Source organism: Paraburkholderia sp. SUR17 (genome assembly GCF_029536165.1).
Taxonomy (GTDB): Bacteria; Pseudomonadota; Gammaproteobacteria; order Burkholderiales; family Burkholderiaceae; genus Paraburkholderia; species Paraburkholderia kururiensis.
The window spans coordinates 171334-229004 of record NZ_CP120509.1 but is presented as its reverse complement, the minus strand read 5'-3'; the positions used below and the strand labels follow the sequence as shown (position 1 = coordinate 229004).

The window sequence follows — 57671 nt, the reverse complement described above, 5'->3', positions numbered from 1 at the left end:
CGAACGTTTTCATCATAGTTCAGAATTTCGCGAAAGATTTCCTCGAAGGTTGCCGCGTTTGCGCCGTTTCTCAGCAGGTCGGAGAGCAGCTGAAATGCTGCCGCGTCCCCCAGTGCGCGCGCGTGCGTGGCGACCTCCTCGAACAGTTCGCCATTGCGCGTCAGCGCGAGCAACGCTCGTTCGGCCTCTTCATCCAGCTCCAACACGATCCTCGGATGCATGACGAGATTGCGCAGCGCGCGCTGCTCGATTCCCGTTACCGCGCGCCGGTCCTTGCGCGGCGGCGCGGTACGCGCGGCGGCGGCAATGCGGGCATCCACCTCGCAGAGGGCCGCCACCTCTTCGAACGGCACGTCCAGCCGGTCCGCCAGCATGTGCATGATCTGCGAACGCAGCGCATTGGCCGGCAGAGCCTGCAACAACGGCTTGGCATCGAAGAGCGCGCGTGCCCTGCCTTCCGGCTGGTCCAGTTCCTTGCCTACCAGTACTTCGTTCAACAGAAACTGTGACAGCGGCATGGCACGCTCGACCTGTTCGGCAAACGCCTCCGTGCCGAATTCACGGACGTAGCTGTCCGGGTCGTGCTCCGTCGGCAGGAACAGGAACCGGATGGTGCGGTTGTCCGCCGCGTGCGGCAGGCAGGCGTCCAGCGCGCGACGCGCCGCCCGTCGCCCCGCCGAGTCGCCGTCGAAGCTGAAAATTACCGTGTCGGTTTGACGCAGCAGCTTCTGCACGTGAATCGGCGTACAGGCCGTGCCGAGCGTGGCCACAGCGTTCTGGAATCCAAGCTGCGCTAGTGCGACCACGTCCATGTAGCCTTCGACCACGAGCACATAGTGTTGTTCGCGTATCGCGAGCCGGGCTTCGAAGAGCCCATACAGCTCGCTGCCCTTGTTAAATAGCGGCGTTTCGGGCGAATTCAAATACTTCGGCTCGCCTCCGTCCAATACGCGCCCACCGAAGCCGATCACCTGGCCCTTCACATTGCGGATGGGGAACATGATCCGTTCCCGAAAGCGATCGTAGCGGCGCGCCTGGCCCTGCGCGTCCTGCTTCTCGCTAACGATCACAAGGCCCGCTTCCACCAGCGCGTCGTCCCGATAATTGGGGAACGCGGCCTCCAGGTTCTGCCAGCCGTCCGGCGCGTAACCAAGTCCGAAACGCGCCGCAACTTCGCCTGTCAGCCCGCGCTTTTTCAAGTACTGAATCGCGTTGGGCGCACCGCGCAGTTGCTTGCGGTAAAAATCGCACGCTGTCTGCATGACGTCGGATAGCGCTGTGGTGACCGCCCTGGAGGCAGCCGGCCCGTAGTCGTATCCGCCGCCCTGCCCGCCATACGAACCGCTGTTGCCGCGCCCGGGTGCCGGCTCGTTCGGAACGGTCAGCCCCACTGACTGCGCCAGTTCGTTTACTGCTTCTGGAAACGTGAGCCCGGCATGCTCCATGAGAAAGCCGATCGCCGTGCCGTGCGCCCCGCAACCGAAGCAGTGATAGAACTGCTTGGTAGGACTAACGGTGAACGAAGGGCTCTTTTCGTTGTGAAACGGGCAGAGCCCCATGAAATTCGCGCCGCCCTTCTTCAATTGCACGTAGCGTCCAACCACGTCGACAATATCGACGCGGTTCAGCAGATCCTGCAGGAACGAATGCGGAATCATCGAATGGCGCGGCCAGAAACGTGCGGGACGGTACGGAATTGCATGGCGGCACAGCCGGACTCACGGTGCCGCCTTGGCGGCACGGCGCCGGCCAGCGACGGCGTTTTACTTCGAGAGCGCAGCCTTGACCTGCGCCGACACGGCGGTCATGTCGGCCCGGCCCGCCAGCTTCGGCTTGAGCACGCCCATCACCTTGCCCATGTCCTGCGGGCCTGCGGCGCCCGTCTGCGCAACGGCGGCCGCAACTTCAGCGGCGATCTGCTCAGCCGAAAGCTGCTCAGGCATATAGGCCGACAGCACCGCAAGCTCCGCGCTCTCCTTGCTGACCAGATCGGTGCGGCCGGCGGCCTCGAACTGGCTGATCGAATCCTTGCGCTGCTTGATCATCTTGTCGATGACGACCGTGATGCCGGCGTCGTCGAGCGTCACGCGATCGTCGACCTCACGCTGCTTGATTGCCGCGAGCAACAGACGAATCGTGCCGAGCCGCTCGGTTTCGCGCGCGCGCATGGCGGCCTTCATGTCGTCGTTGATCTGGTCTCTTAGACTCATCACTCACCTGCATTCGTTGGATTGCTAAAACGCCCGGGAAGCTCGCCGACCGGCTCGAACCGTGCAAGACGAAGTCTTGCCGCGCCGCCTGCATTGCACAACAGCCGACGGCGCATTAATGCAAAAACCCGCTTGGAACATTTTCCAAGCGGGTTGGCGCAGATTCTTTGGTTGCGGCCTCACCAGGATGGCCTCGCGGTACAGGCTCTTGCCTCCTGCACCGCTTCGCGGCAGCGGACCTCGCCGCCACCTTCCGCCGCACTGACCGGGGACCCTGGGGTCCGAGGCGGCGCAGCGGCGCCGGAATCAGTAGAACTTCTTCGGCAGCATCTGGCTGCGCAGGCGCTTGAAGTGGCGCTTCACCGCGGCAGCCTTCTTGCGCTTGCGCTCCGCCGTCGGCTTTTCGTAAAACTCGCGTGCACGAAGTTCGGTCAACAGGCCGTTCTTCTCGATCGTGCGTTTGAAGCGGCGCATCGCTACTTCAAACGGCTCGTTTTCTTTAACGCGGATCGTCGTCATTTTCCAATAACGGGAAAGGGGCAAAGAACGGAGAGTATAGCAGAGCGTTTTGCACAAAGACAGCCAGCCGTCAAGCCGATTCTGCGTATCCGGCGGCGGCTTTTCCGGCGGCCACGCCCGACGCCCACGCCCACTGAAAGTTGTAGCCGCCGAGCCATCCCGTCACGTCGACGGCCTCGCCGACGAAGAACAGCCCCGGCACCCGCTCGCTCATGAGCGTCGACGACGACAGCTCGCGCGTATCCACGCCCCCGCGCGTCACTTCGGCCTTTCGATAGCCCTCCGTGCCGCTCGGGGTGAGCGTCCAGCGCGAAAGTGTCTCGCCAATGCGGCGCAGCGCGCGATCCGGGAGGTCGGCAAGGCGCGCCTCGGGCGCGATTTGATGCGTTTGCAGCCAGACGTGCGCGAGCCGGCTGGGCAGCCACTCGGAGAGCAGATTACCGATTTGCCGCTTCGTGGCGCCTTTCGCCTCGATCAGCGCTGCCGCAACGTCCCGCTCCGGCAGCAGATTGACGTGGATCGGCTCACCCGGCTGCCAGTAGCTCGAAATCTGCAGCACGCCGGGACCAGAAAGGCCGCGGTGGGTGAGCAGCAGATCTTCCACGAATTCGCCCCCGGTCTTGCGGTTGCCGGTAGCGAGATGAACCTCGAGCGAAACGCCCGAGAGCGCCGAAAACGGCGCCCAGTCCTGGGCGGCAAACGTCAGCGGCACGAGCGCGGGACGTGTATCCACGAGCTTGTGGCCGAACTGCTTTGCGAGACGATACGCGAAGTCCGTTGCGCCGATCTTCGGAATGGACAGTCCGCCTGTCGCAATCACGAGCGCGCGTGCGCGAATCTGCCCCGCCTTCGTGCCCAGCGTGAAGCCGCCTGGCTGCGCGTACTCGACATGTTCCACCGCGAGCGGTCGCCGCCACGCGATCCGGCCTGCGTCGCACTCGGCGCGCAGCACGTCGATCACGGCCTCGCTCGACTGATTGCAGAAAAGCTGCCCTTTGTGCTTCTCATGCCACGTTACGCCGTGGCGCTTGAGGAGTGCCATGAAGTCGCGCGGCGTATAGCGCGCCAGCGCGGAGCGGCAAAAATGCGGGTTGGCGGACAGGTAATTGGCCGGTCCTGCATACAGATTCGTGAAGTTGCAGCGACCGCCGCCCGATATGCGGATTTTTTCGGCAAGGTTCGGCGAGTGGTCGATCAGCACCACGCGCCGGCCCAGTTGCCCGGCCACAGAGGCGCACATCATGCCGGCCGCACCCGCGCCGATCACCGCAATATCGAAAGATTCCATGGCGCGCATTGTACCTGCGGCCCGTGGCCGTTCCTGGGCACTGCTATACTTTCAGGCTCGCCTCCAACTTCTGCGGACGCGCTGCTCCACCGCCCGGTTAGCACCTGGCCACCGCACGCGCCGCATCGAATCATGCTTGTTCTCGGCATCGAAAGCTCCTGCGACGAAACCGGTCTTGCGCTCTACGACACCGAGCGCGGCCTGCTCGCGCATGCGCTGCATTCGCAGATCGCCATGCACCGGGAGTACGGCGGCGTGGTGCCGGAACTCGCCTCGCGCGACCATATCCGGCGCGCGCTGCCGCTGCTGGAAGACGTGCTGGAACGTTCGGGCGCCACGCGAGGCGACATCGACGCCATCGCTTATACGCAAGGCCCCGGCCTCGCCGGTGCGCTGCTCGTGGGCGCCAGCATCGCAAACGCGCTTGCCATGGCCTGGGACAAGCCGACCATCGGCATCCATCACCTCGAAGGGCATCTGCTTTCGCCGCTGCTCGTCGATGCACCGCCGCCGTTCCCGTTCGTCGCGCTGCTCGTGTCGGGCGGTCACACTCAGCTCATGCGCGTAACCGACGTCGGTGTCTACGAGACCCTCGGCGAAACGCTCGACGACGCCGCCGGCGAAGCCTTCGACAAGACCGCGAAGCTGCTCGGCCTTGGCTACCCGGGCGGCCCGGAAGTCTCGCGGCTCGCTGAATTCGGCACGCCGGGCGCCGTCGACCTGCCGCGCCCCATGCTGCATTCAGGCGATCTGGACTTCAGCTTCAGCGGTTTGAAGACCGCTGTGCTCACGCAGGTGAAGCGGCTGGGCGGAAACGTCTGCGAACAGGCCAAGGCCGATATCGCACGCGGTTTCGTCGACGCCGCGGTGGACGTGTTGGCGGCAAAGTCGCTGGCGGCCCTCAAGCGGACGAAGCTCAAGCGACTCGTGGTGGCAGGCGGAGTGGGGGCGAACCGGCAGTTGCGCGAAGCGCTTTCGGCCGCGGCGGCGAAACGTGGGTTCCACGTCCACTACCCCGACCTCGCGCTCTGCACCGACAACGGCGCGATGATCGCGCTTGCCGGCGCGCTGCGACTTCAGCGCTGGCCGGCGCAGGCCGTGAAGAACTACGCGTTCACGGTGAAGCCGCGCTGGGATCTTTCGTCGCTCGCGCAGCAGTAAGGGCGGGACATCAGGCGAGGCGGCGAACAAAAAGCGGTACGGTTTCCACCCGCCGCGTAGGCACGATCAAAAGCCTGGAGCCTCACGCAACACGCTTGTCGTGCTCGATCACCGCGTACGCGCTGTGGTTGTGAATCGATTCGAAGTTCTCCGCTTCGAGCGTGTATGCGGCCACGCGCACATCGTCGTTCAGGCGCTGCGCCACGTCCCGCACCAGGTCTTCGACGAACTTGGGATTCTCGTAGGCGCGCTCGGTCACGAACTTTTCGTCCGGGCGCTTGAGCAGTCCCCACAGTTCGCACGACGCTTCTTCCTCCGCGATGGCGATCAGTTCTTCCGGTGCGAGGTCGCCGGCCAGTTCAGCGCTGATCGTCACGTGCGAGCGCTGGTTGTGGGCGCCGTATTCGGAAATCTTCTTGGAGCACGGGCACAAGCTCGTCACGGGCACGAGCACCTTCAGGAAGAGCCGCGTCTCGCCGTTGCGCGCATCGCCGGTGAGCGTCACCTCGTAGTCGAGCAGACTTTCCACGCCCGAGACAGGCGCCACTTTCTTCACGAAATACGGGAACGACACTTCGATACGGCCGGCGTCCGCTTCCAGCTTCTGGAGCATCGCCGCCAGCATCCGGCGGAACGTAGCCGGCTCGAGCGGCTCGCGGTTCTCTTCGAGCAACGCGACGAACCGCGACATATGCGTGCCCTTCTGATGCGCCGGCAGATGAACGTCGAGATTCCACACGCCGACGGTGGGCTGCGCTTCGCCGCTACCCGTGCGTACCGTCAACGGATGGCGCACCGCCCTCACGCCCACCCGCTGAATCGGGATCTGCCGTGTGTCCACCGTGCTCTGCACGTCGGGCATCACGAAGGCGGGGTTCATCTGGTTCATCTTGTTGTCCTCAATGGCGCGCAAAACTGGACGCGCAAAGGCAAACGCCGGCAGCACGCCGGCGTTTTGCCAGATGGGCCTTGGCCCATCGGTTGAAACGGGAGTCGCTATACCCTCGACGACCGCCCCGACCTCACGCTACGCGCTTGACCGACTTGCCGGCCGCGCTGCTCGCGTGATCGAGGAACCGTTCGCGAATCGACTTCGCGATGCCCGCGGCGTCGAGCCCACAGCCGGCCAGCAGACGCGCCGGATCGCCGTGGTCGATGAAGCGGTCGGGGAGGCCCAATTGTAGTACGGGCTTGATAACCCCACTCTCCAGCAGGGCTTCGACGCAAGCCGAGCCGGCACCGCCCATCACGCAGCCTTCTTCCACAGTCACGATGGCGTCGTGCGTCTCGGCGAGGCGGCGCACCAGATCGGCGTCGATCGGCTTCACGAAGCGCATGTTCGCCACGGTCGCATCCAGTTCTTCGGCGGCAGCCAGCGAAGGCGCCACCATCGTGCCGAATGCGAGGATGGCGATCCGCTTGCCGGACGGCTGCGACGTCTCGCGACGAACCTCGCCCTTGCCAACCGGAATGGTCGTCATCTGCTTGACGGTGGCCACGCCCGTACCGGCGCCGCGCGGGTAACGCACGGCCGTCGGGTTCGACTGCTGAAGCGCCGTGTACAGCATCTGGCGGCACTCGTTTTCGTCCGACGCCGCCATCACCGTCATGTTCGGGATGCAGCGCAGGAACGCGAGGTCGTAAGCGCCCGCGTGGGTAGCGCCGTCTGCGCCGACGAGACCCGCGCGGTCGATCGCGAACACAACCGGCAGGTTCTGCAACGCCACGTCGTGAATCAGCTGGTCGTAGGCGCGCTGCAGGAAAGTCGAGTAGATGGCGACCACGGGCTTGAGCCCTTCGGCCGCGAGACCGCCCGCGAACGTGACCGCGTGCTGCTCCGCGATGCCCACGTCGAAGTAGCGGTCCGGAAAGCGCTTCTCGAATTCCACGAGACCGGAACCTTCACGCATGGCCGGCGTAATGCCGATCACGCGCGAATCGAGTTCGGCCGCGTCGCACAGCCACTCGCCGAACACCTGCGTGTACGTCTTCTTGCCCGGCGACGTGGACGGCTTGATGCCTTCGGCCGGATTGAACTTGCCCGGACCGTGATAGAGCACGGGGTCCGCTTCGGCCAGCTTGTAGCCCTGGCCCTTCTTGGTGACCACGTGCAGGAATTGCGGACCGCGCAGTTCCTTGATGTTCTGCAGCGTGGGAATCAGCGAATCGAGGTCGTGACCGTCGATCGGGCCGATGTAGTTGAAGCCGAATTCCTCGAACAGCGTAGCCGGCACGAGCATGCCCTTCGCGTGCTCTTCGAGCTTGCGGGCGAGGTCGAGCATGGGCGGCGCCACGCGCAGCACGCGCTCCACGCCCGCGCGCGCAGCCGCGTAGAAGCGGCCCGACATGAGACGCGCCAGGTGGCGGTTGAGCGCGCCGACAGGCGGCGAGATCGACATGTCGTTGTCGTTGAGGATGACGAGCAGCGGCACGTCTTCCATGACACCCGCGTTGTTCATGGCCTCGAAGGCCATGCCGGCCGTCATCGCGCCGTCACCGATCACGGCGATCGCGTAGCGGTTGTCGCCTTGCAGCTGGCTCGCGACGGCCATGCCGAGCGCCGCCGAAATCGACGTGCTGGAATGCGCGGTGCCGAACGTGTCGTAGTCGGATTCGGTGCGGCGCGGAAAACCGGAGATGCCACCGAACTGCCGCAGCGAGTGCATCTGGTCGCGGCGGCCGGTGAGAATCTTATGAGGATAGGTCTGATGCCCGACGTCCCAGACGATGCGGTCGCGCGGTGTGTCGAACACGTAGTGCAGTGCAATCGTCAGCTCGACCGTCCCGAGGTTGGACGAGAGGTGGCCGCCCGTCTGCGACACGCTGTCGAGCACGAAGGCGCGCAGCTCGTCGGCAAGCGGCTGCAACTGGCGACGATCGAGCCGGCGCAAATCCGCAGGATCGTCAATGGTTTTCAGCAAGTCGTACATCGTCGTTCCATTGTAGGAAAACTTACGCGCCCGCACTTTTTTCGCGCACACCCGTAACGTTGTTCCATTCGTTTCATGCGCGGCGGCGGGCTTTCGCGTTCAGCTGACCCGGTCAACCACCAGGTCAGCGAGTTCTGCAAGACGCTGCGCGCGTGCGCCAAACGGCGCGAGCGCAGCGTGGGCATCGCGGCGCAGCTGCTGTGCCAGCGCGCGCGAGGCGTCGAGTCCGATGATCGACACGTAGGTCGGCTTGCCGTCCTTCGCGTCCTTTCCGGCGGTTTTGCCGAGCGTCGCGGAGTCGGTCGTGACGTCGAGAATGTCGTCGACCACCTGGAACGCGAGACCCACGGCGGCAGCATAGGTGTCGAGCGACTTCAGCGTGTCCGCACCCGGCGCCTCGCCTGCAAGCGCGCCCATACGCACGGAGGCGCGCAGCAGCGCGCCTGTCTTCATCCGGTGCATCGTTTCCAGTTGCGCTCGCGTGAGCGCGTGGCCCACGCTTGCGAGGTCGATGGCCTGGCCGCCCGCCATGCCCACCGAGCCGCTCGCCACCGCCAGTTCGCGCACGAGCGACGCCTGTTGCGCCGGGCTCAGCACGTCGGCAGTCAGCGTGATGAAAGCCTGCGACTGCAATGCGTCTCCGACGAGAAGCGCCGTGGGTTCGTCGTATTTCACGTGGACCGTGGGCTTGCCGCGGCGAAGCGCGTCGTCGTCCATGCAGGGCATGTCGTCGTGCACCAGCGAATAGACGTGGATCATCTCCAGCGACACGGCGGCCGCATCGAGGCATTCGGCCCGCGCGCCCGTGAGTTCGCCCGCAGCATGGCACAGCAAGGGCCGGACCCGCTTGCCTCCGCCCAGCACTGCATAGCGCATGGCTTCGTGCAGTTGCTCGGGGACAGTCTTTTCGGACGGCAAATAGTGTTCGAGGGCCGCTTCGACCCGCTCGAGCACCGCGCGGGTCCACTGTTCAAAAGTCATAGATCGTCGTCTGCCTCTTGGGCGGCATTTCCAGTCGTATTGAGGGGCACGGGACGCAGCGTCTCGCCGTCGAGCACGCGGACCTGCTGCTCCACCTTCTCCAGCTGTTGCTGGCAGAACGTGACGAGCGCGGCTCCGCGCCGGTACGCAGAGAGCGATTCCTCGAGGCTCAGATTGCCGCTCTCCATTCGCGCCACGAGCCCTTCGAGTTCTGCGAGCGCCGCCTCGTAGTTCTCCGGCAGCGGCGCGCCGCCGTTGTCCTCGACGGACGCGGCAGCATCCTTCGGTGCGGTTTTGGCCATGAGGTGGTCGCAAATTTGAAACAAGTCGGACATTCTACGGCAAAAGCGTTATTTCCGACCCGCACGCCGGCGCCTGTCCCCTTACAGCCACAAGCCGGCATGTAACCAAATCCATCGCGTCCGCCTGGAAAATTTGAACTCCGGGGACAAATTTGACCCAAATCAGGCACTTAGTCTCCCCCGAAAAGGGGAAACGGGTATAATCGCCGGCTCCCTAAATCGAACCTTCGATGGTTGGGTTGTTCACTGCTTTCACGTCTTCATCGGGAGTGGGAATGTCCAATCTGAGCAATGCATTGCAGCTGAAGTCCATCCACAGCCAGCTGCCAGTCACGGCTTACTTTGACCAGGCGCTTTACGAGCGCGAAATCGCAACACTCTTCCAGCAGGGCCCCCGCTACGTCGGGCACGAACTCATGGTGCCCGAGAAGGGGAGTTATTTTGCCTTACCTGGCGAAGGCGAAGGGCGTGTGCTCGTCCGGAACCAGCAAGCTCAGATCGAGTTGCTCTCGAACGTCTGCCGCCACCGGCAGGCCATCATGCTCAACGGCCAGGGCCAGACCGAGAACATCGTCTGCCCGCTGCACCGCTGGACCTACGACCTGAACGGGCAACTGCTCGGCGCCCCACACTTCGCCGACAAGCCGTGCCTCAACCTCAACGCCACGCCGCTGCAGAACTGGCAGGGCCTGCTGTTCGAGTCGAGCGGTCGCGACGTGGCAAAAGACCTGGCGAAGCTGGGGCCAGCGAAGCACTTCGACTTTTCGGACTACATGTTCGATCACGCCGAAATCCACGAGTGCAACTACAACTGGAAGACGTTCATCGAGGTGTACCTCGAGGACTATCACGTCGTGCCGTTCCATCCGGGCCTCGGTAGCTTCGTCTCCTGCGACGACCTGCGCTGGGAGTTCGGCGACTGGTACAGCGTACAGACGGTTGGCGTGCACAGCGGCCTCGGCAAGCCGGGCAGCGCGACGTATCGCAAATGGCACGACGAAGTGCTGCGTTTTCGCGGCGGCGAGCCGCCCGAGTTCGGCGCCATCTGGATGGTGTACTACCCAGGCGTCATGATCGAGTGGTACCCGCACGTGCTCGTCGTCTCGTGGCTCATTCCGCAGGGGCCGCTGAAGACCACGAATATCGTGGAGTTCTATTACCCCGAGGAAATCGTGCTGTTCGAGCGCGAATTCGTCGAAGCCGAACGCGCCGCCTATATGGAGACGGCTCGCGAAGACGACGAGATTGCGGAGCGGATGGACGCCGGCCGCCGTGCGCTGTACGAGCGCGGCGAATCGCAGGTGGGCCCGTACCAGAGCCCGATGGAAGACGGTATGCAGCACTTCCACGAGTTCCTGCGCGCACAACTGGGCGACATCTAAGGCACCGCTCGCTACGCATCGCCGAATTGCGGATGCGCGGCAAGGCGCCAGGGAAAGACGGGCTCTCGCCCGTCTTTTTTTGTTTAGACTGACGGCATCCGGCGGGCCGATATCAAGCGACGTACAAGTAAGCTTCCGGCCCGCGCCATGCCCCAGGAGCCGTCATGCCTCACACTCACTACACCACGCTCATCTCCGCCGCGAACCTCAAGGAACGGCTGGATGCCGCGCCGGGCAGCGTGCTGATTTTCGACTGCCGCTTCGACCTTGCCGATCCCGCTTCCGGCGAAGCCGCTTACGCCGCCGGTCATCTGCCCGGCGCGCGCTATCTGCATCTGGACCGTGATCTCTCGGGTTCGAAGTCCGGCAGCAACGGGCGTCATCCGCTGCCCGATCGCGCAAAGCTCGTCGATACGCTCGCGGCACACGGGCTGAATGAAGGCCAGCAGGTCGTCGCATACGACGCGCAAGGCGGCGCCTTTGCCGCACGCCTCTGGTGGCTGCTGCGCTGGCTGGGTCACGATTCCGTGGCGCTCCTCGACGGCGGGCTGCAGGCCTGGCAAGCCGCCGGGCTAGCGCTCACGAGCGACGCTCCGCCCGCCTCCCGCGGCACCTTCAAGGCGGGCGCCCCGCTGCAGTCCACCGTGGACGCGCAAGCGCTGCTGCGCAATCTCACCCAGCGCGAACAACTCGTGATCGACGCCCGCTCGCCGGACCGCTATCGCGGCGAAAACGAAACCATCGATCCGGTCGGCGGCCACATTCCGGGCGCACTCAACCGGTTCTTCAAAGACAACCTCGGCGCCGACGGACGCTTCAAGTCCGCCCACGCGTTGCGCGAGGACTTCGCGGCGCTGCTCGCCGGCACCGCCCCAGACCACGTGGTACTGCAGTGCGGTTCCGGCGTCACGGCGTGCCACAACGCGCTCGCGATGGAAGTGGCGGGGCTGCACGGCGCCACGCTCTATCCCGGATCGTGGAGCGAGTGGTGCACGGACGCGTCGCGACCGGTCGCAACCGGGCCGAATCCCTGACGCCTGAACGCTACGCGAACGCTTTTAGAAGCAGCCGCGGCGCCAACACGAGCCCGCGGCCGCCCTTCTCGATGCGCGAATCGCAGCCTCGCGCATCGGAACCGCCTCAAGCCACGCCGTGTTCCTTGAACCAGGCGAGTGCGCGGCGCCAGCCGTCCTCGGCGTCGGCCTTGCGGTAGCTCGGCCGATAGTCTGCGAAGAACGCATGCCCCGCGTCGTCGTAGACCACGAACTGCGAGTCGCGCGCCGGCTGCGATGCATGGGCAAGCGCCTGCTTCATCTGCTCGATGGTGTCCTGCGGAATGCTTTGGTCCTGACGGCCGTAGAGCCCGAGCACCGGCACGCGCAAATCCGCGACGCGATCGATCGGATTGGCGGGCGTCATCGCGGTGTGGTCGCCCACGAGCCGCCCGTACCACGCCACGGCCGCCTTTAGCCGGGGATTGTGCTCGGCGTAGAGCCACGCAATCCGCCCGCCCCAGCAGAAACCCGTGAGCCCCAGCCGCTTCAGATCGCCGCCATGTTCGCCGGCCCAGGCTACGGTCGCATCGAGGTCGGCCATGACCTGCTCGTCGGGTACCTTGCTGACGATATGCTCGTCGAGTTGCTGGATGGTCGGGTACTTCGATGCATCGCCCTCGCGAACGTAGAGGTCCGGCGCAATCGCCAGATAACCGAGCTTCGCGAATCGACGGCAGACGTCGGCGATGTGCTCGTGCACGCCGAAGATTTCGTGCACCACCACGATCACCGGCAAATGCGTCTTGCCTTTCGGCTGCGCGCGGTAGGCGGGCACGAGCGTGTCGCCCGAGTGAATGCCCACCTCGCCGGCTTCCAGCCCTTCGCTGTCGGTGTGGATGGTTTGTGCCGACACGGGCAACACGGCCGCTGCAAAGCCCGAGCCCAGCGCGGCCTTGATGAACGTGCGTCGATTGAACGGGACGTGGGGAACGAGGCTATCGACTTCAGGTTTCAGCATGCGGCGCTCCTTGGTGAGCCGCCCGGCTGGAGAAAAGAGCGCTGGCTGCGAGGGCACGTGACACGAAGAGCCCGCTATCGAAACGCAGCAAGCAAGCACGGACGGAAATGGCGAACGTGTCAGCCCTGAGCCTCGGCCGCACACGCTCGCGCATTGTAGGCGCCTAACCCTGACGTCTGCAGAAAACCGCTCAGTGGAGCTTCACGCGCGGCAGCGTGGTGCGGTGCAGCCAGTGTGCGAAGGTGTCGAGCACCATCCGCGCATAGCCGTGCAGGGCCGCGATATGCAGCCGATACAGCGACATGTACATGAAGCGCGCAAAGAGCCCTTCGATCAGCATGTTGCCGCCGATCACCCCGCCCATCAGATTGCCGACCGCGCTGAAGTGGCCGAGCGAAACGAGCGAGCCGAAGTCGCGATAGGTGAATTCTGGCAGCGGCCGGCCTTCCAACCGGTTGCCGAGCGCGCGCAGCAGAAAGCTGGCCTGCTGGTGTGCGGCCTGCGCGCGCGGCGGGACATTGCGTTCGTTGCCGGGCCAGGGACAGGCGGCGCAGTCGCCCATCGCGAAGACGTTGTCGTCGGTTTCGGTCTGCAGCGTGCGGCGCACCGGGATCTGCCCCAGCCTGTTGACGGACAGACCGTCCAGTTGCGCGAGCACGGGCGGTGCCGTGATGCCGGCGGCCCACACAGTCAGATCGGCGCGAATGGTCTTGCCGCTCGCGGTACGCACGAGACCCTGTGCGACTTCCGTCACGCGCTCGCCCACCATGACCTTCACGCCCAGCTTCACGAGCAGCTCGGCCGTGGCCGACGACACGCGTTCCTGCAACGCGGGCAAGATACGCGGCCCCGACTCGATCAACACGATGCCCACGTCGTGGCGCGGGTCGAGCTTGTGCAGACCGTAGGCCGAGAGCACCTGCGCCGTGTTGCGCAGTTCGGCGGACAGCTCGACGCCCGTCGCGCCGCCCCCGACGATCGCCACCTGAACCCGCGGCTCGTCAGACGGCGCGCCGCCGTCCGCAGGGTTGCTCTCCACCGGCTCGTGGACCTGATGCTCTGCGCGCATGCACGCCGCGATCAGACGCTTGCGGAAACGTTCGGCCTGCGGAACCGTGTCGAGGGCAATGGAGTGTTCCTGCGCGCCTTGCACGCCAAAGAAATGCGTCATGCTGCCGATGGCGATGACAAGCGTGTCGTATTCGAGCTCGCGCTTCGGCAGCAACTCGCCGCCATCATCGTCCTTCACCGCCGAGAGCGTGATGCGCTTCGCCGTGCGATCGAGGCCGCACAGCTCGCCTTGCTGAAACTCGAAGCCATGCCAGCGCGCCTGCGCCGCATAGGCCAGCTCCTGCGTGAACGGGTCCATGCTGCCCGCCGCCACCTCGTGCAGAAGCGGCTTCCAGATATGCGTGGGATAACGGTCCACGAGTGTCACGTGCGCGCGTGGCTCGCCCCGGTTCTTCTTCGTCGCGCCGTAGCGATCGCCAAGCCGCGTCGCCAGCTCCAGTCCTCCCGCTCCTCCACCCACGACGATGAACCGATGCATTCGACTCTCCAGGTTATTGACCGCGTTCGGGTACGGCAGCTACGCGGCGAGGCGCGCAGCCACACCGGACGATTGTCAGTGACGTCCTTGCATTGCAACAAGTCCTGAAAAAAGATATGTGACATGCGCGCGACGCCGGGCTTGCGGCGCCGCTGCACGTCTGCAGCACGATCAGTGCGCTTCTTCCCAGTTCGCGCCCGCACCCACTTCGGCCACGAGCGGCACCTTGAGCGCCGCCACCGAGCACATCAGCTCCGGCAAGCGCTTGCGCACGAGGTCGAGTTCGGCGTCCGGCACTTCGAGAATCAGTTCGTCGTGCACCTGCATGATCATCTTCGAGCCGATGCGCGAATCTTCGAGCCACTTCTGCACCGCGATCATCGAGAGCTTGATGAGATCTGCCGCCGTACCCTGCATCGGCGCATTGATGGCCGCGCGCTCGGCGGCCTGGCGGCGCGGACCGTTGCCGCCGTTGATTTCGGGTAGCCACAGCCGGCGCCCGAACACCGTCTCGACATAGCCGCGCGCCTTCGCGGCGGTACGCGTCTCGTCCATGTAGCGCGCGACGCCCGGGTAGCGGGCGAAATAACGGTCGATGTAAAGCTTCGCCGCGTCGCGCGTGATGCCGAGATTCGAGGCGAGACCGAACGAACTCATGCCGTAGATCAGGCCGAAGTTGATCACCTTCGCGATACGCCGCTGGTCGGAACTCACTTCGAGCGGCGTCACGCCGAACACTTCGGACGCCGTGGCGCGGTGAATGTCCTCGCCCTGCGAGAACGCTCGCAGCAGCGACTCGTCGCCGGAAATGTGCGCCATGATGCGCAGCTCGATCTGCGAGTAGTCGGCCGATACGATCTTGTGGCCCGGCGGCGCGATGAAGGCCTCGCGAATACGGCGGCCCTCCGCGGTGCGCACGGGGATGTTCTGCAGGTTCGGATCGTTCGATGCAAGGCGCCCCGTTACGGCCACAGCCTGCGCGTAGTTGGTATGCACGCGGCCGGTGAGCGGATTCACCATGCGCGGCAGCTTGTCGGTGTAGGTGGACTTCAGCTTCGAGAGGCCGCGATGTTCGAGCAGCAGCTTCGGCAACGGATAGTCTTCCGCCAGCTTCTGCAGCACTTCTTCGTCGGTGGAAGGCGCGCCGCTCGGCGTCTTCTTCACTACCGGCAATTGCAGCTTCTCGAAGAAGATCTGGCCGATCTGCTTGGGCGAGCCCAGGTTGAACTCGCCGCCCGCCAGCGCGTACGCGTCGCGTTCGAGTTCGATGAGCCGTGTCGCGATCTCGTGGCTCTGCACGCGCAGCTTTTCCGCATCGATCAGCACGCCGTTGCGTTCCATCTTGCGCAGCACGCGCGACGTCGGCATCTCGATGTTGCGGTAGACGTGGTTGAGGCCCGCTTCGGGTTCGATCTGCGGATACAGCGCGCGATGAAGCTGCAGCGTGATGTCCGCGTCTTCGGCTGCGTATTCGGACGCCTTGTCCACCGGCACCTCGTCGAAGCCGATCTGCTGCGCGCCCTTGCCCGCCACTTCTTCGTACTTGATGGTCTTCACGCCGAGATGGCGCAGCGCGAGGCTGTCCATGTCGTGCGTGCGGTGCGATTCGAGCACGTAGGACTCGAGCAGCGTGTCGTGCTCGACGCCGTTCATTTCGATGCCGTAGCTTGCGAGCACCTGCTCGTCGTACTTCAGATGCTGGCCGAGTTTCTTCTTGTCCGCGCTCTCGAACCAGGGCTTGAGCTTTGCGAGCACTTCGTCGAGCGGCAACTGTTCAGGCGCATCCGGCCCGCGATGCGTGAGCGGCAGATACGCGGCATGGCCGGGTTCCACCGAAAACGACATGCCCACCAGCTTCGCCGTCATCGCGTCGAGCGACGTGGTTTCCGTGTCGAACGCCGTGATTTCCGCGGTGTCGATCTTCGCGAGCCACGCGTCGAACTGTTCCCAGGTCAGGATGGTTTCGTAGTTGCGCTCGCCGTCCACGAGCGGCGCCGGCTCGTCGGTGGAACCGGGTTCTTCCACGGCCGCGGCCATTTCCACTTCGCGCAGCCACGTCTTGAAGCCGTGCCGCATGAAGAGATCGCGCAGCTCTTCGCGCGCTTCGGGCCGCGTGACGAGCGTGTTTTCGAACGACGCGACGTGCCCGTTGAGATCACACGCGGTCTCCACCGTAACGAGCTTGCGCGCCATCGGCAGAAAGTCGAGCGCGCGGCGCAGATTGTCGCCTACCGCACCTTTGATTTCGTCCGCGTGTGCGACGATGTCGTCGAGCGTGCCGTATTGCGTGAGCCATTTGACCGCTGTTTTCGGGCCGCATTTCTCGACGCCGGGCACGTTGTCCACGGTATCGCCCACGAGCGAGAGATAGTCGACGATGCGCTCGGGCGGCACGCCGAAACGTGCGATCACGCCATCGCGATCGAGCGTTTCATTAGTCATCGTGTTGACGAGGGTGACATGGTTCGTCACGAGTTGCGCCAGGTCCTTGTCTCCGGTGGAGACGATCACGTTCATGCCGTGGCGCTCGGCCTCGCGCGCGAGCGTGCCGATCACGTCGTCGGCTTCAACGCCGTCGATCATCAGAAGCGGCCAGCCAAGTGCGCGCACGGCGACATGAATGGGCTCGATCTGCTTCGCAAGCGGCTCGGGCATCGGCGGCCGATGGGCCTTGTACTCCGGGTACCAGTCGTCGCGGAACGTCTTGCCCTTCGCGTCGAACACGCACGCGCTATACTCTGCCGTAACTTCCTTGCGCATACGGCGCAGCATGTTGATCATGCCGTAGAGCGCGCCAGTCGGTTCGCCGTCCGGGCCGCGCAAATCAGGCATCGCGTGGTAAGCCCGGTACAGATAACTCGAACCGTCGACCAATAGCAGGGTCTTACCTTCCAGATTTCGTTCTTCAGGCATTATGGACAAGAGAAAAGTGATTCCGAGTCTGCGTTCACTCGCAGATCAAGAGCGCGCCACGGCCAAGAAGGCCCGCGCGTCGTGGCAGATGTTCACGATTATGGCAGAGTTTATTGAGGCGACCGAGTACCTCTCGGAGATCCGCCCGGCTGTCAGCATCTACGGTTCGGCACGTCTGAAACCGGACTCGAAGTACTACCAGCTTGCAACCCAAATCGCGCGAAAACTCTCGGATGCGGGCTTCGCTGTTATCTCCGGTGGCGGCCCTGGCATCATGGAAGCGGCGAACAAAGGCGCACATGCGGGCAAGGCTCCTTCGGTAGGACTGAACATCGAGTTGCCGCACGAACAGTCGGGCAACCAGTGGCAGGACATCTCACTGCGCTTTCGCCATTTCTTCACGCGCAAGGTCACGTTCGTGAAGAACTCCGACGCGGTGATCGTGATGCCTGGCGGTTTCGGCACGCTCGACGAACTCGCTGAAGTGCTCACGCTGATCCAGACGAAGAAATCGCGCCACGTGCCCATCATTCTGGTGGGCGGCGAATTCTGGACCGGCCTGCTCGAGTGGTTCCGCAGTTCGCTTCTGCCCATGGGGCTCATCAGCCCGGGCGACACGGACCTCATGCAGGTAATCGACGACCCGGACCAGGTGCTCGAAGCCGTGCTGTCGTTCTACGAAGACCGCGAAGAGACGGAGCCGCAGGCCGCCGCGAAGTCCGACGACGACCGCATGTTCTATCTATAAGCATCAGGCCGCGGGCGCAGCGCCTTTGGCCTGCGCCTCCAGCCAGCGGCAAAACTGTTCGACCAGCGGCGCGTTCGCCACCTCGCGCCGCGCCACCCACCAGTAGCCGCGCGCATCGATACTCGGTCCCGCGAACGGCGCCACGAGCCGGCCCGACGCCAGTTCGTCGGCCACCAGCGGCAGCGGCCCGAGCGCGACGCCCAACCCGTCCACCGCCGCCTGCAACACCAGATAGAAGTGGTCGAACGACTGCTTCTTGCGGCACTTCACCTTCACACCCGCGGCCGCAAGCCATGTACGCCACGCATCGGGCCGCGTATCCGAATGCAGCAGCACGTGTCGTGCAAGATCGTCGGGCGTGCGGATCGGCAGGCGCTGCACGAGCGCCGGGCTGCACATCGGGATTTCCATTTCATCGAGAAAGTGCGCGCTCGCGCAGTCGGGCCAATGCCCGGGGCCGCGCCTCACCGCGACGTCGAAGGCGTCGAGCGTCTCGACCGGCGCATTCGACGTGGAGAGCCGCAGCTCGACGTTCGGCACCATGCGCTGAAACTGGTTCAGACGCGGCAGCAGCCACTTCATCGCGAAGGTCGGCACCGCGTTAATACGAAGCACGTTCACGACGGCGGTGTCGCGCAACTGGTTGGTGGCGAGCGCAATGCTGTCGAAGGCGGCCTGCACCGTCGCGAGATACCGGCGGCCATCGTCAGTGAGCCGCACGCGCTTGCCCACACGGTGGAACACCTGCACGCCGACCCACGCCTCGAACGCCGCCACCTGCCGGCTGATTGCACCGTGCGTCACATGAAGCTCGTCTGCCGCCGCGGTGAAGCCGTTGTGCCTTGCAGCCGCTTCAAAGGCGCGCAGCGCGGGAAATGGGGGAAGGTTACGGATCATGCTTGTGATTCTAAGTCACAAGCGGACGGCACAAAAATCGTTTTGCCTGACAACCGATCGGCGCTACCCTCGGGTCTTCTTACAAGATGGCACTGGTCATGGACGGCTCTTCTCCTTCGGACCGCGGCGACGCAACCGGCGCACCGCCGCACGCTCTGGCCCACACGCACGCCGCCGGCGACTCCACTACGGCGCCGTCGACGGTTGTTCCCACGGTGCGCGAAATATTCCTCGGCTTCCTGAGCCTCGGGTTCACCTCGTTCGGCGGCGCGCTACCGCTTGCGCGGCGCGCCATCGTGGAGCAGCGGCACTGGCTCAGCGCTTCGGAATTCACCGACCTGCTCGGCCTGTGCCAGTTTCTGCCCGGCGGCAACGTCATCAACCTTTCGGTTGCGCTGGGCATGCGCTTTCGCGGCCTGCGCGGTGCGCTTGCCGGTTTGCTCGGGCTGATCGCCGGGCCTTCGTTGGTGGTGGTCGGGCTCGGCGTGATTTACGAGCGCACGCAGAACGATCCGCATGTAAGACATCTGTTTGCCGGACTCGCAGCGGCAGCAGCCGGCCTGCTCATCGCGATGGCGGTCAAGATCCTGCTGCCGCTACGTCACGATCCGGCTGCGGCGACACTCGCGGCGCTCGGCTTCATCGCGATCGCGATCCTGCGCGTACCGCTGCTACCCACCATGCTCGTGCTCACACCGCTCAGCATCTTCATTGCCTCGAGGGCCTCACGATGACCGACACGCTCGTTTCGCTCGCCATTATCTTCAGTCAGCTCTCGCTGCTTGCATTCGGCGGGGGCAATACGATCCTTCCGGAGATGCAGCGGCAAGTGGTGGATGTGCATCACTGGATGCCTGCCACCGAGTTCAGCGCCCTCTTCGCACTGGCTCAGGCCGCGCCGGGTCCCAACATGATGGTGGTGACGCTCGTGGGATGGCATGTGGCCGGGTGGTGGGGCATGCTCGTGAGTTCCGTGGCGAAGTTCGGACCGTCGTCGATCGTAACGATCCTCGCGCTTCACGCGTGGGAGCGATTCAAGGACCGCCCGTGGCGGCGCTTCGCGCAGAAGGGACTGGTGCCGGTGACCGCGGGGCTCGTCACGGCCAGTGCGGTGCTCATCGCGCAGGCGTCGGACCTGGTGTGGGTTACATGGGGCATTACCGCTGTGTGCGCGGCTCTTGCGTTCAAGACGAAGATTCATCCGCTGTGGTTGCTCGGCGCGGGCAGCCTGATTGGGCTGACAGGGATCGGGCAGATGTAGCATACGCGACCCACCTTGCCGCGATGGCCGTGGGCGTTCATCGCGTGAGCCGCCCACGGCGGAATGTCGACAGCCCTGCTTACTGAAACGCCACCTCGGCGAAGCTGCGCAGCTTGCAGAAGGAATATCCAATAAAATCAAAGGATTTTGCGAATTCCTCTAACTTATTGCGGAAATGCGGCCCATGATTACACGGGCGTTTGCGCTGTAATCGGAGGGCAAAGTTAGACGACCATCTGGACGGATCGCACACTGCCTTCGGAGTTTTGACCGCGCGTCAAATTTCGTTATAAATCAATGCATTGAGAAATTAGAAAACTGTAAAATTAAGGTGAATCATGGTCAAACTGGACCGATCCAATGTGGTCAGGCGCAATTTAGGTGCACCTCGACAAGCGCCACTGCCTATCCGGTCGCCGCGAAAATGCGTCAGCGTCACTGAGGGGCCGATCCATATCCTTTCGCATCAGTCGCCGTTCGAACATCCGCTACACAAGCAGGAGCGTCTTGTTAAGACGTCGCAAATCTGAGGCCGTCGCCCTATCTAGGAGCTATCACGATTCGGAAACACTCCGGCTTCATATCCTGAGAGCCTGATATTGCAACGCGGCCAAGAGATGTGACGAAGGCCGTCTGTAACGCTCGCAGCGATGCCTCAAAGTCATCCTGAGGGACTGGTTTGGCGAGCGACGTGACGTCGATACCGCTGGTAACGATCGTCACCCCAGATGGCTGCCCTCCCGCGGTTAAAGCCAGCGGCTGCTCGAAACTGGGACGGAGAGGTGGCAAGACGGGATCGGGATATGAAACCGGCCATTTTGCTTCTGTTAACAGAAAAAAGACGCTAACAGCTAAGTTAAACGAGTCCGGATCGTCGCGAACATATTGTATTTCTGTCGGGAAAGGGTATTTGCCGTGAAGCGCAGCTATGAATTTGTCTCGGCGGAGCTGTCTCGGCCCCACCTGTGCCCGTAATCGTTCTAATTCAAGATTCGCCTCAGCTGCCTTCGCGTTGGCGACCGCGATCTTCTCGTCCGAGGTTCGCTGGATCAACGCGCTTGTTTCGTGACTGATGATGGCGCCCAACAGGCCTGAGATCGTTCCGAGACCCGCTGCGGCTGCTGCGACCCACACCAACCATTGCGACGTCACGTCCCAAAATTCGAGTGTCCTTCCCCACAGTTGCATGGCCGACCCCGTTTGCGCATTTGCCGCAAATGTTAATGCTCTCGCGCGAGAAATCAAACTAGGGCAAGAATGCTGACACGGAACTGGCGACAACAGGACGGGCTCCGGTCCTTCAAAATCGCGGAATGCCGCTTACCGTCGGAACCTCGGTCGAGCTGCATCATTTCGCATCAGCAGCGCGGACCCAGAGTTGCGGTGAAACGCGAGATGTAAGGCGTTCGCAGCTTAGGTGGCTCCGTGCATCAAAATGGCACAGCTAAGGAGCGCGCAGGCGCGGAGGGGACTGCGCGGCGACGCCACGCGGGCCTGTGCGCGGGCCGGTCCCCTGTTCTATCGAAGGTCATAGTGCAGCATGACAACCTCGTGGCGCCGCCTCTTTGTATCGCCCCCCCTAGCACCCTCCTTGTAACCAAGGCGTTGTAGCGCTCGCATACCATATCCGCCAGACAAAAAAAGGCCGCGCCCGGTTGCCCAGCCGCGGCCAATGCACCTGAATACAAATCGCCGTTTGATTGTCCGCGAGCTTGCGCGTCGCAGACGCCTACGTTTGCTCTCCCTCCGTGCCCGCGCCAGGCTCTCCAGCACCGCGTCCGTCTGAGCCTGGTGCCGCTTCGTCCGCGGATCGGTGAGGCAGGGCTCAGCATCGAGTTCCCGATCGAAATATTCCCATAACGGCCTTCGTCAGCCGAGGAACGCGAAAAATATGGCTCGCCCCAAAAGGGACTCTTGTATCTGATAATGTCCTTTATCACATATAGGAGGTGACCATGGAATCGCGCGGAAGCGGCCTGCCCAACGTCGGGCTTCGGCTGATGCGGGCGCCAGATGATCCAGCCGTTCAAGATCCGGCGTTCCAAGCCGAACTGCGGACATTCAGCGGCACGTTGCGATCGGCAGGCGTGAGCTTTTCGCAACGCGCGATGACGTTCGATGCGGTTGACGCAACCGGATACGCGCTGGCCGAATACGCCATCAAGGAACTGGGGCCGGCCGCTATCGGTGTCATCGGAACTGCCGTTGGCGCCTGGATTAGCGGACGTTCAGGGCGCAAGGTGCGCCTGAAGGTCGGCGACATCGAGGTGGAAGCCCGAACTGTTGAAGAAGTAGACCAGTTGCTGCTGCGAGCGCAGGCGGTACAAGACGAACAAAGCAAGTCTCAAAACAAAACATAATCGGAGCAAGCTGTGGCTGATCCGGCTGTTGTCACTGTGAACTGGACTATCGAGGTTGCGAAAATTGCGGTCCCCGTCGTTTTGGGCGCCGTCGTATGGACCGGACAACTGCTTGCGCAGCGCGCATGGACGGCTTACGAACAACGTCGGGATGTGTACCTCGAAGTGGTCAAGCTAATCGATACCTTGTTTATTGGCACTGGGAGTACACCGGAGCAGCGCCGCGAATATTTGCGAGCGGTCAGAAAAACTTGGCTGGTTGGTTCGGATGAAGTGGTGCTCGCTGGCAACAAGTTGTCAGAGGCGATACGGACATCCCGATCGTCCGAGTACGATGCCCTTTATAGGGCTTTCATCGCGGCAATGCGGCATGATCTGAACCGACGGAAATGGCTCCCACCGGGTCGCACGGTTCTGACGGAGATGAATTTTCCTTTGGAAGGCCCGGGAAGATGAGTCCGCTCACCGTTGTAACGCGATCCCTTCCAGCGCTTGTTACTTCGGCTGGTGACAGCGCCGGAATCCGTTTCTTGGAATTCTTCGCGTCGGCGATCCGCAATCCGCACACGCGGCGCGCCTATGCGCGTGCGGCGGGGGATTTTCGCGTGGTGCTGATTCACTTGTCGGTTCCACGAAGGTTCGCTCAAGAGTAAATTCACACTCAAATTACAGCGCGACGACAGTATTCAATGGCGGAAAGTGGCGGAACCCGGAACAAGGTCGGAGGTTCACTTTCCGATCGACCGCTGGACCGCACTTCCGTGCCCGACCCGAAGCAGACTTTCGACGAGCACGCGCGGGCGATCGGTAAGCGTGCGGAATTGGACGCTCACTTCCCGCTGATGAACGATGGGTCCTGTCGGCACGGAGACGGAGCCGGTTGACATTTCTCCGAAGGCAGCCGATGCCGCGTGATGAACACACCTGGTCCATCCCAGAAGACCAGTTCCGAGTTGAAACCATGACAAGGTTGTATCTGATCCACGAGTAAGATACAAACTTCCTCAATGCGATCGCTGAGTCAAAAAGCGCTTAAAATTCGCTGTAGTTAGTGGAATATACAACAAGGAATAACAATGACTCCCCCCTCAGACGGCAAACTGGCCCTGCTCGAAAAGCAGCAATCGGCCCTCAATTATGCTCTCGGGCGAGCAGAAGCGGAGTACAAGAGCTACTGCGACACCTGGGAGAGTATCGACCGGAAAGCTCAGGCGACGATAACATTGGCCGGTGCGTTCCTCGCAGCCGTTTTTGCGTTTATCCCACGATTTGATGGCCGTGCAGAACCGCTCCTGATTGTCGGTGTGATCGCCGTGATGCTCGAACTGCTCTTTACGATCTCAGCGGCATTGCTCGCGATAAAGCCGAGAGGTAGTAATTTGCCGCCGTGTGTCGAAGATTTCGGCCCGGCGCTGATTTCGCGCATAGAAAAGACAGAGAGCGTCGAAGATTTCCAAGCGAAGCAAACGCAAGAATATCGTGAATGGCTTGAGCAATGGCAAGACGCCAACGACACGGTTCATTCTGCCAATCTCGCCAAGTCTGCGTGTCTGCAATATAGTCAAAACGGGCTTATCGTAGCTGCTGTGTGCACGGTTTTTATCGGTGTCGTTGTGCTCATTTCTTCAACGCGAGAGCTTCCGACTCAGACGGTGGCTGTGTCAGCATCTCTGACAAGCCGCGTGAGTCCCACACCCGAGCCAACTTCGGTGTCACAACCGACGGAACCGACGTCTCGCACCCCTGAAATACACATTGAAAATACTCTTACACTTCCTGGACCGTGCTGCAGTCCGCAGCAGCGTGAAAGGCCTTCGTCGCAAAACCCTGCCGGGCGCATACCGCGGACTCCAAAGCAATGCATCCAGGCACCGCATGTACCATAAAGATCGAAGCGACCCACATCGCGCGACAAACTAGGGCGAACGGGCCGGTCTACGACAATTCCGCACCGAATTTTCCATCACTTTAGCTAGTGACTCGACATCGAAAGCCCCTCAACTAGATGAACACGGATGCTCGGGTTGGAGCTTGGAACGCCTCTTAATGGCCGAACGGAGACGATTCCCTTCTTGGCAATCGCACGAATGACGGAAACGAATCCGGCCAGTCCCGCGAAGTGGTGTCCTGCGTCCGCGAGTGTGGCAACGGAATTGTTGGCTAGCTCGTTGGTTTATTGGACACCCTGGCCTCATGTATTCCGTTTCGCTGCAGCGCCCGTGGGTCACGGGCAACTCAACGGCTAGCTACTGCGTACCCGCGGCGCGAACCTCGTACGGCGTGAAGCGCACCACCTCATCCCCCAGCCACGCATTCAGCTCCATGAACCGCGCCTGCAGCGGTTCAATCTCATTGCGCGCAAACACGTTCGCCGCCGTATCGGCCGCCCCGAACCCACCGTTGTTCGCCGGCACGATCCCAAGCAGCTGCGGCGGCACGCGGTGCGCCGCCAGCAGGTCATCGCGCGTCACGTTCTTGATGTTGAAGAACTCGTCCTTCGCCGCGACCTCGGACACCGGAATGAGCTGGATGCCGTCCTTCTTCCCATTGGGCGCGTACACGAACAGGTTGCGGAAATTGCCCGGCCCCTTGCTCTTTCGCAACGCCTCGCACATGTCGTCGACGTCCTGCTGGTTCTGCGCCGCATCCGTCATGTACAGGATGAAGCCGGCATGCGAGCCGTTCTCGTAATACCTGCGCCGGAACAGCGTCGACGATTCGTTCAGCCACGCTGCATGCAACGAGCTGAGATAACGGCGGCCGCTTCACCTATATCGGCGCGTACTTGGCGTGGAAGCGCGCTTGCCAGCGCGCACGATTGGCCTACGAGGAAGACTGCAAAGAAAAAGCGATCGCCCCGGAACCGCTATACCTCATCGGCATGCACTTCCACGATCTGCGGGCAAAGGCGTTGACCGATTTGAAGCGGCAGCGAGGAGCCGCGGCAGCGCAATCACTGGCCGGTCACACGACCGAAAGCATGACGGCGCACTACACGAAATCGCGCGAAGTAGAACGCGTCCAACCAGTGCCATTGACGCGTGCAAGTTAGACACCGACGCTCATGTTAGACGCGAAGGCTCCCCGAACCGGCCGGGGAGCCTTATACAGCAAGGGCCTTCTACTGAAACGCCACTTCCGCGAAGCTGCGCAGCTTACGACTGTGCAACCGATGCAGCCCGTTCGTGCGCAGCAGTTCCATCGCCTTCACGCCGATCTGCAGATGCTGGTCGACCTGCGCGCGATAGAACTGGTCCGCCATGCCAGGCAATTTCAGCTCGCCGTGCAGCGGCTTGTCCGAGACGCACAGCAGCGTGCCGTACGGCACGCGGAAGCGGAAACCATTGGCCGCAATCGTCGCACTTTCCATGTCGAGCGCAATCGCGCGGCTCTGCGAAAGCCGCTGCACCGGCTCGCGATGATCGCGCAGTTCCCAGTTGCGGTTATCCACGCTCGCCACAGTGCCCGTGCGCATCACGCGTTTGAGTTCCACGCCGTCGAGTTGCGTCACCTGCGCCACCGCACGCTCGAGCGCCACCTGCACTTCGGCCAGCGCGGGAATCGGCACCCAGAGCGGCAGGTCGTCGTCGAGCACGTGGTCTTCACGCACATAGCCGTGCGCCAGCACGTAGTCGCCCAGGCGCTGCGTGTTGCGAAGACCCGCGCAGTGCCCGAGCATGATCCACGCATGCGGGCGCAGCACGGCGATGTGATCGGTAATGGTCTTCGCGTTCGACGGCCCCACACCGATGTTGACCATCGTGATGCCGCTGCCATCCGCGCGCTTCAAGTGATAGGCCGGCATCTGCGGCTGCCGCGGCGGCGGCGCGCCTTCGTCGGCCTGTTCGTCGAGGTTCGCGTTGTACGTCACCACATCGCCGGGCTCGACGAACGACGTGTATTCGCAGCGGTATTCGCGCAATTCGGGGTCGTCGGTGTGCGCCATCATCGTGCGGCCCAGCTTCACGAACTCGTCGATATAGAACTGGTAGTTCGTGTAGAGCACGTAGTTCTGGAAGTGCGTGGGCGACGTGGCCGTGTAGTGCTTGAGCCGATGCAGCGAAAAATCCACGCGCGGCGCCGTGAAAAGCGCGAGCGGCTGCGGCTCGCCGTGCGCAGGCTCGTACGTGCCGTTGACGATGCGGTCGTCGAGCAGCGCGAGGTCAGGCGTGTCGAACACGTTGCGCATGGCGAGCAGACGGTCGCGATCCAGGTCACCTTCCAGATGAATGCCTTCGGCAAAGGCGAAGTGGATCGGAATGGGATGCTCCGATACACCCACTTCGATCGCCACGTGATGGTTCTTCGAAAGCAGACGCAATTGCTCGCGATAGTAATTGCCGAACAGGTCGGGACGCGTCACCGTGGTTTCGAACACGCCCGGGCCCGCGACGAAGCCATACGAGCGGCGCGAATCGATCTGCGTATTGACTTCGGTACGGATGCGCACGAACGGATAACAGGCGCGCACACGACGCTCGAAAGGCTCGTTACGGCGATAGCGGGCGAACGCATCGCGCAGGAACGCCGTGTTGGCTTCGTAGATGGCCGAGAGCCGGGCCACTGCTTCGGTGGCGTCTTCGAAGGCCTCGGTGGGATAGTCGTTTGCCGGTGTCATCAGCGTCGGCAGATTGAATTCCTTGTTCATCTTGATCGCCTCGAATAGTTCAAACGACATTACCACGGAACCCGGCGCGAAGAGCGCAGCGCGCGTGCGCGGCAGCACCATCGAGCGGCATGCCGAACAGGCCCTGCATGCCAGGGCAGCCTCGCGGCGGACACCGCCAAAGCGGCGCAAAATAAGGCTGTAGCGCCCGTGGCGCGAGCCGGATTTGTTAGAATCGCCAAACTCGAACGGAGAAACACCATGAAGCCGCTCCTCCCTGCTGCCGTTGCGGCGATGCTTGCTATGTGCAGCGTTGCGATGGCCGCGCCCGCCGACGAAGCGCAGGCCAACGTCGACGCTCAATCCGCCCAGGCCGCTCCGCAGTCGGCCAACGAACGCGCGGGGCTGCCCGATCTCGCAGCCATCAACCGGCCGCCGGCAAACGTGACGTCGAAGGTGGACATCAACGTGCCGCGCAAGCCGAGCTTCCACGAAAAGGCGGGGAACGGCACGGAAATCACCGAATATCGCGACAAAGGCAAGCCGGTGGAAATCGACGTGCGTTCGAACTTCGGCACGCACTATCAGATGAGCGCGCCGCTCGATACGTCGCCCACCGTGCGCGACAACGGCCAGGCAAGCAAGCGTCTGCCGTCGGTAAGCCTGCATTACTGATCCACACCGCGGCAGCGCAGGGCACGCGCCCTTCGCTGCCGCAGACGCGCCGCCTGACGCGCGGTGCTCGCAATCACTCATTGCCCGTTTGTCCGATCTCACCGCCGCGCCCGTCAGGCACGGACGGTCCGACCAACCCGACCCGACGTTTCGCGCATGGCCGTTTTCACCGCTGTCACTGAACCCCAGCTCGCGCAATGGATGCGCGACTACGACCTTGGCGAGGTCGTCGATTTCCGCGGCATTCAATCTGGAATCGAGAACAGCAATTTCTTCCTCACGACCACGCGCGGCGAATACGTTCTCACGATCTTCGAAAAGCTCACGGCAGTGCAGCTGCCGTTCTATCTGGATCTGATGCGGCACCTCGCGAGACATCGCGTGCCCGTGCCCGATCCGATGCCGCGCGCCGACGGCTCGCTCTTCGGCATGCTCAACGGCAAGCCGGCCGCCATCGTGACGAAACTCGAAGGCTCGGCCGAACTGGCGCCTCGTGAAGAGCACTGCATCGAGGTGGGTCAGATGCTCGCGCGCATGCATCTGGCCGGCCGCGATTTTTCGCGTGAGCAGCCGAATCTGCGCAGCCTGCCCTGGTGGCGCGAGACGGTGCCCGCCGTGCTGCCGTTCGTCACCGACGCACAGCGCGAACTGCTTACTACGGAACTCGCGCACCAGGAAGCGTTCTTCGCCTCGGCCGACTATGCGGCGATGCCGGGCGGCCCGTGCCATTGCGACCTGTTCCGCGACAACGTGCTGTTCGCGCACGCCGACCCGTCGACCGGTCACGAAGTGCGGCTGGGCGGGTTCTTCGATTTCTATTTCGCCGGCTGCGACAAGTGGTTGTTCGACGTGGCGGTCACGGTGAACGACTGGTGCGTCGACATCGCCACGGGCAAGCTGGACCTGGCGCGCGTGGAAGCGATGCTGCGCGCGTACCAGACCGTGCGTCCGTTCACGACCGAAGAAAACCATCACTGGGACGACATGCTGCGTGCGGGTGCATACCGGTTCTGGGTGTCGCGCCTGTACGATTTCCATCTGCCGCGCGCGGCAGAGCTTCTCAAGCCACACGACCCGGCACAGTTCGAGCGCATTCTGCGCGAACGCCTCGTCGGCTCCGCACTTCCTGGCATTCATACCTCATGCAACTGATTGAAGTTCCCGCGAAGGCCGGCTACGTCTGGTTCCGGCAGGGAATCTGGCTGTTCCGCAGAAATCCGCTCGCGTTCCTGACGCTGTTCTTTGCCTATCTGCTCGCGATGACGCTGATTTCGGCCATTCCCCTGGTGGGCAATGTGCTGCCGCTCATCTTCATTCCGGGCGTGGCGGTGGGATTCATGGCAGCGTGCCGCGACACGATCGCGGGCAAGCCGGTCTTCCCGACCATCTTGATTGACGGGTTCCGCTCGTATGGCGCCGTCGTAGCGCGGCGGCTGATCCTGCTCGGGGTGCTCTATGCGGTGGCGATGGCGCTGGTGCTCGCCGGGTCGGCGCTCGCCGACGGCGGCGCGCTGCTCAAGCTCATGACGGTAGGCGGTTCGACGGAGCCGGACAGCATCGCGAACAACGACGTGCTGCTCGCCATGATGGCGGCATTCGCGCTCTACATCCCCGTGGCCATGCTGTTCTGGTTCTCGCCGATATTGATTGCCTGGCACGACGTGCCGCCCATCAAGGCGATGTTTTTCAGCGTGGTGAGTTGCTGGCGCAATCGCGGCGCCTTCGTGGTGTACGCAGCGCTGTGGTTCGCCGTATCGATCACGGTATCGCTGGCGCTTTCGGCGCTGACACAAGCGCTCGGCACAGGCGAATACGGACTCGCTTTCGTTATGCCGGCGCTCATCGTCGTGACGACGATGCTCTATTGCTCGTTTTATGCGACGTATCGCGGGTGCTTCGGCGTACAGGAGCCAAAGACACCGGATCTGCCTGCGGCGGGGAAGTAGCCCGCAGGCAAGTAGACATCCGGCGGCCCGATGCAGGCCGCCACCGCGCCCACCCGCTTCTTAGTGCTGGTTCATCCACGCCGGCTGACGGGTGCGCGACTCGCGATCCAGCTTGCGCATACGGAACTCAAGGTCGTACAGGTCGGTGGCTTCCGCCAGATACGCGTCGTTGCGTTCCTTGGCGCGTTCATCGGCGGACTTCGTAAGGAAGAGGAAAAGGCGGCTCAGAAGATACATGGTAACCTCGACGGTGTAAGGGTTAACACCTAAGTACAAACCCGATTGTACGGGAAAACCCTGAGAGCCGCCACCGAATCATTATTCTGATGCTGCTGCGCAACATGCGTTGATCAGAGCCTTGCCGCCGCCCTGCGGTCCGCCGTTTCTGCCGGTGCCGCCCGGCGTTGCAGGCGGAAAAAGTCCCAGATCAGGGCGCTGGCATCGGGCCCTTTTGAAGAGTGAAACGGCACGGTGTCGTCGCCGCCGCTCCAGGCGTGTCCGAGGCTGCCGATCCGGTAGACGCTCACCACCCGTCGCCCCGCTTGCAGGTAGTCGCGCACCACCACGTCAGCCCGGCGCTCCTCGCGCAACTGGCCGTCGCGACCTGAGCCACGCGCGTCCACCAGGCCGTTCAGGCGCAAGAACTGGACGGCCAGTTGTTCCGCGTTCACAGGCGCGACGACAGGATCGTCGTCGCCCTGCAGAATGATGGCCGGCATGCCGGGGTACGCGGATACGTCGACGGCTTTGTCCACCAGCGCCACAGGGTCGTGACGGGAGCCGCGCCGCATGACGTCCATCGCCGTAATGCCGGAATGCGCTTCGCCGAACATGGGCCCCGAATGCAGCGCCACGGCCGCGAACCGTTGCGGGTAGTGCGCCGCGAGCAGCGTAGCCAGCCCGGCGCCCGCCGACAAACCCGCCACGTAGACACGCTCACGGTCGAACCCGTGCTGCTCCACCAGCGACTCCACGAGCGAATCCACGGCGCGCGCCTCCGCAAGACCCGTATGTTCGCTCGTGTCGTACCAGTGCCAGCACCGATGGGCATGCGCGTGCTTCGATTGCTCGGGGTACAGCACGGCGAACCCGTACCGGTCGGCGAGAAGGTTCATGCGCGAACCCTCGGCGAATTCGTCGATGGACTGCTTGCAGCCATGGAGCATCACGACCACCGGCATCTGGGTCGTCGGGCGCTCGGCCGGAAGGTAGAGACCGTAGGACAGGTGATTCACCAGCCGGCCGGCCGGGACAGGCGCCGAATGGAAAGAACGGGTCCAGTGCCCGGTCGCCCACGCGGCTGCGCGGGGACGCACGCGCGACTCCCTTGCCGGCGGCGTGCCGCGCGTGGCGGGCTTGCGCGCCTTCACGGTGGGCTTGGCGGCCGGTTTCGTCGTGGCTCTTGTCGGAGTTGCAGCACGCACCGGCCGCAACCCCGCGCGTTTCGTCGTCTTGCGAATGTGTTCGCTCTGGATGGCCAGCAGGCGCTTCAACCCGCCCAGCCAGATCTTCGTAAAGCTTTTGGTCATCGGGGACCTCGTAAAAGGGACCGATCTGCCGCTTCCGGCTGCGTCGTTCGCGACGGAAGGTGGCATGTTGTGCGTTGCACAATAACACCATTCCGGGTCTGCCGCTGACGTCGAATATGCCTGCCGGATTGCGCTTCGCTCCTCTCGTCGCGCGACTCACCGCGTCCGACTTGCCGCACGGCCGCCGGCCCCCTCCCGCGGGCGGCGGCTATACTGGAGCTTATGCATTTAACGTGTTGTCGTCGGATGAAGCGGCTTACGCGTTATTCCAGTGATGAACCTGCCCTGAACGCGCCCGGTCGCCCGACGTCATGCCAGAGTTGCCTTCCCACCTGTGGTACCTGATCACCAGCTTCGGCGGCGCCGGCCTGACGCTGCCGCTGGCGCTCGCCATTGCGCTGTGGCTGGCGTTCGGGTACTCGTGGCGCCTTGCGGCGGGTTGGCTCGTGCTGCTCGGGATTGCCGTCGGCATCGTCACGGTGACAAAGATCGCCTTTCTGGGCTGGGGCGTCGGCATTCGTGAGCTCGACTTCACCGGCGTAAGCGGGCACGCCATGCTTTCTACGGCCGTCTATCCAGTCGCCTTTTTCCTCGTGCTATTGCGGGCGCGGCCCCCGGTACGAATACTCGGCATTGTGGCCGGCATCGCGGCCGGCGCGGCGGTGGGGCTTTCGCGGGTCGCGCTGGAGGCGCATTCGCCATCCGAAGCCGTGACGGGCTGCTTCGTCGGGGCTCTGACGGCGCTCGCGTTCATCCGATGGGCGTGGCATGCGCAGCCTGGTCGGCTGTCGGCGTCCGCGGTGACGATCAGCCTTGCCATCCTCGCTTTCACGCTGCATGACGTGCGCGTGCCGACCCAGCGCTGGGTCACACACATTGCGCTCAAGGTGTCCGGCCACGAGCGTCCGTTCGTCCGCGCCAAATGGAAAGCCGGACGCTACGACCGCCCTCCTGCCGCCCCGGTCTCGCAGACCAGCAACACGCTTTCGCCGCGGCCCTCCGAAGCGGTCTAACCTGCGACCGCGCCACGTCGCGCGCCGCAGGTCGCATTTCCAACACCCAAGCGGCGGACGGAGCTCAGCAGCGCCTGATCGAGCAGTCCCCAGCCCGGCCGCCTTTCCCAGACGCCTGCGCCGCGACCGCTGCGTCTCAATCGCTCACGCCGAGAATCACGCTCGACGCCTTGAACGCCGCAATCGCCTTCACCCCGTCGTTAAGGCCGAGCGCATCCACGCTCTCGTTCGTAACGATTGCCGTCACCACCGGGCCGCCGTCGAGCTGAAGCGCGACCTCCGAGTTCACCGCACCGCGCTTGACGCCGCTCACCGTGCCGCGCAGCTGGTTGCGCGCCGAGAGCTTGACGGGCTTGCCGTCGTCCACGAGCAGCATCACCCACGAGGCCTTGATGAGCGCAAACGCCTGCGCCCCAGGAGCCAGGCCCAGCGTTTCGCTGCTCTCGTGCGTCAACACGGCCACGATGGTCTGCCCGCCGGGCAGCTCGAGTGCCACTTCGTCGTTCACGGCTCCGCGTGTTACCGCCGAGACCTTGCCGTACAGCTGATTGCGTGCGCTCGTCTTCATGCCGATTCTCCCAATGAGTTGCCAGTCGTCTGCAAAATTTTCGATTGCCTCGCCCGCGCGTTCGAGAAACCGCCGGTGCTCCCGCTCCACCGCGCGAAACGTGGCGATCAGCTTGATTGCGCGCGGCGTGAGTGTCGTGCCGCCACCGCCCTTGCCGCCCGTTGCCCGTTCGACGAGCGCCTCGCCCGCCAGGTTGTTCATGGCGTCGATGGCATCCCACGCGGCCTTGTAGCTCATGCCCACCGCTTTGGCCGCGCCCGTGATGGAGCCCGTCTCGCCAATCGCCGCGAGCAGCGCGATGCGCGACGCGCCGCCGAGCGTGTGCTCGCCGGCCTGAAACCATACGGAGCCGCCGAGTTCGAGCGGCTCGCGCAACGCACGGGCGGAGCGCGAGGAACGGGACGAGCGGGCAGGACGGGCGGTACGCGAAGTCATCGGCGCAAGGCAAAGAGGGGGAAAACGCGGCGGGAGGAACAACGCCCATGACGTGGACGCCGGCCGATTATAGCCACGCACCACACGACCAGCCGCGACCGCGCAACGGCGCTCACCCGTCGCCGCCTACGATCTTGGGCGCATCGAGGTCGCGCAGCAGCCGCTCGCCTTCCCGCGCCGTGTAACGCTTGACCGCCTCGCACCAGCCGCGCGCAAAGCCCTGCTGATACGCGTCGACGTTAAGTTCATCCAGATAGCCGAGCGCCACCGCGGCGTCGTTGCCGTCCCCCAGCACGCTCTGGATGCGCGAGAGCGTCTTCGCCACCTCCACGCGCGTCTTGCGCGACACGATGGACTCGAAGAACTCCAGCGCGTACCGCAGACGCTTGGCCTCGATGCGCACGCTATGGCGCGCCTTCTCGTCGATGGTAGTGAGTTTCGGCGTCTCGACGAGCCGGCGATACGGCTTGCGGATGCGCTTCTTCGCATGCTTCGCGAGCGACTGCCGCGCGGCATTGGGCGGCGCCTCGCGCGAGAGCAGCGCTGTCTGCCATTCGAGCCACGCGAGCGCGAGGTTCGCGTAACGCCGCGACGCCATGGCTTCCTGCACCTTCGCGCGCGCGGCGAGGCGCTGGACGTCGGCGGCCTCGCGCGTGGCTGCCCAGCGCGCAGCGTCGGTGTCCGAGTTCGCCAGCGCCGGCAGCGTCGAATCGACGAACACGTCGCGGTCGCGCGCGTTGCCCAGCAGCTTGCCAAGCCACTTCAGGTCGGGTTCGATGCGGTCGGCCCACGCTTCGTCAGCCCAACCCTTGAAGAGGCGCATGGCCGTGCGCAAGCGCCGTTGCGCGACTCGCATCTGATGGACGAACTCGGTATCCGCGGCGTCGCGCACGCCGGTTTCGTTGCCGAACCAATGCTCGGCGACATTGCGCCCGATGATGGCGAGCGCCTCGCGCTGGGTACGTGCTCCCGACAGATCGACCCTACCCGCACGCACCGCCGTGAGCGCCGCGCCGACGCGATTGCGGCATGTGCGGTCCGCGTAATCCGTCAGTTGCACGAAAGCGGGCAGCGCCGCGAGCGCGTCGCGTGCGGCCGCAAAAGGCGCCTGCCACGCGGCGGCGGGCACGGCCCCGCCCGGCCCATTTCCGAGCTCATCGGGTTCATCAGGCAAGGCAATCGAGAGACGCAGTTCATGAAGGCAGGGCTCGGCGCGATCCGGTGGCCCCATATCGGCATCGAGCGTCACGTCGATCACGACGCCATCTGGGCGCGGCCACATCCAGCGCGTGCGGGCAAATGCGAGCGTTGCGGCGGGTTGCAGCTCGCCCGCCATGGCGAGCGCTTCGCGAAACGCGGCGGGAGCGTCGTCGAAAGAAACGGCCGCGAGGCCGGCCGGGCGCCGGGTCGCATCAGACGATGCATCACCCGGCGCATCGATCGCCACATCGAATACCGCCGAGCGGATCATGACGCCCGGCGAAAACGGCTCGAAATGCGAAACGGTGGCGCGCTGCGTATCTGCTGACGCTTCGATCGCCACCCGCCAGCCCGCATGGACCAGCGCGCTGCCGTTATCGAAACAGACGCTTTCGATGCGGGCGACAGAATCGCCGTCGGCACGCTCGAGCTGCGGCAGCGCTTCGCCCAGCAATTGAACGAATGCCGGTGCCTTGCCACGCCGGCGGCTGCCGTCCTTCTTTTGACCGGCCCAATCACGGACCGCCGGTACAGCGATATCCAGCACGATCTCGATAAAACGAGCCATGAATATTCACCGGTAAGAAATGCGGCGCGCCCTGCCCGCGTGGCCGCCCGCCTCGGCAAGAACGCCACCGTTCATGTTACACAAGCCGACAGCCGGACAGAAAAACGACGCGCGAGGCAACGTGCGCCTTATGAGCGCACGACCGCATAAGGTGTGCGTAGGGTGGGGCGCAGGCACCCCCGGGCACCGCAGACCGCGCGCAACAGACAAGGCACAATGCCGCACTGGCGCCATGCTCGACGCCGCGCTCGTTTGAAAGCGCGCGGGCGCCATTCGTTCCTGTGTGCGTGAACTGCGTCATGCGCACGACGCCTCGCGAAACAACTTTGCAGTCTGCGTAGAAGGCAGTCCGTCCGAGACGATGCCCGCGACGACTCTGTCCGGCTCGTCCTGTCCCCCTGTCCAATTCGCGCCGTCCCTTGCGCCGCGCGCCAGCCTGGGAGCCCTACATGGCAACGCTGTCCGATATCCGGCATATCGTCGTGCTGATGCTCGAAAACCGTTCGTTCGATAACGTGCTGGGCTACCTCTACACCGACGGACGCGACTTCAACGGCCTCGCCCACGCGCCCGGCACCGCCAACCCGGAGCCGGGCAACACGTCCATCGCGCCGTGGACAGCACCAGGCGACCCCGCCGCGATGTCGCTGCCCGCGCCGGACCCCGGCGAATCGTTCGTCGACATCACGCAGCAGCTCTACGGCAACGCTCCAGCCGGCGGCGTGCCACCCATGAACGGCTTCGCCGCGAATTACGTGGCGCACGGCGGCAACGCGCGCGACATCATGCATTGCTTCAGTCCGCAGGACTTGCCGGCGCTCACCACGCTCGCCAGAAGCTACGCGGTCTCCGACATGTGGTTCGCTTCCGCGCCGTGCCAGACGTGGCCGAACCGCTTCTTCGTCCACACGGGCACGGCGAACGGCTACGAGAACAACGACCTTGCCGGCTTCCCGTTTCCCATGCAGAGCATCTTCAACGAGTTGCAGGGCGCGCAGCAGAAGTGGCGCATCTACTTTCACGACTTCTCGCAAGCCGCGCTGTTGCAACGGCTGTGGCCGTACTTCACGAACTTTCGTCCGTTCGACGAGTTCCTGGAAGACGTCAATTCGAACGACATGCCCGCGTACTCGTTTCTCGAACCGCGCTACTTTCCGGGCCTCGACATGCCGTGCGACATGCATCCGCCGCACAACGTGGCCTACGGCGATGCGCTGGTGGCGCAGGTGTACAACGCGGTGCGCAACTCGCCGAACTGGGCCTCGACGATGCTCGTCATCACCTTCGACGAACACGGCGGCTGCTACGACCACGTGCCGCCGCCCGCCGCGGTACGCCCCGAAGCGCCGCGCCCGGGTCAGGTGTTCGGGTTCGACCGCTACGGCGTGCGCGTGCCTGCCGTGATCGTGTCGCCGTACACGAAGCCGCAAACCATCCTGCGCTCAGCAGGCCCGCAACCGTTCGATCACACGTCCATCATCCGCACCGTGCGCGCGTGCTTCGGCTTGCAGAATCCGCTGTCGGCACGCGAAGCCTCGGCGCCTGACCTGAGCGCGGCGCTGAACGACTCGCTTGACGTCAACCGCGCACCTGCGACTTTGCCGGTCACGACGCCCGCATCCGCCGCGAACGACCTGCAGGCCGCGCAAACCGCGCAGCCGACCGGCCTGCAGAAGCTGTTTCACCAGATCGCGGAAAAGCTCGATGCGCTGACGAAGCCCGACGTTTCCGTCGAGCAGCATCTGCAAACCGCAGTCCAGCAGACGGCGGCGCAACCGCCGTTCAATCCCGCGCAGTTCCCCGCCATCAACGCGGAGCAAGCCGGCGCCTACGCGCGAGGCGTGATGCAGGCGCTCGCGGCGGGTGGCGCGACGACGTCAAATAGCGCGAGCGGCGCGGCTGGCACGGCGGGGACAACCGGCACACCAGTCACGACACCGCCAGGCATCGCGCCGTCACGCCCCAACGGCGCGGGGCAACAGGACCCGTACGTCGGCGGCAGTTGAGCGGCAAGCACGCGGGCGGCCAAGCGCCCACCGGTCCTGGAAGCGAAAGGCTCCTCGCGAAAGCCGCGAACGAAAAGGCTCAAACCAACGCCGTCCATACCGCCACGCGGCCACCGGACCATGCGCCGCCGCGCGGCGCTGCCGCTCTCGCATGCCGCCGTGCCAAGCCACCCTGAGCGCGTGCTCCGCCATCTTTCTCTATCATCGTCGCGATGCCCCAACAGCGGCGGGGAGCGTCACCAGCGTGAACGGGCTCCGAGCCATGCCTCGCCGCGCCAACCGAGGAACTGCACGATGAACATCGATCTTTCCGGCAAGACCGCCATAGTCAGCGCATCCACCGCGGGCATCGGGCTCGCGATCGCTACGGGACTCGCGGAATCGGGCGCCGAAACCGTCATCAACGGACGCACTCAGGAATCCGTGGATCGCGCCATCGAAACCATCCGCAAAGCCGTGCCGCAGGCGAAGCTACGTGCCTTCGCCGGCGATCTCGGCACGCAAGCCGGCGCGGATGCGCTCGCGAAAGCCGTGCCCTCCGCCGATATCCTCGTGAACAATCTTGGCGTCTTCGGCCCGGGCGACATCTTCAGCACCGAAGACAGCGATTGGGAGCGCTATTTCCAGTACAACGTGATGTCCGGCGTGCGGCTCACGCGTCAGTATCTGAAGGGCATGGTGGATCGTCGCTGGGGGCGCGTGGTGTTCATTTCGTCGGAATCGGGGCTCAACATTCCGCCCGACATGCTGGCCTACGGCTTCAGCAAAACAGCGCAGCTCAGCATTGCGCGCGGCATCGCGAAGACCGTGGCAGGCAGCGGCGTGACGGTGAATTCGGTGCTGCCCGGTCCGACGCTCTCGGACGGCCTGCGCGCGATGGTGGCCGATACCGCGAAGAAGGAGGGCAAGAGCGTGGAGCAGGTGGCCAACGAATTCGTGCTCGCGCATCGCGGCAGCACGCTGCTCAAGCGCGTGGCCACCACCGAGGAGGTCGCCAACATGGTGGTGTACGTCTGCTCGCCGCAGGCGTCGGCCACGACCGGCGCGGCACTGCGCGTGGACGGCGGCGTGGTGGACACGATCGCCTGAGGTGGCCTGAAACCACCTGAGCGGCCATTCAGTTTCACACCAGACGCCTTCACGGCAAACGATCCACGATCGAACGGCGGACGGCGCACGCACGCCGTCCGCCGAGCTTGGCTCGTCCTCGCAGGCCTCGTCCACATCACGGCAGACCGCAAACGAGCCCGCGCCCACATCACGTCGCGTACTGCGCGATCCCGTTACCGAACGACCAGTTCTCCTTCAGCACCTCGACGAGGTTGATGAACACATCCTCGCGCCGCACGCCTGGATCGTTCGCCAGGTTCTCCACGATCTGCGCGTAGAGCGCCTTCTTCTGCGCCTCGTTGCGCGAATTGGTGACCGTGAGCTGGATCAGCACCAGATCATCAGTGCGGTCGATGCCGAGATAGTGCTTGCCGTAAAAGAAGCTGCCCTCGTCATGCTCGGTAATCGACATGAAGATATCGTCTTCCGGCACGTTGAAGGTGGCGACAAGCGCGCGCTGGACGCCCTGCGCCAGCGCCTTGCGATAAGGCGCCGGCTTGCCGGCGCGAATGGCGATGCGGGTGAACGGCATGATGGCCTCCTGTTGAAAGATCGGATGCTTCCCAGCTTAGGGGCGCACATCCATAATGAACAGGCATTGCTGCCTATTTCATCCATTTTCAACAGAAATGAAAGTTCTCGATCTCGATGCCGTGCGCGCCTTCGTGCTGGTGGCGGACCTGCGTAGCTTCACGCGCGCCGCCGATGCGCTCGACACCACGCAATCCGCTGTGAGTCTCAAGCTCAAACGGCTCGAGCGGCATCTCGGCAAGCAATTGCTGGAGCGCACGCCGCGTGTGGTGAAGCTGTCGCCTGAAGGCGGCGCGTTCCTCGCCGCCGCGCGCGACCTGCTTTCGGCGCACGAGCGGGCGCTGGGGTCGCTCGCTATCGAGCGGCGCAAGCTCACGCTGGGCCTTTCCGAACATGTCGCGGACGCCAACCTGCCGCATCTGCTCGCCCGGCTGAACACGCACGACCCGGGGCTCGTGCTGGAACTGCATATGGGCATGTCGGCGGGGTTGCTGGCGCGATTCGACGAGCGGCAACTGGACGCGGTCATCGTCCGTTACGAGCGCGATGAACCGCCACGCGACGACGCCGAGCCGCTATTCACGGAACCGATCGTCTGGCTCGGCGCGCCGGACTGGGCGCCGCGACCGGACGCGCCGCTGCCGCTCGCGCTGCTCACGGCGCCGTGTTCGGTACGGGCCGCGGCACTGCGCGCGCTGGACGGCGCGGGCGTGCCGTGGACCGAGACCTTCATTGGTGGAGGCGTGACCGCCATCGGCGCGGCCGTGGCGGCGGGGCTCGCCATCTCCCCGCTGGCAAGGCGCGTGGCGCCGCGCGGCCTGGTGGACGTCGGCGCCCGGCTCGGCCTGCCCGCCCTGCCGGATTCGCAGGTCACGCTGCATTCGCGGGTGCGCGACGAGCGGTCGATCGAAACGCTCAGGCTGATTGCGAACGGGCTGCAGAATGGGCTGCAAGGCGGTTAGTCGCCTGGGCGGTTAGTTGTTCGAGCGGTTAGTTGTTCGAGCGGTTAGTTGTTCGAGCGGTTAGTCGCCTGGGCGCTAGGCAGGTAATCAACGCGTTTGAACGCTTGAGGCCCGCCGGAAACGCGTCGTAACGCGCCCACGCGGTAACCCGGACCTCGGCTGGACTTCAGCTCAGGATAGGTGGCAGCTCACGCGTCTGCGGCTTGCCGGCGCCCTGTGCGTGGCTGGGCCGCGTCTGCACCACGAGTTTCGGCTTCCCGTGAGGAGCATGCTGCGAGTCCCGTTTAGCGCTGGTGCGCGCGGTCTTGCTCGCTGCGTGGTGCCCGTGGGGCGCGACGGAGGCGTGCCTCGACGCCGACCTCGTCTGCCCCAGAGCACGGAGACGACCGGCGTGTTTCTCGACATGCGACCCGCGCCCGTGCGCTGCGTGCGCAACCTGCGCCGCATGCGCATGCACGCCCGTATGCACCTTCACACGCACCTTCACACGCACCTTCACATGCCGCTGCGACACTGCCCGGCGACGCGCCGCGACAGGCCGCACCTGCGCCTCGTGCCGGCCTTGCCCCGCGCGCGCGGATGGCGCCTCCTGCGGATTCCAGGTCTCGATATAGCGCGGCGAAGCCGCCGCCCAAACGTTGCTCGTGCCGATCGCCCATACCGCCACGGCAATCGATGCCGCTACCACTGCTACTGCCGCCTTCACCACGCCTCCCGTTCCTTCCGATACCAACGCATACACACGCACACCAACCGCCACCACCCAAACGGCCGAATACCCATTTCGATGCCGGGCCGCGGATTATACCGAATATCTCTTTGCAACAATCCACAGGTGGACTATTATGCAAATACAGTTCAATTCAGGACTCTCCCGGAACTTCATCATGTCCAGAGCCGCTCATGTCACGCGTTCGGACCCGCCACCCGCTCGTGCCGGAACGCAGCCCTCGCTGACGGAAATGTCGGCGGCGGGCCTGCGCGCGTTTTTCAACATGGCCCGCGACTGGGATCTGTCCGCCGACGAGCAGATCGTCCTGCTCGGCTCGCCCGGCCGCTCCACCTTCTTCAAGTGGAAAGCGTCGCCGCAAACGGCACGGCTGGGCCGCGACACACTGGAACGTCTTTCGCTGCTGCTCGGCATCTACAAAGCCTTGCAGATCCTGTTGCCGCAGCCGGCCGCCGCAGACGCCTGGGTCAAGCGCCCCAACAGCGCCCCTCCGTTCGGCGGCCGGCGCGCGCTGGACCGCATGCTGGCCGGCAACGTGAGCGACCTCGTCGCCGTACGCGAATATCTCGATGCAATGCGAGGCGGATGGGCGTGACGGCACCGAACTGGCAAGACCGCTGGCCGGTTGCGTTGCTCGACTGGTCGCCCGCGTATCGCGTGATTCCCACGCGCTTTCCTGCCGTGAACCTGTTCGACCGCGTGGCCTCGCCCGAAGACTTCGAGGCGCTCTATGCGCTCGAAGCCATGACGAACGACCGCCTGCGCACCGAAATGGGCGAACTGGACCTGGTGCCGCGCGAGGAGCGTCGCTTCGGCCCCGGCTACGGGCCCATCATGGCGGCGTTCACGCATCTGAATCCGCTCGGCAGCCGGTTTTCCGACGGCAGCTACGGCGTGTTCTATTGCGCGAAACAGAAGGAAACGGCCATCGCCGAAACGCGCTATCACACGAGCCTGTTTCTGGCCGCTACCGCCGAGCCGCCCATGCGTCAGCAAATGCGGCTCTACACCGTGCTCGCACAAGGCCACGTCGTGGATCTGCGCAAGCACGAGGACGCAGGGCTCGACCCCGCCGTGCTCTCTCCGCACGACTACGCGGCCGGCCAGCAGCTGGGGCGAGCCGTGCGAGCGGCGGGCGCGCCGGGCATCGTGTATCCGTCGGTGCGGCATAGGGGTGGGGAATGCCTCGCCGCGTTACGCACCATGCTGCTGCGCGACTGTCATCACGCGGCGTATCTCGAATACAACTGGAACGGCAAGGCTGTGGACGTGGTGTTCGAACTGAACCAGGTGGGCTAAGAAAGCCAGAGGCCGCCGCGATTCGACCGAAAACCGCCTCAGGGCACACCGCGGCGCAGGCAGCCAGAACCATGAAGGCTCAAGGCAACGCCATTTCCGCCGCGCCTTCGGCGCGCGCCGCCTCGACAGTCACCGACCACCTATGCGCCGTGCGCGCCTGCACGACGGTGAGCTTGCCCCCAGGGCCGAAGGCGCCGGTATCGATGAACACCTGCGAGCCGATCTGATGGATCTGCCGCATCGGCGTGTGGCCGCAATACGTGAGCGAGAGCCCCGCCTGCCGATGCGATTCGCCCATCGACATCGCGAGCTCGCGGCCCCATAGCAGATGCTGCCGGGCGTCGTCGTCGAAATTGCCGGCATCGAGTGTGATGTCGTCGCCGAAGAACTCGGCGTGCAGCACGTTGAAACGGTCCGCGCCGCTGCCCACCACACGGGCGAGCGGCAAGGTGCGCAGCTTGCGCGCGTAGAGCTTGAGGCGCCCCTCGGGCACCGTCGCGCCCCACGCGCCGCCAATGCCGTACCAGTAATGCCGCGGCAGGCGGCCCTCGGCGACGGCGCACAACGTGTCCTCGTGATTGCCGAGCACCGCGTAGAACCAGGGTTTGTCGAGCAGCGCGAGCGCTTCTTCCGACTGGGTGCCGCGATCCACCAGATCGCCCACCGAAAAGAGCCGGTCACGCGCCGGGTCGAAGTCGATTTCGCGCAGCAGGAAGCGCAGCGCGTCCACACAGCCGTGCAGGTCGCCCACGACGAAGTCGCGGCCTGTGCGGTTGCGTTCGTGATGCTCGACGACAGGAACGAGGGTGGAGGTCATCTGCCAATGATAGTGCGCCGCCAATAACGCGTATGCGCGCTGACGATCTTTTCCCGCCACCTGTGCGGCGCGTTCGCGAGCCCGGAAAGCGCCTTGTTGGCCAAGGCTTCCCTACCCTGCCTGATACGTGCCCCCCCGAACGTCGCTCCGATGTGTCGCTCCGACGTGTCGCCCCGATACGCCGCCCAATGCATCGCCCAACGCACCGCACAAGTTAGAATCGCCGCGTCGCGTCCGCGCCCGGCACAGGTTGCGTTCGCTGAACCCCACACTCTGCTTTCAACGCACCCATGACCCTTTACCCTCAAGTGCTACGCAACCGTCCGCGTCTGGTTGCCGGCATCGTGGTCGGCCTCGTGATCGGCCTGTTCGTGCCCGGCACCGTACGGCCCATGATCCGACTGCTCGTGGGCTGGGACAGCGGCCTGTGGGTCTATCTCGCGCTCATCTGGACGCACATGGGTCTCGCCCATCACTCGCGCGTGCGCGAGATCGCCCAGCAGGACGACGAAAAAGCCAGCATCGTGCTTGCGGTCGTCTGCACGGCGACGGTGGCAAGCATCGCGGCCATCGTGCTCGAACTGGCTTCTGCGAAGAACCTCGGCACCGCATCCACCATCGAGCACTATCTGCTCACAGGCGCCACGCTGATCGGCGCGTGGTTTCTGATTCCCACCATCTTCACGCTGCACTACGCGCGGCTCTTCTACGGCTCCGATTCGCCGCAGCCGCCGCTCGCGTTTCCCGAAGACAACCCCGAGCCGGACTACTGGGACTTCCTGTACTTCTCGTTCACCATTGCCGTGGCTTCGCAGACGGCCGACATCGGTCTGCGCGGCAGCAGCATGCGCCGCGCCGTGCTCGCGCAGGCCTTGCTCTCGTTCTACTTCAACGTCGCCGTGCTCGGCCTGTGCGTGAACATCGCGGCCGGTCTGCTGGGCTCGTAAAGCGCGGCGACGCGTAACGGGTCACCAGCAGGCCACCAGCGGGTCACCGGCAGGTCACCGACAGATCACCGGCGTGGGCCGGCGGCCCGTGTAAAACGCGCCCTGGCTGCGCCAGTTTTACCGCGCGACGTTCGCTCACGCGCCTTCTTTCCGCTCCCATCCATTCCATCCCGGCCTTTGACGCCCCTTGCACGGCGAAGGCCACTCGCTCGTGCGTGGCTCCCGTGCCTCTGCGCGCGAATGCTTTGGCACGTCCCTTGCTGTCTCAACGCTGCCGAAGGAGCCCACCGGCAGCCGCAAATACGGTCGGAAATGCTCCGGCGACACGCCGTTGTATGAACTACATTTGACGAGTACGCGCACGGCCCCGGGCAGTGCGCGGGCTCGCCTCCCTGGAAGCCCAACAGGCGTTGTGATCGCACGCTGTGCATCCACACCGCACGAAGAAACTGGGATACGACCGATGGAATTTCCCCACGCCTATGCGCCGCGTATCTACTTCGCTCACTCCGTTCTTGTCGGGCCATTCGAAGCGTGGCCTGCCCAGTTCGCCCATGCCGCCGCGCTCGGGTTCGACCACGTCCTGATCGGCGGATTGTTCCAGCCAGGCCGGGCAGGACATGCGCTGATCGTCGGCGATCACGCGCGCCTTCATCCCGTTTTCGACACAGTGCAGCCCGCCACGGAAGCACTGCGCGAACTCGCCGATGCCGCAAGCGAACACGGCCTCACGCTGCTCGCCGATCTCGCGATCGATCGCGTGGCCGCAGACGGTGCGTTGTTCGCCGCTCACGCCGACTGGTTTCATCCCTTCGAGGCCGAGGAAGCGCGGCTCGACCCGCGTCACGGTCATCGCGACGACAACGTTGCCTACGCGAATTTCAGCGCGAGCACCGCGAGCGGCGAAGGTCCGCTCGTGGACTGGTGGACGCAGCAGTTGATCGCGCTGGGCGAAGCGGGCGTGGGCGGCTTTCGTTTCGACTCGCCGCATTGCGTGCCGGCTGCGGTGTGGCGGCGTCTGATCCGGCAAGCGCGTGCGCGCGTGCCGTCCATGCGTTTTCTCGCGGCCACACCAGGGCTTGCGCGTCATGACGTGGCCGCGCTGGAAGGCGTGGGTTTCGACAGCGTGTTTTCGTCGCTGCGCTGGTGGGACTATCGTTCGAGCTGGCTCACCGAAGAACACGCCGCGCTGCGCCGCGTCGCCGCGCCCATTGCGTTTCCCGAAGCACCGTACGGCACGCGCCTGCGCAACGACTTCGCGGATGCCGCGGACGCGAGCATCGTCGAGCGCGCGTATCGCCGCGCGCTGTACACGGCCGCATCGGTTGGCACGGGCTGGCTCATGCCGATGGGCTTCGAGTACGGCGTCGCCGAGCCCATCGCGTTCACACGCGGCAGCGCCGGCCACTTCGCACACGCGTGCACGAACGCACCGTTCGACCTCTCCACGCACGTGACGCACGCCAACGCCTTGCAGCGCGACACCCTGGCGCTGGATACGAGCGGCGAGCTACGCCTGTTGAGCAGCCCAGGTGCACCGGTCGCGGCGTTACTGCGCGGCGACCACGCCGACTTGCGAGACGCGCAGGAAGCGGTGCTGATCGTGGTGAATCCCGAACTGGCCGCGCCGGTCCACGCCGATCCCGCGCGCTTTCTGGATGGTGTGCCCGGCGCCTTCACGCGATTTCTTTCGCTCGACGCCGTGGCGTCGGCGCGTGGCGCATGCGCAGGCCAGCAGCCCGCCACCGACGCCGATACCGATACAACGGCCGTGCCCGAACAATCGACACGCGCATCGCAGTCGCAACGGCAATCGCAGTCCGCCACCGACGCGCCGCCCACGCACACCGCAATGCCGAACAAAGAGGCCGCAAACAAGGCCGCGGCAACAAGCAAAGCGTCGAAGACAAAGATCTCGGGCGCCAACGTCGCCAGCACCGCGCAGCTGTCGACGAAGACCAAGGCCAACGTCGAGGCGCCCCGCCAGGCCAACACCACCCCCATGCCGCAGCCGCTCGCCGCATTCACGCTCGCGGCCGGCGCATGCCGGTTGTTCGCCGCGGTGGCCGACCCGCCCGTGAATCTCGCGCCGCCGCTCGACAAGCCGAAGGACCGCAAGAGCGGCCACAAGACCGTGCTCGACGCCATCGCCGCGCCGCGCATCGCCATCGAAAGCGTGTCGCCCGCCGTGGATCACGGCCGCTTCGTCGCGAAGCGCGTGGTGGGCGAACGCGTCGAGGTGAAGGCCGCGATCTTCGCGGAAGGTCACGACCGTATCGCCGCCGCCGTCATCTGGCGCGCCGCCGACGAAACCGCCTGGCACGAAGCGCCCATGACCGCCGCCCAGCCCGCGGGCACGGACCTCTGGACCGCCCGCATTCCGCTTGAACGCGTAGGCCGTCACGAATTCACCGTGATCGCGTGGCGCGACGACTTCGCCTCGCTCGTCGACCATGTGCAGAAGAAGCTGAACGCGGGCCAGTCCATCGATCTCGAGTTGCAGGAAGGTGCGCATCTGCTCGCGCTCGTGCTGGCCGAAGCGGAGACGGCCGAAGGCGCGGACACCGCCGCACTCGAACGCATCGTCAAGCACTACGCGAAGGCGCATGGCGACGACCGCCGCGACCTGCTGCTCGCCCCCGTCACAGCAGCGGCCGTTGCGGCGGCGCGCCACCGGCCGTTCCTCTCGCGCGATCCGCTCGTCTATCGCATCGACGCCGAACGCGCCGAAGCCCGCTTTGCCAGCTGGTACGAGATCTTCCCGCGCTCCATGAGCGACGACGAATCGCGCCACGGTACCTTCGACGACGTCATCGCCAAGCTGCCGCGCATTCGCGACATGGGCTTCGACGTGCTGTACTTCCCGCCCATTCATCCCATTGGCCTTGCCAACCGCAAGGGCCGCAACAACACGCTCAACGCTGAGCCCGGCGACGTAGGCAGCCCTTACGCGATCGGCGCAGCGGAAGGCGGCCACACCGCCGTGCATCCGCAACTGGGCACGCTCGACGACTTTCGTCGCATGCTGGCCGCCGCGCACGCGCACGGCCTCGAAATCGCGCTGGATTTCGCGATTCAGTGCTCGCCGGATCACCCGTGGCTCGGGGAACATCCCACGTGGTTCGCGTGGCGCCCGGACGGCACGCTGCGCTACGCGGAAAATCCGCCGAAGAAGTACCAGGACATCGTGAACCCGGACTTCTACGCGCACGACGCGAAGCCCGACTTGTGGCTCGCGCTGCGCGACGTGATCCTGTTCTGGATCGACGCGGGCGTGCGCATCTTCCGCGTGGACAATCCGCACACGAAGCCGCTGCCGTTCTGGGAATGGATGATCGGCGACGTGCGCGCGCGTCACCCCGACGTGCTCTTTCTCTCCGAAGCGTTCACGCGCCCGCGCTTGATGTACCGGCTCGCGAAGATCGGTTTCTCGCAGTCGTACACGTACTTCACATGGCGCGAGTCGAAGCGCGACTTCACCGAATACCTCACCGAACTCACGCAGACCGAAGTGCGCGAATTCTTCCGGCCGAACTTCTTCGTCAACACGCCGGACATCAACCCACGGCATTTGCAGTCGTCGGGGCGCTCAGGCTTTCTGATTCGCGCGGCGCTGGCCGCCACGCTCTCGGGCCTGTGGGGCGTGTACAGCGGCTTCGAACTCTGCGAGTCGCGCGCGCTGCCCAACAGCGAGGAATATCTGGATTCCGAGAAGTACCAGCTGCGCGCGTGGGACTGGAACCGGCCCGGCAACATCGTGGCCGAAATCGCCGCGCTCAACCGTGTGCGCCGCGCCAATCCGGCGCTGCACACGCACCTGGGCATCACGTTCCTGCCCGCGCACAACGAGCACATTCTGTGTTTCGAGAAGGCCACCGAGGCACGCGACAACGTGATCGTCGTCGCGATCAACCTCGACCCGTTCAACGAGCAGGGCGCCGATTTCGAACTCTCGTGGCACACGTTCCACCACTGGCATCTGGACGATCACGCCCGCTTGAAGGTGGTGGAGGAAACGAGCGGCGAGCACTTCGAATGGCACGGACGCTGGCAGCACGTGAGGCTCGATCCCGGCAGGCGGCCCTTTGCGATCTGGCGCATCGAGCCGGCGCAAGGTTTGCCGCGCATCGAACCGGTCGAACCAGAAGCCGCCGACCTCACCCGCCACCCCGAACTCAGCCCGAATTTCCCGAACGAAGGTGCGACATGAAACGTGACGACACTCCTGCGGGTACGTTGCAGGTCCGCGCCGCCGGCGCCGTCGAAACGCAACCGCAGTCCGTGGCGGCAGAAGCGCGGCAAGCCGGCGCAAGCAAGGCGCGTCGCGGCCACCCCTCGCAGCTTTCCAACGACCCGCTCTGGTACAAGGACGCGGTGATCTACCAGGTGCACGTGAAGTCGTTCTTCGATTCGAACAACGACGGCGTGGGCGACTTCCCGGGGCTGCTCGCGAAGCTCGACTACATCGCGGGGCTGGGCGTCACCGCGATCTGGCTGCTGCCGTTCTACCCGTCGCCGCGCCGCGACGACGGCTACGACATCGCCGATTATCGCAACGTGCACCCGGACTACGGGCATCTCTCGGACGTGCGCCGCTTCATCCAGGAGGCACACGCGCGCGGCATTCGCGTCATTACGGAACTGGTCATCAATCACACCTCGGACCAGCATCCGTGGTTCCAGCGCGCGCGCCGCGCGCGGCCCGGCTCGAATCATCGCAACTACTACGTGTGGTCCGACAACGATACGAAGTACGCCGGCACGCGCATCATCTTCATCGACACCGAGCCCTCCAACTGGACGCACGACCCGGTGGCCGGCGCCTACTACTGGCACCGCTTCTACTCGCATCAGCCCGACCTCAATTTCGACAATCCGGCCGTGATGCGCGAAGTGCTGCAGATCATGCGCTTCTGGCTCGACATGGGTATCGACGGGCTGCGGCTCGACGCCGTGCCGTATCTCGTGGAACGCGAAGGCACCACCAACGAGAACCTGCCGGAAACGCATGCCATCCTGAAGAAGATTCGCGCGACCATCGACGCCGAATACCCCAACCGCATGCTGCTCGCCGAGGCGAACCAGTGGCCGGAAGACGTGCAGGAGTATTTCGGCAACGAAGACGAATGCCACATGGCGTTCCACTTCCCGCTCATGCCGCGCATCTACATGGCGATTGCGAGCGAAGACCGCTTCCCGATCATCGACATCATGAAGCAGACGCCGGATCTGCTGCCCACCTGCCAGTGGGCCATTTTCCTGCGCAATCACGACGAACTCACGCTGGAGATGGTCACCGACTCCGAGCGCGACTATCTCTGGAACACCTACGCGAGCGACCGCCGCGCGCGCCTGAACCTCGGCATTCGCAGGCGGCTTGCGCCGCTCATGGAGCGCGACCGCCGCCGCATCGAACTCATCAATTCGCTGCTGTTTTCCATGCCCGGCACGCCCGTCATCTACTACGGCGACGAACTGGGCATGGGCGACAACATCCACCTGGGCGACCGCGACGGCGTGCGCACGCCGATGCAATGGTCGTCCGACCGTAACGGCGGATTCTCGCGCGCCGACCCCGAACAACTGGTACTGCCGCCCGTAATGGGCTCGCTCTACGGCTTCGACGCCGTGAACGTGGAAGCGCAGAGCCGCGACCCGCATTCGCTGCTCAACTGGACGCGCCGCATGCTCGCCACGCGCCGCGCGAAGCAGGCGTTCGGGCGCGGCACGCTGCGCTTTCTGCGCCCGAACAACCGCAAGATCCTCGCGTACCTGCGCGAGATGCCGGACGAGCCGCCCATCCTGTGCGTGGCCAACCTTTCGCGTGCACCGCAGGCCGTGGAACTCGACCTCTCCGAGTTCTCCGGCATGGTGCCCATCGAAATGACCGCCGATTCGGTGTTTCCGGCCATCGGTCAGTTGCCATATCTGCTGACCTTCCCGCCCTACGGCTTCCTGTGGTTCCAGCTCTGCACGGGCGACCAGCGGCCCGCGTGGAGCCAGCCCATGTCGGAACAGTTGCCCGAATTCGTCACCGTGGTGATTCGCGAAGGTCAGACCGGCGCGACGCCCGAAAACATCCGGCTGCTCGAATCCGAAGTGCTGCCGTCGTGGCTCTCGCGGCGCCGCTGGTTCGCGTCGAAAGACCAGAAGCTGCGCGGCGTGCGCCTCGCCGCGCTCACCACGATTCCCGAAGGCGGCTTCGCGTTCACGGAGATCGAAGCGGACCTCGGCGACCACACCGAGCGCTACGTGCTGCCCATCGCCATCACCTGGGGCATGGACACCACCACGCCGCTGCACATCCAGTTGGCGCTCGCGCGCGTGCGCCGCGGGCGGACCATCGGCCATCTCACGGACGCGTTCGCGCTGCCGCTCTTCGCGCACGGCGTGCTGCGCAAACTGCGCCAGCACGCGGTCGTGCCCACGGTGCAGAAGAGCGAAATCCGCTTCGTTCCGAGCGAGCGCTTCAGCGAACTCGACGCGCTGGGCGAGATGCCCGAGGTGCGCTGGCTCGCCGCGGAGCAAAGCAACAGCTCGCTCGTGATTGCGGACACCGCCGTGCTCAAACTCGTGCGGCGCCTGATGCCGGGCGTGCACCCCGAAGCGGAGATGAGCCGCTACCTCACGCACGTGGGCTACGCGAACACGCCGCCGCTCTATGGCGAGGTGGTGCGCGTGGACCCGCAGGGCGTGCCGCATACGCTCGCCATCCTGCAGGGCTATATCGACAATCAGGGCGACGCGTGGAACTGGGCGCTCGACTACCTGCGCCGCACCATCGACGAACTCGCGCTCGCCGCAGCCAACGGCAGTGACGGCGAGCCCATTACGGGTACCCAGGACGAAGCGATCGAAGGCTACCGCGCGTTTGCGGGCGCTATCGGCAAGCGTCTGGGCGAGTTGCACGTCGCGCTGGCCGCGCCCACCGACGACCCCGCCTTCGCGCCCGAGCCCGCGAAGCCCGAACACATCGCCGCGTGGATAGAAGACACGCAGACCATGCTGGCGGGCGCGCTCGATGTGCTCGCCCAGCAACTCGGCCCGAACGGCACGCTTTCGCCCGACACGCGCGAAATCGCGCAAAGCCTCATGGACCGCCGCGCGGCACTCACCGAGGCCGTCGCCAACCTGGTGCCGCTCGACGCCGTGGCATGGCGCACGCGCATTCACGGCGACTTCCACCTGGGCCAGGTGCTGGTGGCCCAGGGCGATGCGTGGCTGATCGACTTCGAGGGCGAGCCGGCGCGCCCGCTCGAAGAACGGCGCGACAAATCGAGTCCGCTGCGCGACGTGGCGGGGCTGTTGCGCTCGTTCTCGTATGCGAGCGCGGCGGCGCAACCCACTACGGAAAGCGCGCCGCAACAGACTGCCGACCGCAAACGCGCGCTCTTCGAACGATTCCGCGGCTACGCCATGGAGAGCTTCCTCAGCCACTATCGCGCGGCAGTGGCAGAGTCGCGCATTCCGCTCGTTTCCGCAGCGCACGAGCAGCCGCTGCTGGACCTGTTCCTGATCGGCAAGGCGGCCTACGAGATTCGCTACGAGGCGGCCAACCGTCCCACGTGGATCGGCCTGCCGGTACGCGGGCTCGCCGCCATTGCGAGCCGCGTGCTAGGCGATACGGGGGCGGCAGGCGATGCCTCCTCGTCTGGCGTCGTCACGCCGGTCACGCCCAGCGGAGGCGATCATGAGTGAACGCGATCCCTCTGCCGGCCTGCACGCGGTAGATGTCGAAGCGATTGTCGACGCCCGCCATCCCGATCCGTTCTCGCAACTCGGCCTGCACTGGACCGACAACGGTCCCGCCGTGCGTGCGATGCTGCCCAACGCGGCGCGCGTCACGGTGATTGCGCGCGCCGACGGCCGCGTGATCGGCGAACTCGCGCCGCTTCATCCGAACGGCCTCTTCGCAGGCTTCGTGGAAGAAGCCGTGCCGTACCGGCTGCGTATCGACTGGCACGGCGTCGAGCAGGAAATCGAAGACACGTACTCGTTCGGCCCGATACTCGGCGACGAACCCTTGCAGCGGCTCGCGCACGGCGACCCGTATGCGGTGCTCGAATGCCTGGGCGCGCGTCCCATGGAAATCGACGGCGTGCCGGGCGTGCGCTTCGCGGTGTGGGCGCCGAACGCGCGGCGCGTTTCCGTGGTGGGCGACTTCAACTCGTGGGACGGGCGCCGCCACCCCATGCGGCTGCGGCACAACGCGGGCGTCTGGGAACTGTTCGTGCCGCGCGTCGCGGCCGGTGCGCGCTACAAGTACGAGCTGCTCTCGCGCGAAGGCTATCCGCTGCCGCTCAAGGCCGACCCGTGCGCCATGCAGACCGAACGGCCGCCCGCCACGGGTTCGGTAGTGGCGAAGGTGGACGAGATCGACGGCTTTGCCTGGACCGATCATGAATGGATGCAGTCGCGCGGCGCGCGGCAGAACGCGCAGCAGCCGTTGACCATCTACGAGGTCCATCCCGAATCGTGGCTGCGCGTGAACGAGGAAGACCGGCGCGGGCTCACGTGGCCCGAGCTTGCGGAGCGGCTCATTCCGTACGCGAAGAGCATGGGCTTCACGCACATCGAATTCCTGCCCATTGCCGAGCATCCGTTCGGCGGGTCCTGGGGCTATCAACCGCTTTCGCAGTTCGCGCCTTCCGCGCGGTTCGGCTCGCCGGAGCAGTTCGCGGCCTTCGTGAATCTCGCTCACGAAGAAGGGCTCGGCGTGATTCTCGACTGGGTGCCCGCGCATTTTCCGAACGACCCGCACGGCCTCGTCTCGTTCGACGGCACGCCGCTCTACGAGCACGCCGATCCGCGCGAGGGCTATCACCAGGACTGGAACACGATGATCTACAACCTCGGCCGCAACGAGGTCAGTGCGCACCTGGTGGCGTCGGCGCTCGCGTGGCTCAAGCGCTATCACGTGGACGGGCTGCGCGTGGACGCGGTGGCGTCCATGCTCTATCGCGACTACTCGCGTGCAGCGGACCAGTGGGTCCCGAACATCTATGGTGGGCGCGAGAACCTGGAGTCCATCGCGTTTCTCAAGCGGCTCAACCACGAGGTGCGCTACGTGCCGGGCGCGCCCGGCGCGATTACGGTGGCGGAGGAATCCACGGCGTGGCCGGGCGTCACGTCGCGCATCGAAGACGGCGGCCTCGGCTTCGACTTCAAATGGAACATGGGCTGGATGCACGACACGCTCCACTACATGCACGAAGACCCGGTGTACCGGCGCTACCACCATCACAACATGACCTTCGGCATGGTCTACGCGTATTCGGAGCGCTTCGTGCTGCCGCTTTCGCACGACGAGGTGGTGCACGGCAAAGGGTCGCTGCTCGGGAAGATGCCGGGGGACCGCTGGCAGCGCTTCGCGAATCTGCGCGCGTATTTCGGTTTCATGTGGACGCATCCCGGCAAGAAGCTGCTCTTCATGGGCGGCGAGTTCGCGCAGATGGCCGAGTTCGATCACGACGGCTCGCCGCACTGGCATCTGCTCGACGACCCGCTGCATCGCGGCGTGCAGAAGCTCGTGCGCGACCTCAACCACCTTTATCACGACGAGCCGGCGCTCTACGCACTGGATAGCGACCCGGGCGGCTTCGAATGGATCATCGGCGACGACACGGCAAACAGCGTGTTCGCCTGGCGCCGCGTGGACGGCGCGGGCCGCGAGATCGTGACCGTCTGCAACTTCACGCCGGTGCCGCGCGAGGGCTACCGCGTGGGCCTGCCGCGCGCGGGCCACTGGGCCGAAGTGCTCAACACCGACGCGGCCCTGTACGGCGGATCGAACATGGGCAATGCCGGGCTCGTGGTCACGCAGGACATTGCGAGCCACGGCAAGCCGCAGTCCGCCGCGCTCGTTCTGCCGCCGCTCGCCACCATCGTGTTGCGTGCACAGCCGTGAAGGCGGGCTTTTCTGAACACAGAACAGGCAAGACACAAGCGACGCACGCGCTACACCGAAGCGCCGCCCACTGAACAACTGAACAACTGACAAGAGGAAATCGGGTTCATGTCGAACATCCTGCCGGACCGGCTTCAGCCGGGTGCGCCTTACCCGCTCGGAGCCACCTGGGACGGACTCGGCACCAACTTCGCGGTCTTCTCGGCGAACGCGTGGCGCATCGAGCTGTGCCTGTTCGATCCCACGGGCCGCAAGGAAATCTCGCGCTACACGCTGCCCGAATGCACGGACGAGGTGTGGCACGGCTATTTGCCCGGCGCGCATCCGGGCACCGTGTATGGGTTTCGCGCGCATGGTCCGTATCAGCCGCAGCACGGCCACCGCTTCAATCCGCACAAGCTGCTGCTGGACCCGTATGCGCGGCGCCTCGTCGGCCAGTTCCGCTGGTCTGACGCGCTCTTCAGCTATCGCGTGCATTCGAACCGGCTGGACCTTTCCGTCGACCGCCGCGACTCCGCGCCCGCCATGCCCAAATGCGTGGTGGACGACAGCACCTTCGACTGGTCGCATGACGCGCGTCCCAACGTGCCGTGGGGCAGCAGCGTGATTCTCGAGACGCACCTGCGCGGCCTCACCATGCAGCGCGAAGATTTGCGTCCTCACGAGCGCGGCACCTTCGCGGGCCTGACGGCGCCGGGCGTGATCGAGCATCTGCAAAAGCTGGGCGTGACCGCCGTGGAGTTGATGCCCGTGCATGCGTTCCTGCACGACCGCTTTCTCGTGGCGCGCGGCCTGCACAACTACTGGGGCTACAACACCGCGGCGTTCTTCGCGCCGGAGCCCGGCTATCTCTCCACGCATCATCCCGACGAAATGCGCATCGCGATCCGGCAACTGCATGCGGCCGGCATCGAGGTCATTCTCGACGTGGTCTACAACCACACGTGCGAAGGCAACGAACTGGGGCCCACGGTGTGCTGGCGCGGGCTCGACAACGCGAGCTACTACCGGCTCATTCCCGGCGACGAACGGCACCATATCAACGACACGGGCTGCGGCAACACGCTCAATCTCTCGCATCCGCGCGTGTTGCAGATGGTGATGGATTCACTGCGCTACTGGGCTACCTCGTACAACGTGGACGGCTTTCGCTTCGACCTGGGCGTGACGCTGGGCCGCGAGTCCACGGGCTTCGACCCGGGCTCCGGCTTCTTCGACGTGCTGCGCCAAGACCCGGTGCTCTCGCAATGCAAGCTCATCTCGGAGCCGTGGGACATCGGTCCCGGCGGCTATCAGCTGGGCAATCTGCCGCCCGGCTTCGGGGAATGGAACGACCGCTTTCGCGACAGCGTGCGGCGCTACTGGCGCGGCGACCCCGGCCAGCGGCCCGATCTCGCCGCGCGGCTCACGGGCTCCGCGGACTTCTTCAACCGGCGCTTTCGCAAGCCGTGGTCGTCGGTCAACTTCGTCACCTCGCACGACGGCTTCACGCTGACGGACCTGGTTTCCTACACGCACAAGCACAACGAGGCGAACGGCGAAGGCAACAACGACGGCCACAACGAAAACTGGAGCGCGAACTGGGGCGCCGAAGGCGCCACCGACGACCCCGCGGTGCGCGAAACGCGCGAACGCGTGTCGCGATCCATGCTCGCGACGCTGTTGATCGCGCTCGGCACGCCGATGCTGCTCTCCGGTGACGAAGCATGCCGAACGCAGCAAGGGAACAACAACGCGTACTGTCAGGACAACGCGCTGTCGTGGTACAACTGGTCGCTTGCCGCCTCCGACGAAGGACGCAAGATGACGGTGTTCGTCGCGCGTGCCGTTGCGCTGCGCAAGAACCACCCGCTACTGCGCGAAACGCGTTTTCTGTTCGGCGACCGCGAAGTGCTGCCGGGCGTCTACGACATCGGCTGGTTCGACGAACGCGGCGACCCGCTTTCGATCGAAGCCTGGCAGGACCCCGAAGGGCGCGCGTTCACGCTGCGCCGCGCGGGCCAGGCACTGGACGGCGAAACGGAAGTGCTGCTCATGATGCTCAACGCATCGGGCGACGCGCTCACGTTCACGCCGCCCCCGCCGCATCTGGAATGGCACGTGCTGCTGGATACGGCGGAACCCGAGGCGCCGGAGCGACCGCTCGGCGCGACGGAACTCAAGGTGGCCGCGCACACGATGGTCGTGCTGGGCGCGCGGCCATCAGGCGACGCGGACTGGCAGACAGGCTGGATGCCGGGTGCCCAGCATGGCGAACGATTGCTGACCGCCCTGCCGCCCGACCCCGGCACGCTCTCGCCCGACGATACAGACGACGGTCACGCGCCGCCGCCCATCAGCCACCGCAACGAACCGCCGCACGAGGCGTAGGCGCCTCGCAGCAAACACACGATGGGATGAATCATGTCCGAATCTGCGATGGATCCCAACACGCGCCGCTACGCGCATTGCCTGCCGCTCGGCGCGCAGCTCGTGGGCGCCGGCAGCGACGAGCCGCACACGCGCTTTCGTCTGTGGGCGCCGTCGTGCGAGTCGGTGCAGTTGCAGCTGGAAGGCGGCTGCAATGGCAGCGGTGATGCTGCGCTGGTCGATATGCAGCCGGCCGGCAACGGCTGGTTCGAAGCCGAAACGGCGTGCGGCGCAGGCACGCTGTATCGCTACCGCATCAACGGCGAGCTGGCGATACCCGACCCGGCCTCGCGCTTCCAGCCGCAGGACGTGCATGGCCCGAGCGAAGTAATCGACCCGCGCGCATACCACTGGCAGCACGCACACTGGCAAGGCAGGCCCTGGGAAGAGACGGTGCTTTACGAACTGCACGTGGGTACGCTGGGCGGTTACGCGGGCGTGACGAAGCGGCTCGCGGCGCTCGCGGAAGTGGGCGTGACCGCCATCGAACTCATGCCGCTCAACGAATTTCCTGGCGCGCGCAACTGGGGCTACGACGGCGTGCTGCCCTACGCGCCCGATTCGGCCTACGGGCGGCCCGAGGACCTCAAGGCGCTCATCGACGCGGCGCATGGCTTGGGCCTCATGGTGTTTCTCGACGTGGTCTACAACCACTTCGGTCCGGACGGCAATTACCTCCAGCAATACGCCAAGCCGTTCTTCAAGGACGGCTCGCAGACGCCGTGGGGCCAGGCCATCGACTTCGACCGCATGGAGGTGCGCGATTTCTTCTGCGAGAACGCGCTCTACTGGCTCAACGAATACCGCTTCGACGGACTGCGCATCGACGCCGTGCACGCCATCGATAACGACGAGTGGCTGCGCGAGCTCGCCGATCACGTTCACGCGCGTGTGGAGCCTGGCCGCCACGTGCATCTCGTGCTGGAAAACGAGCGCAATCACGCGAGCCTGCTCGAATCGCACTTCAACGCCCAGTGGAACGACGACGCGCACAACGTGCTGCACGTCATGCTGACCGGCGAGACGGAGGGCTACTACCAGTCGTATGCCGAGGCCCCGGCGCGCAAGCTCGCGCGCGTGCTGGGCGAAGGCTTCGCGTATCAGGGCGACCCCTCGCCCGCGCACGACGGCGCCCCGCGCGGCGAGCCGAGCGGCCACCTGCGGCCCACGGCGTTCGTGATGTTTTTGCAGAACCACGATCAGATCGGCAACCGCGCATTCGGCGAACGGCTGCGCATGCTCTGCCAGGACGACCCCGTGCGGGCCGCCACGGCGCTGATGCTGCTTTCGCCGCAGATTCCGCTGCTCTTCATGGACGAGGAGTACGGATCGAAGCAGCCGTTCCTGTTCTTCACCGACTACACCGGCGAACTTGCGAGCGCTGTGCGCGAAGGCCGGCGCCGCGAGTTCGCGCGCTTCTCCGCGTTCGCCGATCCCGAACGCCGCGCGCAGATTCCCGACCCGAACGACCCCGCCACGTTCGCGGCCTCGTCGCCGCCGCGCGGCGACCCGGTCGCGCATGCAAGCGGCGAACGGCTCGAATGGATGCACTTCTACAAGTCGGCGCTCGCGGTGCGCGCGAAGCTGATTACGCCGCGGCTCGCTCATGCGAAGACCGCGGGCGCCAGCGTACTCAAGACACGCGACGGCAACGAAGCGCCTGCTGTCATCGCGCGCTGGCGCCTCTCCGACGGCGAAACGCTGACCCTCGCGCTAAACCTGGGCGACGACGACGTGCCGCTTGCCGAATTGCCCGCGGGCAAGGTGATCTTCGAAACGCCGCCGCGCGCCCGCGATCACGTGCGCGACCACGCGTTGCCCGCGTATGCCTGCGTGGCGTGGCTCACCGGCGACGTCTGCGAATACGCATTGGGCCACGACGCCCGGCGCGCCGAACCC

The 57671-nt window shown here is 64.9% G+C and carries 45 protein-coding genes and 3 pseudogenes (2 of these 48 only partly in view); 26 read left to right on the top strand and 22 right to left on the bottom strand.

Features of this window, described 5'->3' with window-relative positions:
• The 4 genes from dnaG to P2869_RS18540 all read right to left on the bottom strand — a co-directional run.
• On the bottom strand, positions 1 to 1658 hold the 5' portion of the coding sequence (dnaG, locus tag P2869_RS18555; protein WP_126879258.1) for a DNA primase. The gene continues 232 nt to the left of window position 1, outside the view; the window shows 1658 of its 1890 coding nt (coding positions 1-1658); the start codon lies at positions 1656 to 1658; its stop codon lies off the left edge, out of view.
• Between the two features lie 105 nt (positions 1659 to 1763).
• A complete protein-coding gene (locus tag P2869_RS18550; RefSeq protein ID WP_277599114.1) occupies positions 1764 to 2210 on the bottom strand; it encodes a GatB/YqeY domain-containing protein in 447 nt (148 codons plus the stop codon).
• Between the two features lie 306 nt (positions 2211 to 2516).
• Positions 2517 to 2729, bottom strand: a complete 213-nt coding sequence (rpsU, locus tag P2869_RS18545; RefSeq protein ID WP_026121147.1) for a 30S ribosomal protein S21 — start codon at positions 2727 to 2729, stop codon at positions 2517 to 2519.
• Between the two features lie 70 nt (positions 2730 to 2799).
• Entirely contained in the window at positions 2800 to 4026 is a 1227-nt protein-coding gene (locus tag P2869_RS18540) for an NAD(P)/FAD-dependent oxidoreductase (protein WP_277599113.1), read from the bottom strand.
• Positions 4027 to 4149: 123 nt separating this feature from the next.
• Between P2869_RS18540 and tsaD the strand changes: the two genes are divergently transcribed.
• Positions 4150 to 5178 (top strand): tRNA (adenosine(37)-N6)-threonylcarbamoyltransferase complex transferase subunit TsaD, encoded by a 1029-nt coding sequence (gene tsaD, locus P2869_RS18535; RefSeq protein ID WP_017773308.1) that lies wholly within the window; start codon positions 4150 to 4152, stop codon positions 5176 to 5178.
• An 82-nt stretch (positions 5179 to 5260) separates the two neighbouring features.
• Here the strand turns inward: tsaD and folE2 are convergent, their stop codons facing one another.
• The 4 genes from folE2 to P2869_RS18515 form a co-directional block, all read right to left on the bottom strand.
• Positions 5261 to 6067 carry a GTP cyclohydrolase FolE2 gene (folE2, locus tag P2869_RS18530; RefSeq protein ID WP_126879261.1) on the bottom strand — a complete coding sequence of 269 codons (807 nt, stop codon included), beginning with the start codon at positions 6065 to 6067 and terminating at the stop codon, positions 5261 to 5263.
• A gap of 133 nt (positions 6068 to 6200) precedes the next feature.
• Positions 6201 to 8108, bottom strand: coding sequence for a 1-deoxy-D-xylulose-5-phosphate synthase (gene dxs, locus P2869_RS18525; RefSeq protein WP_017773306.1), 1908 nt, complete (start codon positions 8106 to 8108; stop codon positions 6201 to 6203).
• 99 nt (positions 8109 to 8207) lie between these two features.
• Positions 8208 to 9089: a polyprenyl synthetase family protein gene (locus P2869_RS18520; RefSeq protein WP_017773305.1), complete on the bottom strand. Its 882-nt coding sequence runs from the start codon at positions 9087 to 9089 to the stop codon at positions 8208 to 8210.
• On the bottom strand, positions 9086 to 9391 hold the full coding sequence (locus tag P2869_RS18515) for an exodeoxyribonuclease VII small subunit (protein WP_026121144.1): 306 nt from the start codon (positions 9389 to 9391) through the stop codon (positions 9086 to 9088). Before P2869_RS18515 ends, P2869_RS18520 begins: the two co-directional genes overlap by 4 nt.
• A gap of 275 nt (positions 9392 to 9666) precedes the next feature.
• Between P2869_RS18515 and P2869_RS18510 the strand changes: the two genes are divergently transcribed.
• Together P2869_RS18510 and P2869_RS18505 are read left to right on the top strand one after the other, a co-directional pair.
• Complete coding sequence (locus tag P2869_RS18510; RefSeq protein ID WP_277599112.1) at positions 9667 to 10773, top strand: aromatic ring-hydroxylating dioxygenase subunit alpha; 1107 nt, start codon at positions 9667 to 9669, stop codon at positions 10771 to 10773.
• Between the two features lie 164 nt (positions 10774 to 10937).
• Positions 10938 to 11807, top strand: coding sequence for a sulfurtransferase (locus P2869_RS18505; protein ID WP_126879265.1), 870 nt, complete (start codon positions 10938 to 10940; stop codon positions 11805 to 11807).
• 106 nt (positions 11808 to 11913) lie between these two features.
• On the opposite strand, the gene P2869_RS18500 is transcribed toward P2869_RS18505, so the two are convergent.
• From P2869_RS18500 to polA, 3 genes are all read right to left on the bottom strand, one after another.
• Complete coding sequence (locus P2869_RS18500) at positions 11914 to 12786, bottom strand: dienelactone hydrolase family protein (RefSeq protein ID WP_017773301.1); 873 nt, start codon at positions 12784 to 12786, stop codon at positions 11914 to 11916.
• Between the two features lie 190 nt (positions 12787 to 12976).
• Complete coding sequence (locus tag P2869_RS18495; RefSeq protein WP_277599111.1) at positions 12977 to 14335, bottom strand: NAD(P)/FAD-dependent oxidoreductase; 1359 nt, start codon at positions 14333 to 14335, stop codon at positions 12977 to 12979.
• Between the two features lie 171 nt (positions 14336 to 14506).
• A complete protein-coding gene (gene polA / locus P2869_RS18490; protein WP_277599110.1) occupies positions 14507 to 17248 on the bottom strand; it encodes a DNA polymerase I in 2742 nt (913 codons plus the stop codon).
• A 1-nt stretch (position 17249) separates the two neighbouring features.
• Here polA and P2869_RS18485 point away from each other — a divergent pair, with 1 nt between their 5' ends.
• The gene (locus tag P2869_RS18485) at positions 17250 to 17996 is read left to right on the top strand and encodes a TIGR00730 family Rossman fold protein (protein WP_017773298.1); all 747 of its coding nucleotides are present in this window, start codon (positions 17250 to 17252) and stop codon (positions 17994 to 17996) included.
• A 3-nt stretch (positions 17997 to 17999) separates the two neighbouring features.
• On the opposite strand, the gene P2869_RS18480 is transcribed toward P2869_RS18485, so the two are convergent.
• On the bottom strand, positions 18000 to 18893 hold the full coding sequence (locus tag P2869_RS18480; protein WP_277599109.1) for a transcriptional regulator GcvA: 894 nt from the start codon (positions 18891 to 18893) through the stop codon (positions 18000 to 18002).
• Between the two features lie 98 nt (positions 18894 to 18991).
• Here P2869_RS18480 and P2869_RS18475 point away from each other — a divergent pair, with 98 nt between their 5' ends.
• Both P2869_RS18475 and P2869_RS18470 read left to right on the top strand, forming a co-directional pair.
• Positions 18992 to 19627, top strand: coding sequence for a chromate transporter (locus tag P2869_RS18475; protein ID WP_277599108.1), 636 nt, complete (start codon positions 18992 to 18994; stop codon positions 19625 to 19627).
• Positions 19624 to 20154, top strand: coding sequence for a chromate transporter (locus P2869_RS18470; RefSeq protein WP_126879270.1), 531 nt, complete (start codon positions 19624 to 19626; stop codon positions 20152 to 20154). The genes P2869_RS18475 and P2869_RS18470 overlap by 4 nt, the downstream gene beginning before the upstream one ends.
• 540 nt (positions 20155 to 20694) lie before the next feature.
• On the opposite strand, the gene P2869_RS18465 is transcribed toward P2869_RS18470, so the two are convergent.
• On the bottom strand, positions 20695 to 21342 hold the full coding sequence (locus tag P2869_RS18465; protein ID WP_277599107.1) for a hypothetical protein: 648 nt from the start codon (positions 21340 to 21342) through the stop codon (positions 20695 to 20697).
• A gap of 767 nt (positions 21343 to 22109) precedes the next feature.
• Here P2869_RS18465 and P2869_RS18460 point away from each other — a divergent pair.
• The 4 genes and pseudogenes from P2869_RS18460 (at position 22110) to P2869_RS18445 (ending at position 24400) form a co-directional block, all read left to right on the top strand.
• Positions 22110 to 22514, top strand: a complete 405-nt coding sequence (locus P2869_RS18460) for a hypothetical protein (RefSeq protein WP_277599106.1) — start codon at positions 22110 to 22112, stop codon at positions 22512 to 22514.
• Between the two features lie 12 nt (positions 22515 to 22526).
• Positions 22527 to 22970: a hypothetical protein gene (locus P2869_RS18455; RefSeq protein WP_277599105.1), complete on the top strand. Its 444-nt coding sequence runs from the start codon at positions 22527 to 22529 to the stop codon at positions 22968 to 22970.
• Positions 22967 to 23116, top strand: a pseudogene (locus P2869_RS18450) (integrase); the annotation flags it as partial. The gene P2869_RS18455 and the pseudogene P2869_RS18450, both read left to right, overlap by 4 nt.
• Positions 23117 to 23590: 474 nt before the next feature.
• On the top strand, positions 23591 to 24400 hold the full coding sequence (locus P2869_RS18445; RefSeq protein WP_277599104.1) for a hypothetical protein: 810 nt from the start codon (positions 23591 to 23593) through the stop codon (positions 24398 to 24400).
• Positions 24401 to 24760: 360 nt separating this feature from the next.
• Here P2869_RS18445 and P2869_RS18440 read toward each other — a convergent pair.
• Positions 24761 to 25267: pseudogene (locus tag P2869_RS18440) on the bottom strand (capsid portal protein); the annotation flags it as partial.
• 2 nt (positions 25268 to 25269) lie between these two features.
• Between P2869_RS18440 and P2869_RS31115 the strand changes: the two are divergent.
• Positions 25270 to 25538 (top strand): annotated as a pseudogene (locus P2869_RS31115) (integrase); the annotation flags it as partial.
• 97 nt (positions 25539 to 25635) lie between these two features.
• Here the strand turns inward: P2869_RS31115 and P2869_RS18435 are convergent.
• Positions 25636 to 27162, bottom strand: coding sequence for an AMP nucleosidase (locus tag P2869_RS18435; protein ID WP_033350495.1), 1527 nt, complete (start codon positions 27160 to 27162; stop codon positions 25636 to 25638).
• A 219-nt stretch (positions 27163 to 27381) separates the two neighbouring features.
• Between P2869_RS18435 and P2869_RS18430 the strand changes: the two genes are divergently transcribed.
• The 3 genes from P2869_RS18430 (at position 27382) to P2869_RS18420 (ending at position 29741) form a co-directional block, all read left to right on the top strand.
• Complete coding sequence (locus P2869_RS18430; RefSeq protein WP_017773293.1) at positions 27382 to 27795, top strand: hypothetical protein; 414 nt, start codon at positions 27382 to 27384, stop codon at positions 27793 to 27795.
• A 156-nt stretch (positions 27796 to 27951) separates the two neighbouring features.
• Entirely contained in the window at positions 27952 to 28947 is a 996-nt protein-coding gene (locus tag P2869_RS18425; protein ID WP_277599103.1) for a homoserine kinase, read from the top strand.
• Positions 28938 to 29741 (top strand): BPSS1780 family membrane protein, encoded by an 804-nt coding sequence (locus P2869_RS18420; RefSeq protein ID WP_277599102.1) that lies wholly within the window; start codon positions 28938 to 28940, stop codon positions 29739 to 29741. The genes P2869_RS18425 and P2869_RS18420 overlap by 10 nt, the downstream gene beginning before the upstream one ends.
• 60 nt (positions 29742 to 29801) lie before the next feature.
• Here P2869_RS18420 and P2869_RS18415 read toward each other — a convergent pair whose 3' ends face one another.
• Entirely contained in the window at positions 29802 to 29978 is a 177-nt protein-coding gene (locus tag P2869_RS18415) for a DUF3563 family protein (RefSeq protein WP_017773290.1), read from the bottom strand.
• A gap of 113 nt (positions 29979 to 30091) precedes the next feature.
• On the bottom strand, positions 30092 to 31270 hold the full coding sequence (locus P2869_RS18410; RefSeq protein ID WP_277599101.1) for a PHB depolymerase family esterase: 1179 nt from the start codon (positions 31268 to 31270) through the stop codon (positions 30092 to 30094).
• 311 nt (positions 31271 to 31581) lie between these two features.
• On the opposite strand from P2869_RS18410, the gene P2869_RS18405 reads away from it, so the two are divergent.
• Positions 31582 to 32283 (top strand): phosphatase PAP2 family protein, encoded by a 702-nt coding sequence (locus P2869_RS18405; RefSeq protein WP_017773288.1) that lies wholly within the window; start codon positions 31582 to 31584, stop codon positions 32281 to 32283.
• A gap of 136 nt (positions 32284 to 32419) precedes the next feature.
• Here the strand turns inward: P2869_RS18405 and P2869_RS18400 are convergent, their stop codons facing one another.
• Positions 32420 to 33286 (bottom strand): TOBE domain-containing protein, encoded by an 867-nt coding sequence (locus tag P2869_RS18400; protein WP_277599100.1) that lies wholly within the window; start codon positions 33284 to 33286, stop codon positions 32420 to 32422.
• 112 nt (positions 33287 to 33398) lie between these two features.
• Positions 33399 to 35054, bottom strand: a complete 1656-nt coding sequence (locus P2869_RS18395) for a CHAD domain-containing protein (RefSeq protein ID WP_277599099.1) — start codon at positions 35052 to 35054, stop codon at positions 33399 to 33401.
• A gap of 449 nt (positions 35055 to 35503) precedes the next feature.
• Between P2869_RS18395 and P2869_RS18390 the strand changes: the two genes are divergently transcribed.
• Together P2869_RS18390 and P2869_RS18385 are read left to right on the top strand one after the other, a co-directional pair.
• Positions 35504 to 37060: an alkaline phosphatase family protein gene (locus tag P2869_RS18390; RefSeq protein ID WP_277599098.1), complete on the top strand. Its 1557-nt coding sequence runs from the start codon at positions 35504 to 35506 to the stop codon at positions 37058 to 37060.
• Positions 37061 to 37354: 294 nt separating this feature from the next.
• Positions 37355 to 38149 (top strand): SDR family oxidoreductase, encoded by a 795-nt coding sequence (locus tag P2869_RS18385; protein ID WP_017773284.1) that lies wholly within the window; start codon positions 37355 to 37357, stop codon positions 38147 to 38149.
• Positions 38150 to 38318: 169 nt separating this feature from the next.
• Here the strand turns inward: P2869_RS18385 and P2869_RS18380 are convergent, their stop codons facing one another.
• Positions 38319 to 38702, bottom strand: a complete 384-nt coding sequence (locus P2869_RS18380) for a tautomerase family protein (protein WP_126879277.1) — start codon at positions 38700 to 38702, stop codon at positions 38319 to 38321.
• Positions 38703 to 38799: 97 nt separating this feature from the next.
• Between P2869_RS18380 and P2869_RS18375 the strand changes: the two genes are divergently transcribed.
• Positions 38800 to 39663 carry a LysR substrate-binding domain-containing protein gene (locus P2869_RS18375; protein WP_277599097.1) on the top strand — a complete coding sequence of 288 codons (864 nt, stop codon included), beginning with the start codon at positions 38800 to 38802 and terminating at the stop codon, positions 39661 to 39663.
• A gap of 166 nt (positions 39664 to 39829) precedes the next feature.
• On the opposite strand, the gene P2869_RS18370 is transcribed toward P2869_RS18375, so the two are convergent.
• Positions 39830 to 40372, bottom strand: coding sequence for a hypothetical protein (locus P2869_RS18370; protein WP_277599096.1), 543 nt, complete (start codon positions 40370 to 40372; stop codon positions 39830 to 39832).
• A gap of 178 nt (positions 40373 to 40550) precedes the next feature.
• On the opposite strand from P2869_RS18370, the gene P2869_RS18365 reads away from it, so the two are divergent.
• Both P2869_RS18365 and P2869_RS18360 read left to right on the top strand, forming a co-directional pair.
• A complete protein-coding gene (locus P2869_RS18365; protein ID WP_277599095.1) occupies positions 40551 to 40988 on the top strand; it encodes an MbcA/ParS/Xre antitoxin family protein in 438 nt (145 codons plus the stop codon).
• Positions 40985 to 41692: an RES family NAD+ phosphorylase gene (locus P2869_RS18360; RefSeq protein ID WP_026121138.1), complete on the top strand. Its 708-nt coding sequence runs from the start codon at positions 40985 to 40987 to the stop codon at positions 41690 to 41692. The genes P2869_RS18365 and P2869_RS18360 overlap by 4 nt, the downstream gene beginning before the upstream one ends.
• A 79-nt stretch (positions 41693 to 41771) precedes the next feature.
• Here P2869_RS18360 and P2869_RS18355 read toward each other — a convergent pair whose 3' ends face one another.
• Positions 41772 to 42509: a metallophosphoesterase gene (locus tag P2869_RS18355; protein ID WP_277599094.1), complete on the bottom strand. Its 738-nt coding sequence runs from the start codon at positions 42507 to 42509 to the stop codon at positions 41772 to 41774.
• Between the two features lie 290 nt (positions 42510 to 42799).
• Here P2869_RS18355 and P2869_RS18350 point away from each other — a divergent pair, with 290 nt between their 5' ends.
• From P2869_RS18350 to treZ, 6 genes are all read left to right on the top strand, one after another.
• The gene (locus P2869_RS18350; RefSeq protein ID WP_277599093.1) at positions 42800 to 43456 is read left to right on the top strand and encodes a DUF1345 domain-containing protein; all 657 of its coding nucleotides are present in this window, start codon (positions 42800 to 42802) and stop codon (positions 43454 to 43456) included.
• 463 nt (positions 43457 to 43919) lie between these two features.
• A complete protein-coding gene (locus P2869_RS18345; RefSeq protein WP_277599092.1) occupies positions 43920 to 47666 on the top strand; it encodes a maltotransferase domain-containing protein in 3747 nt (1248 codons plus the stop codon).
• Positions 47663 to 51154 (top strand): maltose alpha-D-glucosyltransferase, encoded by a 3492-nt coding sequence (treS, locus tag P2869_RS18340; protein ID WP_277599091.1) that lies wholly within the window; start codon positions 47663 to 47665, stop codon positions 51152 to 51154. Before P2869_RS18345 ends, treS begins: the two co-directional genes overlap by 4 nt.
• Positions 51147 to 53363, top strand: coding sequence for a 1,4-alpha-glucan branching protein GlgB (gene glgB / locus P2869_RS18335; protein WP_277599090.1), 2217 nt, complete (start codon positions 51147 to 51149; stop codon positions 53361 to 53363). Before treS ends, glgB begins: the two co-directional genes overlap by 8 nt.
• A gap of 108 nt (positions 53364 to 53471) precedes the next feature.
• Positions 53472 to 55733: a glycogen debranching protein GlgX gene (glgX, locus tag P2869_RS18330; RefSeq protein ID WP_277599089.1), complete on the top strand. Its 2262-nt coding sequence runs from the start codon at positions 53472 to 53474 to the stop codon at positions 55731 to 55733.
• A 33-nt stretch (positions 55734 to 55766) separates the two neighbouring features.
• A protein-coding gene (gene treZ / locus P2869_RS18325; RefSeq protein ID WP_277599088.1) for a malto-oligosyltrehalose trehalohydrolase crosses the window boundary here: on the top strand, positions 55767 to 57671 show its 5' portion. 18 nt of this gene lie beyond the right edge of the window; the window shows 1905 of its 1923 coding nt (coding positions 1-1905); it begins with the start codon at positions 55767 to 55769; its stop codon lies beyond the right edge, outside the window.

Excerpts from the sequence above, each read along its gene's own strand:
- P2869_RS18400 (WP_277599100.1), bottom strand. The coding sequence starts at position 33,286 with ATGACTTCGCGTACCGCCCGTCCTGCCCGCTCGTCCCGTTCCTCGCGC.
- folE2 (WP_126879261.1), bottom strand. The coding sequence starts at position 6,067 with ATGAACCAGATGAACCCCGCCTTCGTGATGCCCGACGTGCAGAGCACG.
- P2869_RS18380 (WP_126879277.1), bottom strand. The coding sequence starts at position 38,702 with ATGCCGTTCACCCGCATCGCCATTCGCGCCGGCAAGCCGGCGCCTTAT.
- P2869_RS18540 (WP_277599113.1), bottom strand. The coding sequence starts at position 4,026 with ATGCGCGCCATGGAATCTTTCGATATTGCGGTGATCGGCGCGGGTGCG.
- P2869_RS18505 (WP_126879265.1), top strand. The coding sequence starts at position 10,938 with ATGCCTCACACTCACTACACCACGCTCATCTCCGCCGCGAACCTCAAG.
- polA (WP_277599110.1), bottom strand. The coding sequence starts at position 17,248 with ATGCCTGAAGAACGAAATCTGGAAGGTAAGACCCTGCTATTGGTCGAC.
- P2869_RS18375 (WP_277599097.1), top strand. The coding sequence starts at position 38,800 with ATGAAAGTTCTCGATCTCGATGCCGTGCGCGCCTTCGTGCTGGTGGCG.
- P2869_RS18495 (WP_277599111.1), bottom strand. The coding sequence starts at position 14,335 with ATGCATCGGTTCATCGTCGTGGGTGGAGGAGCGGGAGGACTGGAGCTG.
- P2869_RS18510 (WP_277599112.1), top strand. The coding sequence starts at position 9,667 with ATGTCCAATCTGAGCAATGCATTGCAGCTGAAGTCCATCCACAGCCAG.
- glgX (WP_277599089.1), top strand. The coding sequence starts at position 53,472 with ATGTCGAACATCCTGCCGGACCGGCTTCAGCCGGGTGCGCCTTACCCG.
- P2869_RS18365 (WP_277599095.1), top strand. The coding sequence starts at position 40,551 with ATGTCCAGAGCCGCTCATGTCACGCGTTCGGACCCGCCACCCGCTCGT.
- P2869_RS18470 (WP_126879270.1), top strand. The coding sequence starts at position 19,624 with ATGACCGACACGCTCGTTTCGCTCGCCATTATCTTCAGTCAGCTCTCG.
- P2869_RS18350 (WP_277599093.1), top strand. The coding sequence starts at position 42,800 with ATGACCCTTTACCCTCAAGTGCTACGCAACCGTCCGCGTCTGGTTGCC.
- P2869_RS18410 (WP_277599101.1), bottom strand. The coding sequence starts at position 31,270 with ATGACCAAAAGCTTTACGAAGATCTGGCTGGGCGGGTTGAAGCGCCTG.
- P2869_RS18405 (WP_017773288.1), top strand. The coding sequence starts at position 31,582 with ATGCCAGAGTTGCCTTCCCACCTGTGGTACCTGATCACCAGCTTCGGC.
- P2869_RS18425 (WP_277599103.1), top strand. The coding sequence starts at position 27,952 with ATGGCCGTTTTCACCGCTGTCACTGAACCCCAGCTCGCGCAATGGATG.
- P2869_RS18430 (WP_017773293.1), top strand. The coding sequence starts at position 27,382 with ATGAAGCCGCTCCTCCCTGCTGCCGTTGCGGCGATGCTTGCTATGTGC.
- P2869_RS18420 (WP_277599102.1), top strand. The coding sequence starts at position 28,938 with ATGCAACTGATTGAAGTTCCCGCGAAGGCCGGCTACGTCTGGTTCCGG.
- P2869_RS18465 (WP_277599107.1), bottom strand. The coding sequence starts at position 21,342 with ATGCAACTGTGGGGAAGGACACTCGAATTTTGGGACGTGACGTCGCAA.
- P2869_RS18390 (WP_277599098.1), top strand. The coding sequence starts at position 35,504 with ATGGCAACGCTGTCCGATATCCGGCATATCGTCGTGCTGATGCTCGAA.
- P2869_RS18475 (WP_277599108.1), top strand. The coding sequence starts at position 18,992 with ATGGACGGCTCTTCTCCTTCGGACCGCGGCGACGCAACCGGCGCACCG.
- P2869_RS18395 (WP_277599099.1), bottom strand. The coding sequence starts at position 35,054 with ATGGCTCGTTTTATCGAGATCGTGCTGGATATCGCTGTACCGGCGGTC.
- P2869_RS18460 (WP_277599106.1), top strand. The coding sequence starts at position 22,110 with ATGGAATCGCGCGGAAGCGGCCTGCCCAACGTCGGGCTTCGGCTGATG.
- P2869_RS18435 (WP_033350495.1), bottom strand. The coding sequence starts at position 27,162 with ATGAACAAGGAATTCAATCTGCCGACGCTGATGACACCGGCAAACGAC.
- P2869_RS18550 (WP_277599114.1), bottom strand. The coding sequence starts at position 2,210 with ATGAGTCTAAGAGACCAGATCAACGACGACATGAAGGCCGCCATGCGC.
- treS (WP_277599091.1), top strand. The coding sequence starts at position 47,663 with ATGAAACGTGACGACACTCCTGCGGGTACGTTGCAGGTCCGCGCCGCC.
- rpsU (WP_026121147.1), bottom strand. The coding sequence starts at position 2,729 with ATGACGACGATCCGCGTTAAAGAAAACGAGCCGTTTGAAGTAGCGATG.
- P2869_RS18345 (WP_277599092.1), top strand. The coding sequence starts at position 43,920 with ATGGAATTTCCCCACGCCTATGCGCCGCGTATCTACTTCGCTCACTCC.
- P2869_RS18355 (WP_277599094.1), bottom strand. The coding sequence starts at position 42,509 with ATGACCTCCACCCTCGTTCCTGTCGTCGAGCATCACGAACGCAACCGC.
- P2869_RS18385 (WP_017773284.1), top strand. The coding sequence starts at position 37,355 with ATGAACATCGATCTTTCCGGCAAGACCGCCATAGTCAGCGCATCCACC.
- glgB (WP_277599090.1), top strand. The coding sequence starts at position 51,147 with ATGAGTGAACGCGATCCCTCTGCCGGCCTGCACGCGGTAGATGTCGAA.
- P2869_RS18485 (WP_017773298.1), top strand. The coding sequence starts at position 17,250 with ATGGACAAGAGAAAAGTGATTCCGAGTCTGCGTTCACTCGCAGATCAA.
- P2869_RS18520 (WP_017773305.1), bottom strand. The coding sequence starts at position 9,089 with ATGACTTTTGAACAGTGGACCCGCGCGGTGCTCGAGCGGGTCGAAGCG.
- P2869_RS18415 (WP_017773290.1), bottom strand. The coding sequence starts at position 29,978 with ATGTATCTTCTGAGCCGCCTTTTCCTCTTCCTTACGAAGTCCGCCGAT.
- dxs (WP_017773306.1), bottom strand. The coding sequence starts at position 8,108 with ATGTACGACTTGCTGAAAACCATTGACGATCCTGCGGATTTGCGCCGG.
- P2869_RS18480 (WP_277599109.1), bottom strand. The coding sequence starts at position 18,893 with ATGATCCGTAACCTTCCCCCATTTCCCGCGCTGCGCGCCTTTGAAGCG.
- P2869_RS18445 (WP_277599104.1), top strand. The coding sequence starts at position 23,591 with ATGACTCCCCCCTCAGACGGCAAACTGGCCCTGCTCGAAAAGCAGCAA.
- P2869_RS18515 (WP_026121144.1), bottom strand. The coding sequence starts at position 9,391 with ATGGCCAAAACCGCACCGAAGGATGCTGCCGCGTCCGTCGAGGACAAC.
- P2869_RS18500 (WP_017773301.1), bottom strand. The coding sequence starts at position 12,786 with ATGCTGAAACCTGAAGTCGATAGCCTCGTTCCCCACGTCCCGTTCAAT.
- tsaD (WP_017773308.1), top strand. The coding sequence starts at position 4,150 with ATGCTTGTTCTCGGCATCGAAAGCTCCTGCGACGAAACCGGTCTTGCG.